The organism is Streptomyces sp. NPDC047072 (assembly GCF_040643855.1).
Lineage (GTDB): Bacteria > Actinomycetota > Actinomycetes > Streptomycetales > Streptomycetaceae > Streptomyces.
Genome location: NZ_JBEYVC010000040.1, coordinates 1 through 55351 on the forward strand (window position 1 = coordinate 1; position 55351 = coordinate 55351).

General features: G+C 71.4%; 53 protein-coding genes (1 of these 53 cut by a window edge). 17 read left to right on the forward strand and 36 right to left on the reverse strand.

The annotated features are described in order from the left end of the window. Window positions 1–77: 77 nt before the first annotated feature. Window positions 78–692 carry a TetR/AcrR family transcriptional regulator C-terminal ligand-binding domain-containing protein gene (locus ABZ896_RS19240; protein ID WP_360929951.1) on the reverse strand — a complete coding sequence of 205 codons (615 nt, stop codon included), beginning with the start codon at window positions 690–692 and terminating at the stop codon, window positions 78–80. A gap of 212 nt (window positions 693–904) precedes the next feature. On the opposite strand from ABZ896_RS19240, the gene ABZ896_RS19245 reads away from it, so the two are divergent. After that, entirely contained in the window at window positions 905–1702 is a 798-nt protein-coding gene (locus ABZ896_RS19245) for a phosphatase PAP2 family protein (protein ID WP_360929954.1), read from the forward strand. Beyond that, on the forward strand, window positions 1699–2637 hold the full coding sequence (locus ABZ896_RS19250; protein WP_360929957.1) for a hypothetical protein: 939 nt from the start codon (window positions 1699–1701) through the stop codon (window positions 2635–2637). Before ABZ896_RS19245 ends, ABZ896_RS19250 begins: the two co-directional genes overlap by 4 nt. Window positions 2638–2640: 3 nt before the next feature. Here ABZ896_RS19250 and ABZ896_RS19255 read toward each other — a convergent pair whose 3' ends face one another. Both ABZ896_RS19255 and ABZ896_RS19260 read right to left on the reverse strand, forming a co-directional pair. Next, on the reverse strand, window positions 2641–3474 hold the full coding sequence (locus tag ABZ896_RS19255; RefSeq protein ID WP_360929960.1) for a phospholipid scramblase-related protein: 834 nt from the start codon (window positions 3472–3474) through the stop codon (window positions 2641–2643). Window positions 3475–3537: 63 nt separating this feature from the next. Further along, window positions 3538–5592: a phosphocholine-specific phospholipase C gene (locus ABZ896_RS19260; RefSeq protein WP_360929963.1), complete on the reverse strand. Its 2055-nt coding sequence runs from the start codon at window positions 5590–5592 to the stop codon at window positions 3538–3540. A gap of 324 nt (window positions 5593–5916) precedes the next feature. Here ABZ896_RS19260 and ABZ896_RS19265 point away from each other — a divergent pair, with 324 nt between their 5' ends. Then, window positions 5917–6828 (forward strand): endo alpha-1,4 polygalactosaminidase, encoded by a 912-nt coding sequence (locus tag ABZ896_RS19265; protein WP_360930118.1) that lies wholly within the window; start codon window positions 5917–5919, stop codon window positions 6826–6828. Between the two features lie 19 nt (window positions 6829–6847). On the opposite strand, the gene ABZ896_RS19270 is transcribed toward ABZ896_RS19265, so the two are convergent. The 10 genes from ABZ896_RS19270 to vanR-Sc form a co-directional block, all read right to left on the reverse strand. Continuing rightward, entirely contained in the window at window positions 6848–7774 is a 927-nt protein-coding gene (locus tag ABZ896_RS19270; protein ID WP_360929966.1) for a sugar phosphate isomerase/epimerase, read from the reverse strand. Next, entirely contained in the window at window positions 7771–8382 is a 612-nt protein-coding gene (locus tag ABZ896_RS19275) for a nucleoside deaminase (protein WP_360929969.1), read from the reverse strand. Before ABZ896_RS19275 ends, ABZ896_RS19270 begins: the two co-directional genes overlap by 4 nt. Before the next feature lie 22 nt (window positions 8383–8404). Continuing rightward, complete coding sequence (locus ABZ896_RS19280) at window positions 8405–9931, reverse strand: GMC oxidoreductase (RefSeq protein ID WP_360929972.1); 1527 nt, start codon at window positions 9929–9931, stop codon at window positions 8405–8407. Window positions 9932–10005: 74 nt separating this feature from the next. Further along, entirely contained in the window at window positions 10006–11151 is a 1146-nt protein-coding gene (locus tag ABZ896_RS19285) for an ROK family protein (RefSeq protein ID WP_360929975.1), read from the reverse strand. Further along, a complete protein-coding gene (locus ABZ896_RS19290) occupies window positions 11145–12551 on the reverse strand; it encodes a carboxylesterase family protein (RefSeq protein WP_360929978.1) in 1407 nt (468 codons plus the stop codon). Before ABZ896_RS19290 ends, ABZ896_RS19285 begins: the two co-directional genes overlap by 7 nt. Continuing rightward, a complete protein-coding gene (locus tag ABZ896_RS19295) occupies window positions 12548–13363 on the reverse strand; it encodes a carbohydrate ABC transporter permease (protein WP_360929981.1) in 816 nt (271 codons plus the stop codon). The genes ABZ896_RS19290 and ABZ896_RS19295 overlap by 4 nt, the downstream gene beginning before the upstream one ends. Further along, entirely contained in the window at window positions 13360–14301 is a 942-nt protein-coding gene (locus ABZ896_RS19300) for a sugar ABC transporter permease (protein ID WP_360929984.1), read from the reverse strand. The genes ABZ896_RS19295 and ABZ896_RS19300 overlap by 4 nt, the downstream gene beginning before the upstream one ends. Continuing rightward, window positions 14298–15611, reverse strand: coding sequence for an extracellular solute-binding protein (locus tag ABZ896_RS19305; RefSeq protein ID WP_360929987.1), 1314 nt, complete (start codon window positions 15609–15611; stop codon window positions 14298–14300). The genes ABZ896_RS19300 and ABZ896_RS19305 overlap by 4 nt, the downstream gene beginning before the upstream one ends. A gap of 101 nt (window positions 15612–15712) precedes the next feature. Further along, complete coding sequence (locus tag ABZ896_RS19310) at window positions 15713–16768, reverse strand: HAMP domain-containing sensor histidine kinase (protein WP_360929990.1); 1056 nt, start codon at window positions 16766–16768, stop codon at window positions 15713–15715. 10 nt (window positions 16769–16778) lie between these two features. Next, window positions 16779–17453 carry a VanSc-type vancomycin resistance response regulator transcription factor VanR gene (gene vanR-Sc, locus ABZ896_RS19315; protein WP_360929993.1) on the reverse strand — a complete coding sequence of 225 codons (675 nt, stop codon included), beginning with the start codon at window positions 17451–17453 and terminating at the stop codon, window positions 16779–16781. Window positions 17454–17540: 87 nt separating this feature from the next. On the opposite strand from vanR-Sc, the gene ABZ896_RS19320 reads away from it, so the two are divergent. Together ABZ896_RS19320 and ABZ896_RS19325 are read left to right on the forward strand one after the other, a co-directional pair. Beyond that, window positions 17541–18095 carry a D-alanyl-D-alanine carboxypeptidase family protein gene (locus ABZ896_RS19320; RefSeq protein ID WP_360929996.1) on the forward strand — a complete coding sequence of 185 codons (555 nt, stop codon included), beginning with the start codon at window positions 17541–17543 and terminating at the stop codon, window positions 18093–18095. 201 nt (window positions 18096–18296) lie between these two features. Further along, a complete protein-coding gene (locus tag ABZ896_RS19325) occupies window positions 18297–19568 on the forward strand; it encodes an MFS transporter (RefSeq protein ID WP_360929999.1) in 1272 nt (423 codons plus the stop codon). 86 nt (window positions 19569–19654) lie between these two features. On the opposite strand, the gene ABZ896_RS19330 is transcribed toward ABZ896_RS19325, so the two are convergent. Genes ABZ896_RS19330 through ABZ896_RS19345 form a run of 4 tightly spaced genes read right to left on the reverse strand, consistent with a single transcriptional unit; the run spans window position 19655 to window position 25510 of the window. Then, window positions 19655–21202, reverse strand: coding sequence for a HAMP domain-containing sensor histidine kinase (locus tag ABZ896_RS19330; protein ID WP_360930002.1), 1548 nt, complete (start codon window positions 21200–21202; stop codon window positions 19655–19657). Continuing rightward, window positions 21199–21939: a response regulator transcription factor gene (locus ABZ896_RS19335; protein WP_360930005.1), complete on the reverse strand. Its 741-nt coding sequence runs from the start codon at window positions 21937–21939 to the stop codon at window positions 21199–21201. Before ABZ896_RS19335 ends, ABZ896_RS19330 begins: the two co-directional genes overlap by 4 nt. A gap of 30 nt (window positions 21940–21969) precedes the next feature. Further along, window positions 21970–24207 (reverse strand): glycosyltransferase family 39 protein, encoded by a 2238-nt coding sequence (locus ABZ896_RS19340; protein WP_360930008.1) that lies wholly within the window; start codon window positions 24205–24207, stop codon window positions 21970–21972. A 22-nt stretch (window positions 24208–24229) separates the two neighbouring features. Then, complete coding sequence (locus ABZ896_RS19345) at window positions 24230–25510, reverse strand: bifunctional glycosyltransferase family 2/GtrA family protein (RefSeq protein ID WP_360930011.1); 1281 nt, start codon at window positions 25508–25510, stop codon at window positions 24230–24232. Window positions 25511–25805: 295 nt separating this feature from the next. Between ABZ896_RS19345 and ABZ896_RS19350 the strand changes: the two genes are divergently transcribed. From ABZ896_RS19350 to ABZ896_RS19360, 3 genes are read left to right on the forward strand one after another with little or no spacing between them, the layout of a single operon-like run. Continuing rightward, window positions 25806–26879, forward strand: a complete 1074-nt coding sequence (locus tag ABZ896_RS19350) for an aromatic ring-hydroxylating dioxygenase subunit alpha (RefSeq protein ID WP_360930014.1) — start codon at window positions 25806–25808, stop codon at window positions 26877–26879. Then, window positions 26876–27067, forward strand: a complete 192-nt coding sequence (locus tag ABZ896_RS19355) for a hypothetical protein (protein ID WP_360930017.1) — start codon at window positions 26876–26878, stop codon at window positions 27065–27067. The genes ABZ896_RS19350 and ABZ896_RS19355 overlap by 4 nt, the downstream gene beginning before the upstream one ends. Further along, window positions 27064–28002, forward strand: coding sequence for a PDR/VanB family oxidoreductase (locus ABZ896_RS19360; RefSeq protein ID WP_360930020.1), 939 nt, complete (start codon window positions 27064–27066; stop codon window positions 28000–28002). Before ABZ896_RS19355 ends, ABZ896_RS19360 begins: the two co-directional genes overlap by 4 nt. On the opposite strand, the gene ABZ896_RS19365 is transcribed toward ABZ896_RS19360, so the two are convergent. Further along, the gene (locus ABZ896_RS19365) at window positions 27917–28771 is read right to left on the reverse strand and encodes an IclR family transcriptional regulator C-terminal domain-containing protein (RefSeq protein ID WP_360930121.1); all 855 of its coding nucleotides are present in this window, start codon (window positions 28769–28771) and stop codon (window positions 27917–27919) included. The two genes, ABZ896_RS19360 and ABZ896_RS19365, sit on opposite strands and share 86 nt — an antisense overlap. Before the next feature lie 148 nt (window positions 28772–28919). Between ABZ896_RS19365 and ABZ896_RS19370 the strand changes: the two genes are divergently transcribed. Genes ABZ896_RS19370 through ABZ896_RS19385 form a run of 4 tightly spaced genes read left to right on the forward strand, consistent with a single transcriptional unit; the run spans window position 28920 to window position 32300 of the window. Beyond that, complete coding sequence (locus ABZ896_RS19370; protein ID WP_360930023.1) at window positions 28920–29891, forward strand: ABC transporter substrate-binding protein; 972 nt, start codon at window positions 28920–28922, stop codon at window positions 29889–29891. Beyond that, window positions 29888–30661, forward strand: coding sequence for an ABC transporter permease (locus tag ABZ896_RS19375; RefSeq protein WP_360930026.1), 774 nt, complete (start codon window positions 29888–29890; stop codon window positions 30659–30661). The genes ABZ896_RS19370 and ABZ896_RS19375 overlap by 4 nt, the downstream gene beginning before the upstream one ends. A gap of 8 nt (window positions 30662–30669) precedes the next feature. Then, window positions 30670–31449: an ABC transporter permease subunit gene (locus ABZ896_RS19380; RefSeq protein WP_360930124.1), complete on the forward strand. Its 780-nt coding sequence runs from the start codon at window positions 30670–30672 to the stop codon at window positions 31447–31449. A gap of 26 nt (window positions 31450–31475) precedes the next feature. After that, on the forward strand, window positions 31476–32300 hold the full coding sequence (locus ABZ896_RS19385; protein ID WP_360930029.1) for an ABC transporter ATP-binding protein: 825 nt from the start codon (window positions 31476–31478) through the stop codon (window positions 32298–32300). Here ABZ896_RS19385 and ABZ896_RS19390 read toward each other — a convergent pair. The 16 genes from ABZ896_RS19390 to ABZ896_RS19465 form a co-directional block, all read right to left on the reverse strand. Beyond that, window positions 32269–34431, reverse strand: a complete 2163-nt coding sequence (locus ABZ896_RS19390; protein ID WP_360930031.1) for a discoidin domain-containing protein — start codon at window positions 34429–34431, stop codon at window positions 32269–32271. The two genes, ABZ896_RS19385 and ABZ896_RS19390, sit on opposite strands and share 32 nt — an antisense overlap. A gap of 52 nt (window positions 34432–34483) precedes the next feature. Continuing rightward, window positions 34484–36046 carry an alpha-amylase family glycosyl hydrolase gene (locus ABZ896_RS19395; RefSeq protein ID WP_360930033.1) on the reverse strand — a complete coding sequence of 521 codons (1563 nt, stop codon included), beginning with the start codon at window positions 36044–36046 and terminating at the stop codon, window positions 34484–34486. A gap of 27 nt (window positions 36047–36073) precedes the next feature. Further along, on the reverse strand, window positions 36074–36934 hold the full coding sequence (locus ABZ896_RS19400) for a carbohydrate ABC transporter permease (protein WP_360930036.1): 861 nt from the start codon (window positions 36932–36934) through the stop codon (window positions 36074–36076). Continuing rightward, on the reverse strand, window positions 36931–37890 hold the full coding sequence (locus ABZ896_RS19405) for a sugar ABC transporter permease (protein WP_360930039.1): 960 nt from the start codon (window positions 37888–37890) through the stop codon (window positions 36931–36933). Before ABZ896_RS19405 ends, ABZ896_RS19400 begins: the two co-directional genes overlap by 4 nt. A gap of 5 nt (window positions 37891–37895) precedes the next feature. Next, entirely contained in the window at window positions 37896–39245 is a 1350-nt protein-coding gene (locus ABZ896_RS19410) for an extracellular solute-binding protein (protein WP_360930042.1), read from the reverse strand. 132 nt (window positions 39246–39377) lie between these two features. After that, entirely contained in the window at window positions 39378–40373 is a 996-nt protein-coding gene (locus ABZ896_RS19415) for a LacI family DNA-binding transcriptional regulator (RefSeq protein WP_360930045.1), read from the reverse strand. A gap of 67 nt (window positions 40374–40440) precedes the next feature. Continuing rightward, window positions 40441–41136 (reverse strand): GntR family transcriptional regulator, encoded by a 696-nt coding sequence (locus ABZ896_RS19420; RefSeq protein ID WP_360930048.1) that lies wholly within the window; start codon window positions 41134–41136, stop codon window positions 40441–40443. Between the two features lie 106 nt (window positions 41137–41242). Continuing rightward, the gene (locus ABZ896_RS19425; protein ID WP_360930051.1) at window positions 41243–42244 is read right to left on the reverse strand and encodes a proline racemase family protein; all 1002 of its coding nucleotides are present in this window, start codon (window positions 42242–42244) and stop codon (window positions 41243–41245) included. Window positions 42245–42285: 41 nt separating this feature from the next. Further along, window positions 42286–43185: a dihydrodipicolinate synthase family protein gene (locus tag ABZ896_RS19430; protein ID WP_360930054.1), complete on the reverse strand. Its 900-nt coding sequence runs from the start codon at window positions 43183–43185 to the stop codon at window positions 42286–42288. Window positions 43186–43213: 28 nt separating this feature from the next. Beyond that, the gene (locus ABZ896_RS19435) at window positions 43214–44626 is read right to left on the reverse strand and encodes an NAD(P)/FAD-dependent oxidoreductase (protein WP_360930057.1); all 1413 of its coding nucleotides are present in this window, start codon (window positions 44624–44626) and stop codon (window positions 43214–43216) included. Then, on the reverse strand, window positions 44619–44921 hold the full coding sequence (locus ABZ896_RS19440) for a (2Fe-2S)-binding protein (RefSeq protein ID WP_360930060.1): 303 nt from the start codon (window positions 44919–44921) through the stop codon (window positions 44619–44621). Before ABZ896_RS19440 ends, ABZ896_RS19435 begins: the two co-directional genes overlap by 8 nt. Beyond that, a complete protein-coding gene (locus ABZ896_RS19445) occupies window positions 44918–46093 on the reverse strand; it encodes an FAD-binding oxidoreductase (protein ID WP_360930063.1) in 1176 nt (391 codons plus the stop codon). Before ABZ896_RS19445 ends, ABZ896_RS19440 begins: the two co-directional genes overlap by 4 nt. A 46-nt stretch (window positions 46094–46139) precedes the next feature. Beyond that, entirely contained in the window at window positions 46140–46955 is an 816-nt protein-coding gene (locus ABZ896_RS19450; RefSeq protein WP_360930066.1) for an ABC transporter permease, read from the reverse strand. A gap of 10 nt (window positions 46956–46965) precedes the next feature. Then, complete coding sequence (locus ABZ896_RS19455) at window positions 46966–47829, reverse strand: ABC transporter permease (protein WP_360930068.1); 864 nt, start codon at window positions 47827–47829, stop codon at window positions 46966–46968. Between the two features lie 4 nt (window positions 47830–47833). Further along, window positions 47834–49048 carry an ABC transporter substrate-binding protein gene (locus ABZ896_RS19460; protein ID WP_360930071.1) on the reverse strand — a complete coding sequence of 405 codons (1215 nt, stop codon included), beginning with the start codon at window positions 49046–49048 and terminating at the stop codon, window positions 47834–47836. Between the two features lie 25 nt (window positions 49049–49073). After that, window positions 49074–50111 carry an ABC transporter ATP-binding protein gene (locus ABZ896_RS19465; RefSeq protein WP_360930073.1) on the reverse strand — a complete coding sequence of 346 codons (1038 nt, stop codon included), beginning with the start codon at window positions 50109–50111 and terminating at the stop codon, window positions 49074–49076. A 124-nt stretch (window positions 50112–50235) separates the two neighbouring features. On the opposite strand from ABZ896_RS19465, the gene ABZ896_RS19470 reads away from it, so the two are divergent. Further along, a complete protein-coding gene (locus tag ABZ896_RS19470) occupies window positions 50236–50979 on the forward strand; it encodes a GntR family transcriptional regulator (protein WP_360930076.1) in 744 nt (247 codons plus the stop codon). A gap of 42 nt (window positions 50980–51021) precedes the next feature. After that, window positions 51022–51810, forward strand: a complete 789-nt coding sequence (locus ABZ896_RS19475; protein ID WP_360930078.1) for a cache domain-containing protein — start codon at window positions 51022–51024, stop codon at window positions 51808–51810. 16 nt (window positions 51811–51826) lie between these two features. Here ABZ896_RS19475 and ABZ896_RS19480 read toward each other — a convergent pair whose 3' ends face one another. Continuing rightward, window positions 51827–52498 carry a hypothetical protein gene (locus tag ABZ896_RS19480; RefSeq protein ID WP_360930081.1) on the reverse strand — a complete coding sequence of 224 codons (672 nt, stop codon included), beginning with the start codon at window positions 52496–52498 and terminating at the stop codon, window positions 51827–51829. A gap of 224 nt (window positions 52499–52722) precedes the next feature. Between ABZ896_RS19480 and ABZ896_RS19485 the strand changes: the two genes are divergently transcribed. Both ABZ896_RS19485 and ABZ896_RS19490 read left to right on the forward strand, forming a co-directional pair. Continuing rightward, window positions 52723–53379: a helix-turn-helix transcriptional regulator gene (locus tag ABZ896_RS19485; RefSeq protein WP_360930083.1), complete on the forward strand. Its 657-nt coding sequence runs from the start codon at window positions 52723–52725 to the stop codon at window positions 53377–53379. A gap of 32 nt (window positions 53380–53411) precedes the next feature. Then, the gene (locus tag ABZ896_RS19490) at window positions 53412–53942 is read left to right on the forward strand and encodes a toxin-antitoxin system, toxin component (RefSeq protein WP_360930086.1); all 531 of its coding nucleotides are present in this window, start codon (window positions 53412–53414) and stop codon (window positions 53940–53942) included. Window positions 53943–53983: 41 nt separating this feature from the next. On the opposite strand, the gene ABZ896_RS19495 is transcribed toward ABZ896_RS19490, so the two are convergent. Continuing rightward, window positions 53984–55027, reverse strand: coding sequence for an alpha/beta hydrolase (locus tag ABZ896_RS19495; protein ID WP_360930089.1), 1044 nt, complete (start codon window positions 55025–55027; stop codon window positions 53984–53986). A 208-nt stretch (window positions 55028–55235) separates the two neighbouring features. Between ABZ896_RS19495 and ABZ896_RS19500 the strand changes: the two genes are divergently transcribed. Next, on the forward strand, window positions 55236–55351 hold the beginning of the coding sequence (locus tag ABZ896_RS19500) for a hypothetical protein (protein ID WP_360930092.1). The gene runs 124 nt beyond the window's last position; only the first 116 of its 240 coding nucleotides appear in the window; its start codon is at window positions 55236–55238; the stop codon falls past the right edge of the window.

A 55351-nucleotide genomic window follows, 5' to 3' on the forward strand; every position in this document is an offset into this window, starting at 1 on the left:
GGTGCGCGCCGCCCCCGTCCCCACGGTGCGGCGCGGTCGGACCGTCGTCCCGTCATCCCGGGGACGCCGGTCCGGTCTCAGGTGAGGCCGAGCGCCGGCAGCACGGCGGCCTCCACGAAGCGGACCAGGTAGTCCGGGTCGGCGTACTCCGCGTCCACCACGGGACGGGCGCGGATCACACCGAACATCTGCGCGGGGATGAACTCCAGCGCCGGGTGCGCGGCGACGATCTCGCCGCGGTCGACCCCGCGCCGCAGGATCTGGCGCAGCGCGGCGATCTCCGGCTCCACCAGCGCCTCCCTGAGGGCCTGCGCGAGTTCGGCGTCCTGGGTGACGGCGTGGCCGAGCGCCGAGAGCAGCTTGGTGTCGTTGGTCGACCACCGGCCGGCGGCCCGCGCGACCTCGCGCAGGTCGTCCGCGAGTGATCCGGTGTCGATGCCGTCGAACTTGGACCGGCGGCGCGAGCGCAGCGCGGCCACCACGAACTGGGGCTTCGTCTTCCACTGCCGGTACAGGGTGGACTTGCTGCAGCGGGTGCTGGAGGCGACGCCCTCCATGGTCACGGCTTCGTATCCGCACTCGCGGATCTGGTCGAGCACGGCGTCGAAGAACTCCTGCTCACGCTCGGGCGTGATCTTGGAGCGGCGCGAGGCGGCGACCGTCTCCGGTCCCTCCGCTGCCTGCGACGTCATCGGCTCTTCTCCTTCTCTCCGGTCTCGGTTTATTCCCTGGACCCAGTGTGGCGTACCTCAATCGATACGCCAGTGTACCGGAACGCTTCCGTATCGGTACACTGGCGTATCGGAACGCCTTCGTTTCGTGAGGCGCACCGATGAGTTCCGGCCACGCCAGCGGTCTCGACTCGTACCACCGCACGCACCACCGTCAGCGAAAGGGCCGGGGGATGAATGCCCGCACCGAGCCTGCAGAAGGAAAGACCGGCGCGATAGCGCGGCCTCCGCTTCTCCGTGAGCTCCTGCTCGTCGCAGGGCTCTTCCTCGTCTACAAACTGGGCCGGCAACTGGCCACGGGCCACACCGGCGAAGCCCTCCACAACGCGCACCGCGTGTGGGACTTCGAACGAGCGGTCCACCTGCCCGGCGAGGGCTCGGTCCAGTCCCTGCTGCTGCACGGCGACACCCTGGCGCGGCTGGCGAACACCTACTACGCCACCGTCCACTTCCCGGCGACCGTGGCCTTCCTGGTCTGGCTGTACCTGCGCCGCCCCGCGCACTACGTGTGGGCCCGCCGGGTCCTCGCCACCCTCACCTCCGCGGCCCTGGTGCTGCCCTTCGTCTTCCCGCTGGCCCCGCCGCGGATGCTGGCCGCCACAGGCCTGGTCGACACCGCCCGGGTGTACGGCCCCTCGGTGTACGGCCCGCCCTCCTCGGACCACCTCTCCAACCAGTTCGCGGCGATGCCGTCGCTGCACTTCGGCTGGGCCCTGATGGTGGCGGTCGGCCTGATCGCGGCGACCCGCTCGCGCCGGCGCTGGCTGTGGCTGCTGCACCCGGCGATCACGCTGCTGGTGATCGTCGGCACCGCGAACCACTACTGGCTCGACGCGATCGTCGCGACCGCGATGCTCGGTGTCGCGCTCGCCGTGATCCACCGGCCCGTTCGCACGGTCACCACGGCCGGGCGCACCCAGGAGGCCCTGGCGCCCGCCGACGAGAACGTCCTGGTCGGAGCGGGCCGATGACCGCCACCCTGATCGCCGTCGCGCTCTCCCTGGTCTCCGCCGTCGCCTACGCGGCCGCGGCCGTCGCCCAGGAGCGTCTCGCCGCCCGCAGCGCCGAGACCGGCACGCTGCGGCTGCTGGGCGCGGGCGCCTGGTGGGCCTCGGTCGGGCTCAACGCCGGCGCGGCCCTGCTGCACGTGGTGGCCCTCAAGTACGGCCCGCTGACCGTCGTACAACCGCTCGGCGCGCTCACGCTGGTCGCCGCGGTGCCGATGGGGGCGCGGGTGGCCGGACGCAAGGTGAGCGCCACGGAATGGCGGGGCACCGCGCTGACGCTGGCGGGTCTGGCCGCGCTTCTGCTCACCGCGTCCGGGTCGGCCCCCGACCAGGTCCTGAGCCTCACCGAGGCGGTGACGGTGGCCGGTGCCACGGCCGCACTGATCGGGCTGCTGTCCCGGCCGGGCACCCGGCCCGGGCTGCGGCACGCCACCGCGTCCGGCTTCGCCTCGGGCGTGGCCTCGGCGCTCACCCAGACCGTCACGGTGGCCGCGACCGACCGCTCCGGATCGGTGATCGGCCTCCAGGTCGTGCTGGTGGCGGTCCTGGTGGCCGCGTTCGCCGTGGGCGGCCTGTTCCTGTCCCAGACGGCGTACAAGGGTGGCCTCGGCGCCCCGCTCGCGGTGGTGACCCTGTCCAACCCGGTGGCGGCCTCGGTGATCGGACTGACCCTGCTCGGACAGGGACTGCGCGGCGGGGCGGCGGGAGTGCTGCTGGCCCTCGCGGGCGCGGGCCTCGCCGCGTGGGGCGTGGTGCTGCTGACCCGGGCGACGCCGGTGCCGGTCGAGGAGGAGCACCCGGTGGCGGCGGTCCTGGCCCTGAAGCCGGAAACGGCCACCCCGGAACCGGCGTTGGTCCCGAGGCAGCCGGTGGATCCGGGGCACCTCACCCCGCTGTGAGGGCTATCCGAGGCCGCGGGAGTCCTGCTTCAGGGCCGTGTCGACGGTCAGGGCGGTCGCGACGACCAGGCTCAGCAGCGGCTCGGGAAGCCGGTAGTGGATCTGCAGGACGTAGTTGTCGGCCGTGGTGAACATCGTCTTGGCGAGGCCCTCCCACGTCTTCGTGATCCGGGCGACCTCGTTCTCCGTGTGGTCGACGATCGCGAAGTTCCAGGCCCGCCAGTTCTCCGCCTTGATCGCCCCGACCTGCTGCCCGTCGACGTTCATCGCGAAGTTGATCTTCCCGATCATGTTCTGCTGGACGATCTCGCCGACCTGCGAACCGTCCGGACGGGACACGATCACCCGGGACTTGAGGAACTTCGCGGGCCGGGTCAGCATCAGCACCGGCTGACCGTGGGCGTCCCGGATCTCCAGCCGGTGGGTCATGAACTGGTCGAAGCTGGAGACGAACCGCAGCGCTTTCTTCAGCGCGCTCTGCCCGACCTCGGTCACCGAGCCGAGCTGGTTGCCGTTCTGGTCCATGACCTTGTACTCGTTGGTCAGCTCGATCAGCTTGGCCTTCTGGTTCACCACCAGCACCGGCTCGGTGAAGAGCGAACCGCCACCGGCACCGCTCGGCGCGACCCCGGCCTGCTGCTGCACCTGCCGCTGGACCCGCGGGTCGGGCCCGGCGGCCTGCTGCGGCATCTGCGGAGGCTGCGCCGGAGCCGCTGTCTGCCCCTGGTCCGCGTGCGTGTTCTGGGTCCACTGAGCGCCGTCCCAGTAGCGGAGCGTCTGCGGCGCTCCGTGCGGATCGGGGTACCAGCCAGCAGGTGTGTTCGAATGCGTGGTCACCGGGGCACACTACCCCGGGACCATCGCGATCCGGCCACCCCGAAGGTGGCGCTCGTCCCGGCTTTACTCGGTGATTACGGACGGGTCGCTGACCCCGGGGCGCCCGTTCTCGACATGTCCGGCGAATCGCCGCAGGAACGCGGGGTCCGACTCCGAGGTGACGGTCAGGTCGTACCAGCGACGGCTCGCGCCGAGGTCGAAGGTGTGCCGGACGGTGGTGCCGGGCCGCACGGTGAAGACCTTCGGCCGGCCGCCGTACCCGTTGACCGCCTTCAGACGGACCGTGCCGGAGCCCTTGTTGGTGAGGGTCAGCTCCAGGTCGTCGCCGCTGTGGCGGGCGGTGACCTCGGGTCCGGCCACCTTGTTCGGGCCCTGGAAGACGCGCAGGAAGCCGTTGGGGCCGTGCACGGTGAGGTCGTACGACCCCTTCGAGTACGCCGAGTTCCAGGTGTCCGCGACCGTCCTGCCGGCCTCGGTGGTGTAGCTCCAGGGCCCGTCGGTGCGGTTGCCGGAGGTCACCAGGAAGGCGGCGCCCGCCTTGGCTCCGGAGGCGAAGGTGAGCGTGAGCTTGCCCGCCTTGGCGTCCACCGAGGCGTCCACGTGCGGGGCGTACTTGAGCGGGCGGGCCAGGCGCAGGCCGCGCTCCTGCTTGGGCAGGACGCCCTTGGCGGGCGGGGTGGGCACGTAGTCGGGGTGGCGCTCGCGGTCCGGGGGCTCGTAGCCGTCGGTGTCCGGCAGGGCGACCGGCTTGGTGTCGGTGCGGGAGAAGTCGAAGGCGGCGGTCAGGTCGCCGCAGACCGCGCGCCGCCAGGGCGAGATGTTCGGCTCGTGCACCCCGAAGCGCTTCTCGATGAACCGGATGATCGAGGTGTGGTCGAGCGTCTCGGAGCAGACGTAACCGCCCTTGCTCCAGGGCGAGACGACGAGCATGGGGACGCGCTGGCCGAGGCCGTACGGGCCCGCGACATGGCCGCTGTCGCCCTTGAAGAGGTCCAGCGAGGGGTCGACCGTCGACTTGCCCTGCTCGGCGGAGGCGGGCGGGAACGGCGGGACCAGGTGGTCGAAGAAGCCGTCGTTCTCGTCGTACGTGATGAACAGCGCCGTCTTCGCCCACACCTTCGGGTCCGAGGTGAGCGCGTCGAGGACCTGGGCGACGTACCAGGCGCCGTAGTTGGCGGGCCAGTTGGGGTGCTCGGTGAAGGCCTCGGGGGCGACGATCCAGGAGACCTTGGGCAGCTTCCCGGCCTTCACGTCCGCCTTCAGCTGGTCGAAGTAGCCCTCGCCCTTGGTGTAGTCGGTGCCTGTGCGGGCCTTGTCGTACAGCGGGTCGCCGGGCTTGGCGTTCCGGTACTGGTTGAAGTAGAGCAGCGAGTTGTCGCCGTAGTTGCCGCGGTAGGCGTCCTGGATCCAGCCCCAACTGCCGTTCGCGTCGAGGCCGTCGCCGACGTCCTGGTAGATCTTCCAGGAGACCCCGGCCTTCTCCAGGCGCTCGGGGTAGGTGGTCCAGCCGTAGCCGACCTCGTCGTTGCCGAGGACCGGGCCGCCGCCCTGGCCGTCGTTGCCGGTGTAGCCCGTCCACATGTAGTAGCGGTTCGGGTCGGTGGAGCCGATGAACGAGCAGTGGTAGGCGTCGCAGATGGTGAACGAGTCGGCGAGGGCGTAGTGGAAGGGGATGTCCTCGCGGGTCAGGTACGCCATGGTCGTGGTGCCCTTGTTCGGGACCCACTTGTCGTACTTGCCGCCGTCGAAGGCCGCATGGCCGTCGTTCCAGCCGTGCGGGAGGTCCTGCACGAACTGCATGCCCAGGTCGTCGACGTCGGGGCGGAAGGGCAGGATCTCCTTGCCGTTCGCGTCCTGCTGCTGCCAGACCTGCTTGCCGTTCTGGAGCGTCACCGGGTGCGGGTCGCCGAAGCCGCGGACCCCGCGGAGGGAGCCGAAGTAGTGGTCGAAGGACCGGTTCTCCTGCATCAGGACGACGATGTGCTCGACGTCCTCGATGGTTCCCGTGCGGTGGTTTGCCGGGAGGGCGGCCGCGCGCTGGATGCTGTTGGACAGAGCCGTGAAGGCCGTGGTGGCGCCCGCGACTTGGAGGAATCTGCGCCGGTTGACGTCGGGCATGGGGTGGGTGACCTCTCATCCTGCGCATCGGTGGCCGGAATGGGGCGGAAGGTGCGCGCTGCGAGTTTTCCAAGGGCGACGAACGTCAGGGAAGGGTCCGGTGGCGCCTGTGTGAAAGTCGGGAGTACGTGAGGTGGGCGGGTAAAGGGCGACCCAACTGAACCCTCGGCACCCGTCGGGCCGTTTCGGTGGGGGACCTGATGTGACGGAGTAAGAGCGATGAGACATACCGCGATGGTGTGCGGAGTGCTGGCGGCCCTGACGCTGGCCGGGTGTTCGGGATCGGGGGGCGGTTCCCGGGCGGACGGTGGTCCGTCCCCGTCGGTGAAGGCGTCCGGGCGCCCCACGGCGGCGGTCGGGAGCGGCACACCGTCGCCGTCCGTCTCCGCCTCCCCGAGCGCTTCGGGCAGTCCGAGTCCCTCCGGTGCTTCGAGCCCTTCTCGCGCGGCGAGTCCTTCGGCCGGATCGGGCGATACGGGCTCTTCGGCCACCTCCGGCAGGAAGCGGTCCGGCACCCCGGCAGGCGGCGCCCGCACGGCGCGTTGGCAGCCCCGCCCGGGGCTGAGCTGGCAGTGGCAGCTCGACGGGAAGCTGGACACCTCCGTCGACGTGGCCGTCTACGACATCGACGGCGTCGAGAACTCGAAGGCGACCGTGGACCGGCTGCACCGCGACGGCCGCAAGGTCGTCTGCTACATCAACGTCGGTGCCTGGGAGGACTTCCGCCCGGACAAGGGCGCCTTCCCCAGGTCGGTGCTCGGTGACTCCAACGGCTGGGAGGGCGAGCGCTGGCTGGACATCCGGCGCCGGAACGTGCTGCGGCCGATCATGGCCGAGCGGATGGACATGTGCCGTGCCAAGGGGTTCGACGCCGTGGAGCCCGACCTGGTGGACGGGTACGCCAACGACACAGGCTTCCCACTGAGCGCGGCCGACCAGCTCGCCTACAACCGTATGATCGCCGACCTCGCGCACGACCGGGGCCTGGCCGTGGGTCTCAAGAACGACCTCGACCAGATCCCGCAGCTGCTGCGGCACTTCGACTTCGCGGTCAACGAGGAGTGCGCGAAGTACGACGAGTGCGAGGCGCTGAGCCCGTTCGTCAAGGCGGGCAAGGCCGTGTTCCACGTCGAGTACGAGGTGCCGAACAGCGAGTTCTGCGCGCAGTCCCGCCGGCTGAAGCTGTCCTCCATGAGCAAGAAGCTGGAGCTGGGGGCGTGGCGCAAGCCCTGTTGACGCAGGCCCTGTTCAGGCCTCAGAGCAGGGCGGCCCTCGCCACGGTCGTGCACGCCTTGAGCGCGGCCACCGGATCGGCCGCCTCGTCCAGCTCGATGAGGATCGTGCCGGCGCCGGGCGTGCGGGACATCGCGTCGGCCCAGCCGCTCCAGTCGACGATCCCGGTGCCCAGCTCGGTCATGTAGGGCTGCTGGCGGGCGTAGATCGTGTCGTCGATGGTGAGGTGGACGTCGATCGGCCCGACGGCGTCCTTCCAGTGGGCCAGCGCGATCCGCGGGGCGTGTCTGCGGGCGACGGCCACGGGGTCGCCGCCGCCGAGGGCGATGTGGCAGGAGTCAGGGCACAGCCAGACGTAGCGCGGGTCGGTCAGCGCCATGAACAGGTCGATGTCCCGCTCGTACCAGAGCGTGCTGTGGGACTCGGTGTGGAAGGCGAGCTTCACCCCGTGGCGGGCGACGGCCTCGCCGACCGCGTGGGCGATGTCGGCCATCCGGCCCAGGTAGCCGGCGTCGACGAAGAAGGGCGGCCGGGTGCCGAAGGTGGTGCGCATCGGCAGCCCGGTGACGAGGAGTTCGGCGCCGGTCGCGGCGAGGAAGGCGGCGCGGCGCTCGGCGTCGGCGACGATCGCGGGGAGGTCGGCGTCGTGCCGCCAGTCGGGGGCGTCGCTGTCGGCGACGAAGGCGCTGACCACCGCCAGTCCCCGGCCCGCGAGTTCGCGGCGGAAGCCGTCGGCGCTCCCGAAGGCCCGCAGCGCCGAGTCGAGGTCGCCGGGCGCGAACGTCAGCTCGATGCCGGTGACGTCGGTCTCCGCCAGGGTGTACATCACCCGTTCCCAGAAGACGTCCGGGTGCCGGGCGGCCCAGTCGCGGACCGCCTCGGCGGACTCCAGGCCCCAGAAGCCGGGGTGGTAGAAGGTGATGACGTCCGTGGCGAACCGGGGGGTCATTCGGCGCCTCCGCGCGCGTTGTAGACGACGACGTCGTCGGACTCGTCAACCGCCTTGCGGTAGTTGTGGAAGACGGCGAGCGCCTCGTCCCGGAGCACGTCGTGGACGACCTCGATGCCGCGCTCCTCGAACTGCTCGGCCCAGTCGGCGCGCGACGGCCCCTCGTCGAAGGTGGTGATCTCCTCCAGCTCCGGCCCCTCCCCCGCGACCACCAGTCCGCGCACCCCGGACCACAGGGTGGCGCCGTAACACTGCACGCAGGGCCGCCAGTTGACGACGAGTTCCAGCGGCGGCAGCCCCTCGGCGCCGAGGTCCCAGCCGCCGGTGGCCACCTGGGCGAGTCCCAGGGCGACGACCTCGGCGTGGGCGCTGGAGATCCCGCTGGCGAGGACGACGTTCACGCCGACCGAGACGATCCGGCCGGTGTCCCGCTCGGCGACGAGCGCGGCGAACGGACCGCCGTTGCCCTCCCGCCAGTTGCGGTCGGCGAGCCGGTGCACCAGGCGCATCCGGTCCTCGGCACCGGGCAACACACCCGGCACGTCGGCGAGTTCGTCGTCGATCCACGCGGGCAGCGCCACGCGGTACTCCTTGGCGATGTCGATCATGTGTCTCTCTCCATGGGGTCGGTCACCGTGCGGCGAGCGCACTGTGGCGTACGGCGACGGCGCGGGCCGCGCGGATCGCGGTGACCGTGCCCGTCAGGGTGACGTTGGCGGCCATCGCGGTGGGGACGACGCCGTTGCCGGCCAGGTACAGGTTGTCGTGGCCCCAGACCCTGCCGTCCGGGTCGCACACGGTGGTGCCGTCGTCGGCTTCACCGGCGCGGACAGTACCCGTGAGGTGCAGGGACGAACCCGGCGGCAACAGGGCCGACTCGGTCTCCGGGTCGAAGGGCCCGAACTCCTCGGCCAGTGAACGGACTTCGGCGAGCCCGCGTTCGATCAGCGCCCGGTCGGTGGCGGAGTACCCGAACTCGACGCGGATCCGGGGCAGTCCGGCGAGGTCGGTCTCGGTCGGCGAGAACACCAGCCGGTTCTCGGGCCGGGACTCGACGGGGACGTACAGCGAGAGGCCGACGGAGTGGGCGAGGGGGCGGCCGCCCTCGTCGACGTAGGTGCGGTTCATGATCTGGCCGTGGAAGGGCTGGGCGGGTCCGTTGCGGGGCAGCCAGAGCGAGTCGGTGCTGAACTCGCCGGGGCGCGGGAGGGGCAGGTCGGCGAGGTCGAGGCCGTGGCGGTCGAGGTCGAGCAGGACGCGGGCGGTGATGAAGGCGTGCTCGTTGAGGTGGGTACCGAGAGCCCGCGGGCGGATGCCGGAGGCGTAGAGGAGCTGCGGGGTGCGCAGGGCGTCGGCGCACACGATCACGGTGTCCGCGAGGAGTTCGGACTCGTGGCCGTCGGCGACCCGGCGCAGGTGAGCCCCGGTGACCCGGCCGCCCTCGGTGATCAGTGAGGTCACGAGGGTGCCGGTGACCAGGGTGAAGGCGGGGTCGCCGCCGCCCGCGAGCGTGGGGAAGATCGTCCCGGGCGCGGTGCGGGGCAGGGGGCCCTCGGTGGTGGCGGTGACGGCCATCGGCATGGGCTGCGGGACGCGGTCGTACGGGCCGATGCCGCCGTAGCGTCTGCGGAGCACGTCGAGGACCAGGTGGCCCACCTCAGTGGGGCCGATCGCGGCCGGGGTGACGGCGAGCAGTCGGCGCGCGGTGGCGAGGTCGGCGGTCCAGCGGCCGCGGTCGCCGAAGTCGAACACCTCGTCGCCCGCGGGCCACGGGGTCGCGGCGGTCCAGTGCACGCCCATGCCGCCGGCGTTCCAGGCGAGCGCGGCCCGGGGCATGGCCTCGGCATCCTCGCCGAAGGCGAGCGCGTGGAACATGCCGGGCGTCAAATCCCTGATGTGGTCCGGGACTTCGCGTACCACCTCGGCGCCGGTGTACATGCCCTGGATGCCGGTGGCGACCTGTTCGTTGTAGCGGGACCACAGGTCGGGATCGTCGAGGTCGTGCAGGTGCAGGCCGGGCGCGTCGCCGATCGGGGCGCCGCCGTCGACCATGGTCAGGCGCAGCGCCGGGTCGGCCTCGCGCAGCAGCCGGGCCACAACGGAGCCCATGATGCCGCTGCCCACGACGAGGACGTCGGTGCGGGGGATGTGCGTCAAGTCAGACTCCAGGAACGGGAGATGTGGGGGGCGTGTGGGTCGTAGGTCAAGTGCCCCGAGTGAGCGGCCGGAGGTCAGGTGCCCGGGGCGAGCGGGCCGAAGAGCTGGGTGTCCATGCGGTCGAGGGCGAGCTTCACGGCGCCGACGAGCGGGGCGTCGTGGCCTAGGGCCGTGGCCAGGACGTCGACCTCGGGCGCCCGAGCGGCCCGTAGCGCGGCGCGCACGCGGGGCAGCAGGACGTCGGACGCGTCCTCCACTCCGCCGCCGAGCACGAAGAGCGACGGGGCGACCGTCCAGGACAGGGTGGTGAGGATCGACGCGATGTACTCGACGAGTTCGTCGACCTCGGCGAGGGCGCCGGCGTCACCGGAGCGGGCCGCGTCGAACCGCGCGAGCGCGGCGGCGCGTTGGGCGGGCAGCGGGGAGGTGAGCCAGGCGATGGGCCGGTCGTCGACCGAGTCGACCGCCAGCGAGGGCGCCTCCACGATCTCGCCCGCCGCACCGTCGAGTCCGCGGTGCACGGCCCCGCGGATGAGGATGCCGAGGCCGGTGCGGTTCCCGAGCATCGCCCACACCACGTTGTCGTGGTCGGTCGCCACTCCTCGCCAACGCTCCGCGAGCGCACCGAGGTTGGCGTCGTTGTCGGCGAACCAGGGCACCGGGACCCGGCGGGCGAGTTCGTCCGGGAGGTGGACGTCCGTCCAGCGGGTGGTGTGCACCAGACGCCGTACGACTCCCTCGTCGTCGACGGCGCCACCGCTCGCCACGGCACCGGCCCGCACCCGGTCGAGAGTGCCGCCCGCGTCGTCCAGGGCCCGGCCGACCAGGTCCGCCACCTCATCCAGAGTGGCCCGCGGGTCCTGGTAGACCTTCAGCGGCCGGTGCGCCCGGCCGAGGATGCGGCCGCGCACGTCGGCGACGACCGCGGACACGTCGGCGGTGGTGATCCGGGCGGCGGCCAACAGGGCGTGTTCGGCACGGAGTTCGTAGCGGCGGGCAGGACGGCCCGCCGATCCGCTGAGCGGCACGCGGTCCAGCTCCGTCACCCAGCCCGCCTCGACCAGCGAGTCCAGGACGAGTTCGACGGTACGGCGGGACAGGCCCGTCTGCCCGGCGAGTTCGGTGAGCTTGCGCGGACCGGCGGAGACCGCCAACGCCCGCAGGATCACGGAGGTGTTGACGCGTCGTACGGCGCTCTGGTTCATCCCCGCCATCACCATGGCGCCGCCTCGGTCCGGGTCACGGGGTCGTAGACGCCGTGGGTGTCGGCGGCGAGGGGTGCGCCGGGGCGGCCGTACTCGCGGGCCGGGTCGCCGGGGGTGCCGGTGGCCCGGTCCCAGGGCGGGGTCTCGCCGTGGACGAATCCGACGAGGTCGGCGTGCATCCTCGTGGCGAGATCGGTCGGCGGGTTCGGGCCCAGGGCCTCGGGGACGCCGGAGGCGTCGAGGAGGTCGAAGAAGAAGGGGAGGTCGACGCAGTGGACGGCGCCGCCGAGGACGGGCGAGGGCCATTCGAAGGAGTACAGCCAGGTACCGGCGGACGCGTGGCGCCGGGCGGCCGCGGAGCGGGGGCAGACGGCGCGGAAGAGGGTGTCGGTGGGGCGGGTGCCGGCGGCGCGGGCCGCCCGCGCGGTGTGCGTGCCGGCCGAGCGGTCCTCCGGTGCCGGGCGGGTGCCGTCGCCCTGCTCCTCCGCCGGCGTACGGTCGCCGTCGAACTCGTCGCCGGTCGCGCCGAGCAGGAGCGGGACGTCATGGCCGTACTCCTTGAGGCCCTCGGCGACGGGTACCGGGAGGATGTCGTCGCCCACGAAGGGTCCGAGGGGCAGGGGGCCGGGGCCGCGCAGGTCGAGGACGGCGCGCTGGAGTTGCTCCAGGGTGCGGTCCGCGAAGCCCGCGCGGGTGGGCGGTACTGCGAGGGCGCGCCCGAGCCGAGCGAGGAACTCCCGTGTCGGGCGGGCGACTTCCGGGTGCGTGCCTTCGAAGAAGCCGCCCGAGATGCTCACCGCCCGCCGGAATCGGCCCCGCGCCGCCGGTGACGACAGCAGCGCCAGTACCGCCGCTCCCCCGGCCGACTGCCCGGCCACCGTGACCCGGGCCGGGTCGCCGCCGAACGCCGCGATGTTCTCCTGGACCCAGTCGAGCGCGAGCAGTACGTCCCGCAGGCCCAGGTTGCGCGGGACGCCGTCCAGGACGGCGAACCCGTCGACGCCCAGGCGGTAGCCGACCGTCACGGTGACCACGCCGGCGCGGGCGAAGGAACGGCCGTCGTACCAGGGGCTGGCCGGGCTTCCCGCGAGGAAGCCGCCGCCGTGGATCCAGACCAGGACGGGGCAGCCGTCCGCCTCGGGCACCGTCACGGAGACGTTCAGCACGTCGTCGCCCGGTATCGACGGCTCCGGGATGGTCGTCGTGGCGAACAGCGGGACGCGCTGCGAGGTCGGACCGGGCCGGGTCGCGTCGTACGGCTGGCGGAAGGGCGCCCGGGGGACGGGCGGGGCGAACCGCCGTACGCCGATGGGCGCTTCCGCGTAGGGGATGCCCAAGTACCGCCGTACGCCGTCGACTCGGTGTCCGACGACCGTGCCGACAGGGGTGCGCAGCGAGGTCTCCGTCATGGTCATCGCATGCCCGTCCCGGCGACGCCCTGCACGAAGTACCGCTGCAGGAACAGGAAGAGGACCAGCACCGGCAGCATCACGACGATCGCCCCGGCCAGCATCAGGCCGTAGTCGGTGACGTGGGCCGCGGCCTGGCTGGTGGCGGCGAGGCCGACCGGCAGGGTGTACGTGGACATGCTCTGGGCGACGATCAGCGGCCAGATGAAGTTGTTCCAGGAGGTGAGGAACGACATGATCGTGATCGTCGCGACGGCGGGCCCGGCCAGCGGCAGGAAGATCCGGAAGAAGATCCGGAACTCCCCCGCGCCGTCGATACGGGCCGCCTCCAGCAGCTCGTCGGGGACCGACAGGGCGTACTGGCGCATGATGAAGACGCACAGCGGCAGCGCGGCGGCGGGCAGCGCGATCCCGGTGAGGGTGTCCGCGAGCCCCAGATCGACGGTGATCACGAACTGCGGCACGAACACCGCGGTGAACGGCACCATCAGCGCCGCCATGACCGCCCCGAACGCGAGCCGCCTGCCCGCGAACTCCAGCTTGGCGAGGGCGTATCCGGCGGCCGAGGCGGCCACGATGTTGCCGACGACCACGATCGCCGCGACGACGACGCTGTTGACCAGGAACCGGCCGAAGCCCTGCGTCTCGAAGAGCCGGGTGAAGTTGTCGAGGGTCGGGTGCGCGGGGATCCAGGCGCCGGGGTCGGAGCGGATCTCGTCGAGGCTGCGCAGCGAACCGCTCGCCACCCAGGCGAAGGGGAGCAGGGTGAGCAGCGCGCAGAGGACCAACGCGCCGTAGAGAGCGGGGCGTCGGGTCATGTCCGGGACCTCAGCAGCCTGAACTGGACGAGACTGACCACGGCCACCAGCACCAGCATCACGAAGGACGCGGCCGACGACATCCCGAACTCCCCCGCGCCGAACTGCCGGTAGGTGTACAGCGCGACGGACTCGGTGGAGCCCAACGGGCCGCCGCCGGTGAGGAGATAGGGCTCGTCGAAGACCTGGAGGTAGAAGACGGTCAGCAGGACGGAGACCATGAGCGTGGTCGGCAGCAGCAACGGCAGGGTGATGTACCGGAGTTGGCGCCGGCGCCCGGCGCCGTCGAGGGCGGCGGCCTCGTACACGTCCCGCGGGACGGCCTGGAGCCCGGCGAGGAACAGCACCATCGCGGTGCCGAAGTTGCGCCAGACGCCGAGCAGGATGACCACCGGCATGGCGAGGTTCGGGTCGTCGAGCCAGTTGGGCCCGGCGAGGCCGACCGCGCCGAGCACCTTGTTGACGGTGCCGTCGGTGTTGAAGGCGTACTGCCAGATCAGCGCGACGGCGACGACGTTGGTGACGACCGGCGCGAAGAAGACCATACGGAAGACCCCGCGCAGCCGCCGGATCCCGGAGTTCAGCGCGAGCGCCAGCGCGAACCCGGCGCCCATGGTCAGCGGTACGCCGACGGCCACGAACACCCCGGTGTTCAGCAGGTCCCGGCGGAAGCTGTCGTCCTCGAACAGCCGGACGTAGTTGTCGAGGCCGGTGAAGTTGACCGCGAACGGGGTGCGCAGGTCGGCGCCGCGCAGGTCGGTGAGGCTGAATCCGAGCGCGGCGACGGTGGGGACCGCCGTGTAGAGGAGGAAGAGCAGGGCGAAGGGGGCGAGGAACAGCCACGCGACGGCCGTACGGCGGCCGCGGCGCACCCTGTGGCGGGTCGCCGGTGCCGGTGCGGCGGCCTCGGGAGCCCCTCGTACGAGAGTCGCCGTCATGTCGTGCCCGTGCCGACGCTCTCGGCGTACGCCTGGATGTTCGCGGCGGCCTTCTCGGCGGTCTCCTTGCCCTTGGCCACGGCCTCCATCTCCTTGCCGAGCCGGGTCGCGACCTGCTGCCAGGTGCCGACCTGGGGGAAGGCGCGGGTGTTCTTCAGCTGGGTGAAGAAGGCGTCCAGGAGCGGCTGGCCCTTGATGGCGGAGTCGTCCCAGGCGGAGATGACGGCCGGGAGGGAGCCGTACGCCTTGTACTGCGCGACCTGGGTCCCGGCGGTGGCGAGGTACCGGACGAGCTTCCAGGAGGCGTCCGCGTTGCCGCTGCCGGCGAGGACGCCCCAGCTGCCGCCCGCGGAGAAGGAGACGCTGCCGCCCGCTCCGGCGGGCAGGGGCGCGGTGCCGACGTGCGAGGCCGTCCAGCCCTTCTGCTTGGCGACGGCGTCGAGCTGGCCGATCACCCACGGGCCGGTGATCATGGCGGCGGTCTTGCCGGAGACGAAGTACGGCTGGGCGTCGAGGAAGGTGGGGCCGCTCGGGTCGGCGGTGCCCTCGGTGAAGAAGGACGCGTTGTACTTCAGGGCGTCGACCAGCTGCGGGGAGTCGAGGGTCCACTTGGCCCCGTCGCTCCCGCTGTTCCCGGAGCTCAGGAGGGAGCCGCCGGCCTGCCAGGCGTACATGGCGACATCCTGGCCGTTGAAGATGTCCCACCCGATGTCGGCGCCGAGGCCGTGCGCGGCGCCCGCGCCCTGGAGCGCCTTCAGGAACGGCGTCATCTCCTCCCACTTCTTCGGTGCCTGGGCACCCGCCTTCTTGGCCAGATCCGAGCGGTAGACGAGGGCGTAGGTGTACGCGTACCAGGGCACCGTGTACGCCACGTCGCCGACGACTCCGGCGTCCCAGAGGCTGCTGAAGAAGCTGCCCGGATCGACGAGACCGTCGGGCACGGCCCGCAGGGTCGAGGAGTCCAGGAACTGCGCCTGCGACTCGGGGAAGAACTGGGCGATGTCCGGTCCCCTGCCCGAGGCGATCGCCGCCTGGAGCTTGGTGTAGTACTCGCCGTTGGGGATCAGCGTGGTCTTCACGACCAGGCCGGGGTTGGCCTTCTTGAAGGGCTCGACGACCTTGCCGAGCACGTCGGCATCGCCCTGGGCGGCCCAGACGTTCACGGTGCCGGTGGCCGGGGAGGCGTCGACCTTCTGCGCGCTGCCGGAGGCGGCGGCCGTGTCGCCGCTCCGCCCGCAACCGGCCAGGGCGCCGCCGATCGCCAGACCGGCGGTCAGTCTGAGGGCGGCGCGTCGGGAGAGATGGGACACGGGGAACTCCTGTCTCACGAGGTCCCTGCCGACGTTATGAACCACGTGTTTCGGCCACGTGGCGATCCTCGCCCTCGATAATTTCGGAACTTGTAGCGAAATCACCCGAGGCCGTGTCGGGGCAGTTCTACGGCGATGCGGAGCCCGCCGGCCGGGCGCGGGGCCAGGGTGAGCGTGCCGTCGTGCGCGTGGGTGATGGTCCGGACGATGGCGAGACCGAGGCCGACCCCCGCGTGGTCGGTGTGGACCCGGTCGGTACCGCGCCGGAACGGCTCGGTGAGCGTCGAGACCAGCCCGGGGGTGAGCCGCTCGCCGGTGTTCTCGACGGTGAGGACGACCGTCCTGGCACGGACGCCGGTGGTCACCCGCACGGTGCCCTGTTCCGGCAGGTTGTGGGTGATCGCGTTGTGCACGAGGTTCATGGCCAGCTGGAGCAGGAGCGCCGGCGAGCCGGGCGCCGGGGCGATGTCGCCGCCGGTCTCGACGGTGACGCCGTGTTTCTCCGCGAGCGGCAGGAGGGTCTCGGTGGCCTCCTCCGCCAGGAGGGAGAGGTCGACGCGCTCCGGGGTGAAGGCCCGCCGCTCGGCGCGGCTGAGCAGGAGCAGGGCCTCGGTGAGGTCGATCGCCCGGGTGTTGACGACGTGCAGGCGCTCCAGGAGTTCGGCGCCGTCGTGGTCCGGGTCGGTGCGGGCCACGTCGAGGAGCGCCTTGGAGATCGCCAGCGGGGTGCGCAGTTCGTGCGAGGCGTTGGCCGCGAAGCGCCGCTGTTCGGCGACCTGCGCCTCCAGCCGGGCGAGCATCGCGTCGAAGGCGTCGGCGAGTTCGCGGAACTCGTCGGCCGGGCCCGGCAGTCGGATGCGGTGGGAGAGCGATCCGGTGGCGGCCAGCCGGGTGGCGTCGGTGATGCGGGCCAGCGGGGCGAGCATCCGGCCGGCGAGGATCCACCCGCCGACGAGGCCGAACACCAGCAGGAACCCCAGCACGGCGGCCGCGGTCGGGGCGAAGGCGCGGACGACCGAGAGGCGGTAGTCGGGTTCCATGACGAGCCCGACGTGCGGCACCCGGGTCAGGAAGACCCACCCGGCGACGAGGATCAGGGCACCGGCCACCATGAGGAACCCGGCGTAGCTGAGGGTGAGTTTGAGGCGGACGCTCAAGCCTGGCTCCCTAGCCACGGCCGGCCCCCGCGTCGATGCGGTAGCCGACGCCCGGCACCGTGGCAATGATCCAGGGTTCGCCGAGCCGTTTGCGCAGTGCGGAGACGGTGATGCGGACGGCGTTGGTGAACGGATCGGCGTTCTCGTCCCACGCGCGTTCCAGGAGGTCCTCGGCGCTGACGACACCCCCCTCGGCGGCGACGAGGACGTCGAGAACCGCGAACTGCTTCCTGGTCAGCGCGACGTAACGGCCGTCCCGGTAGACCTCCCTGCGGAACGGGTCCAGCCGCAGGCCCGCGATCTCCCGTACCGGCGGCCGGTGATGGGCGCGTCTGCGGTCGAGTGCCCTGAGCCGGAGCGCGAGTTCCTGGAGTTCGAAGGGTTTCGTCAGGTAGTCGTCGGCGCCGAGTTCGAACCCGGAGGCCTTGTCGTCGAGACGGTCGGCCGCGGTGAGCATGAGGATCGGCATCCCGCTGCCGGAGGCCACGATGCGGGTGGCGACCTCGTCGCCGGACGGACCCGGGACGTCGCGGTCGAGGACGGCGATGTCATAGGAGTTGACGCTCAGCAACTCCAGCGCGGTGTCGCCGTCCCCCGCGATGTCCGCCGCGATCGCCTCCAGACGCAGCCCGTCGCGGACGGCCTCGGCCAGATACGGCTCGTCCTCGAGGATCAGCACACGCATGCCTCTCAGGCTACGGGCGGGCGCATATCGTCGCCGTATCGAAAACCGCATACGGGTCGGCAACACCGGGCTTCCTTGACTGACGGCATGACGCGAACCCGGTTTGTAGTCGCCAGTCTGATCGCCGTCGGCCTGACGGTCGTCGTCGCACTGATCACCGCGGCCCTCGGGGGCCGCCCCGGCGGGGTCGGCGAGGCCGACGGGGTCGTCCCCGACGGGGTGACGGTCTTCGACGACTCGTACCCCGCCGTCTCCCGCCTCGATCCGGCCCTGCTCAAGGCGCTCCGCCGGGCGGCGCGGGCCGCCGCGGACGACGGCGTCACGTTCCACGTCAACAGCGGCTGGCGCTCCCCGGCCTATCAGGAACAGCTGCTTCGCGAGGCGACGGCCAAGTACGGCTCGGCGCGGGAGGCCGCTCGATGGGTGGCCGGTCCGACGACGTCCCTGCACGTGAAGGGGGCCGCCGTCGACCTCGGAGGCTCCGACGCGACGCAGTGGCTGTCGGAGCACGGTGCCGCGTACGGGCTGTGCCAGATCTACCGGAACGAGCCCTGGCACTACGAGTTACGCGCGCACGCGGCCGACGGAGGGTGCCCGGACATGTACGCCGACGCCACCCAGGACCCGAGGCTGCGGCGGTGACGGCCGCCGAAATCGCCTTTCGCCCGCTGCCGCACGGGAGTTAGGGTCCGTGCGGAGAGCGACTCACGAGGAGCGAGGACATGCCCGGTCGTCCGAGCACGCGTTGACGCCTGTGGCCGTGAACGGCCCGTCATCGCGTGCTGCCCATGATGCGCGGCACAGCGAGCCTTCCTTCTGTCTTCGGTCCTCCGAGGGGTTCCCGTGCCGTCTTCTTCCGCCACGCCTTCCTCCACCGCTCTGTGGCGCAACGCAGACTTCCGCCGGCTCTGGTTGGGCCAGACGGCCTCCCAACTCGGCGAGCACACAAGCCTGGTGGTCCTCCCGCTCTTCGCCGTCCTCGCACTCGACGCCGGGGCGGGCGAGTTGGGCGCACTGCGTGCGTTGGGCCAGGCACCGGTCCTGCTGCTGTCGCTGTTCGTCGGCGCCTGGGTGGACGGATGGCGCACCCGTACGGTGATGGTGCTGACGGACGCGGGCCGGGCGCTGGCCCTGGGCGCCGCCGCCGTGGCCGCTCTCCTCGGCGTGCTCAGCCTGCCCGCGCTGCTCGTGGTCGCCTTCGCCGTCGGCGCCCTGTCCGTGGTCTTCGACGTGGCCTACCAGGCGTCCCTGGTACGGCTGTTGGCGCGGGACCAGTTGGTGCGGGGCAACAGCGCGCTGGAGGGCAGCAGGTCCGCCGCGCAGATCGGCGGCCCCGCGCTGGGCGGTGCGCTGGTGACCACGCTGTCGGCGCCGCTCGCGGTCGCCTTCGGCGCGGTGTGCTTCGCGCTGTCGTTCCTGTCGCTACGACGGGTGCGGCACCGCGAATCGGTCCCGGAGCGCCCCGCGCCGCTGTGGCGGCGGATCCACGAGGGCCTGCGTTTCGTCGCCGCCGACACCTCGCTGCGGACCGTGTGCCTCGCGTCGGCCGCCTTCCAGTTCTTCTTCGCGGCGGTGATGACCGGCTACCTGCTCTTCCTCCCGAGGGATCTGCACCTGTCGGGCACCGCCGTGGGACTGGCCCTCGCGGCGACGGGTCCGGGCGCGCTCGTGGGCGCGGTACTCGCCGCGCACCTGCCGGGCCGCTTCGGCCACGGCCTGGTCCTGGTGGGCGCGGCGGCCCTCGGCAACGGCGCGTTCCTGTTCGTCCCCGCCCTGCACGGCTCCCCCGTGCTGACGGTTCCGGCGCTCGTGACGGTCAACTTCGTCTTCGGCACGTTCAGTCAGCTGGTGAACGTCACGGTCATCGCCGTCCGGCAGACCGTCACCCCGCACGCCCTGCAGGGCCGCGCGGCCGCGACGATCACCTTCGCCGGCATGGGCACGACCCCGTTCGGCTCCCTGCTCGGCGGCTTCCTCGCACAGACGTGGGGGACGCGCCCCGCCCTCGCGCTGACGGCCGCGGGCATGCTCCTCTCCCCCGCGCTGATGGCCCTCTCCCCCTTGTCCCGCCTGGGCCGCACCCTCCCGACCGTGAAGGGGGCCGCGGCCGGCTGAGCACGACCTCTCGGGAACACCCTCGGGCCCCGTTCCGGGAGAACCTGCGCCCTGGACTCGTCGCCGTGGACCGCGACGAGTGGTTCTCAGGTCGGTGGGCCGGCGTCGGTCAGAGGGAGCACCAGCCGGAAGGTGCAGCCGTCGCCCGGCGCGGTGTCCAGTTCGACACGGCCGCCGTGGCCCTGGGCGATCGCCGACGCGATGGCGAGGCCGAGGCCGCTGCCGCCCCGGTCGCGGGAGCGGGAGGGGTCGACCCGGTAGAAGCGCTCGAAGACCCGCTCGGCCTCCTCCGGGGAAAGCCCCGGTCCCCGGTCGGCGACCTCGATCACGCCCATCGGCGTGGACTCGGCCAGGGGCGGGGAGGCGCTGGTGCGGCCGGGCCGGTCCGTGCCACCGAAGGCCGTACCCGCTCGGGCCGTGCCGACGCGTACGTCGACCGAGGTACCCGGCGGGGTGTGGACGAGGGCGTTGGACAGCAGGTTGTTGACGACCTGGAGCAGCCGGTCGGGGTCGCCCACCGTCTCCACGACCTCCAGTTCCGCGTCCTCGGTACTCGCGCCGAGCGGGCTGAGGGTGCTGAGCGGGCTGAGCGTCACGCGGTGCTCCCCGTCCGCGCGGACGGCCGCCGCGCTCACCGCGTCGGCCGCGAGGGACAGCAGCTCGACGGGGTCGCTGCGGTAGGCGGGCTGGTGGTCGAGCTTGGCGAGCAGCAGGAGGTCGTCGACGAGGAGGTTCATGCGCTCGGCGTTGCGGGCGATCTGCTCGTCGGCCTCCCGCCGCTGCTCGGCGGGCCGGTCCGGATGACGCAGGGCCAACTGCGCGAAACCCTGCACGGTGGTGAGGGGCGTCCGCAGCTCATGCCCGGCGTCGGCGACGAAGCGGCGCAGCCGGGCCTCCGAGAACTCCCGCTGCCGCAGCGCCTGTTGGAGCCGGTCGAGCATGTCGTTGAGTACGGTGCCCAGGCGGCCGGTCTCGGTGCGCGGATCGGTGTCGGACAGCCGTAGGCCGAGATCCCCGGCGGTGATGGCCTGAGCCGTCCGCTCCATGCGGGTCAGCGGCAGCAGGCCGAGGCGGACCACCGAGCGGCCCACGGCGACCAGACCGAGGACGGCCGCGCCCAGGGCGACGGCGTTGAGGGCGAGTTGCTTCGACACGGCTCCCTCCACCGTGTCGAGGGGCAGGGCGACCACGTACGAGGTGCCTCGCGCCGGGGCCTCCCGCCACAGGACCCGCCACCGGCCGTCCCCGGACTCGGCGGGGACGGTGGTCTCCCGTCCCCGTGTCAGGCCCAGCCCGGCGGTGGACGGTGCCAGTCCCGGGCCCGGCTTGGCGCCGCCGCCGAGGGTGCCCTGTTGCTCGCCCGAGGCGTCGTAGAAGGTGACCCGGAAGTCCGAGGGCAGGGTGACGGAGTCCGGTGCGGGCGCGACGGCCGGCCCGGCGGGCCGCGTGAAGGCCCGGTCCGGGAGGGTGAAGTCCGTGAGCTGCTCGTCGACCCGGTTCAGCAGCCAGGAGTGCATGCCCGCGACTCCGACGGCCTGTGCGGTCAGGACCACGGCCGCGGCCAGCAATGTCACACCCCACACGAGCCGGCCGCGCAGCGAGCGGGGACGCGGTCTCCAGCGGCGACGGCTCACTGGTCGGCTCCCGCGGTGTGGCCCTGGGGAAGCCGCAGGCAGTAGCCGACGCCGCGCACGGTGTGCAGCAGGGGCGGATCGAAGCGGTCGATCTTGCGGCGCAGGTACTTGATGTACGTCTCGACGATACGGCCGTCGCCCGCGAAGTCGTAGCCCCACACCTGGTCGAGGATCCTGCTCTTGCTCAGCACCCGGTTGGGGTTCTCCAGGAGGTAGGTGAGCAGGTTGAACTCGGTCGGGGAGAGCGGGACGTACTCGCCGGCGCGGTGCACTTCATGGGCGTTCTCGTCCAGTTCCAGGTCGGCGAAGCGCAGGATCCCGTCGTCGGTGCCGGACAGGTGGTCCGGACTGGTCCGGCGCAGGATCGCGCCGATGCGCAGCAGCACCTCCTCGATGCTGAACGGCTTGGTCACGTAGTCGTCGCCGCCCGCGCTCAGGCCGGCGATGCGGTCGGCGAGTTCACCGCGCGCCGTCAGGAACAGCACCGGCGTCCGGATCCCGCCCGCGCGCAGTCTGCGGGTGACCTCCAGGCCGTCCAGGTCGGGCAGCATGACGTCGAGGAGCACGAGGTCCGGGCGCCGGTCCTCCACGTCGCGCAGGGCGTCCCGGCCGGTGGCGGAGCCGTGGACCTCGTAGCCGGACAGTCGCAGCGCCGACTCCAGCAGCATGCGGATGCTGGGGTCGTCCTCGACCACGAGGAGGCGGGGCGGGGCGGGCTCGGCGGCCGGGTCGGGCATGGTGCTGTGGGGTCCGTTCTGCCGGGGCCGCTACTTGGTCGACGTCTGGGCGGAGCAGTCGTACAAGGTCGTGCTCATGGCGCCCATCATGCCGCCCGCGGTGGCGCCGCCGCCGTCCGCGCTGCCGCCGTACTCCTCGGCGGGGACCTCCGTGCAGTGCCCGGTGATCCAGTCGGACCGCTCGCTGGCCGCGCTGTTCCCGCCGCCGATTCGGGCGGGCAGGCCGCCGCCGGACGAGCCCAGCACGTAGCGCAGTTCGCCGCTGCCGGTCCACTTCTCCAACTGCCGGACGGAGGGGGCGTTGTCGGTACCGCTGAAGCCGCCCATGCCGATCACGGTGGCGTCGCTGTCCAGGATGTAGGTGGCCGCGCCGGTGGCTCCGCCTTCGACCGCGAGGGTGATGCGGGCGCCCCGGGAGTGTTCGGTGGCGTAGGCGAGGATCTTGCGCTGGTCGGAGGTGAGGGAGGTGTCGCGCCCCGCTCCGCCGAATGCGCCCGCGCGACCGCCGGTGCCGGTGCCGCTGCCGGCTTCGGGGAGCGACGGCATGGTGCCGCCGGCGCCCGACCCAGGGACGCCCGCTCCGGAACCCCCGCCGGCTCCTGGCGCCTCGAAGCCCTCCGGAATCTCACCGTTCCCGCCGCCTCCCGGCGTCTCCATACCTTCCGGCAGATCACCGTTCCCGCCGCCACCCGGCATCGCGAACCCCTCCGGCAGAGCACCGCCCGGCACCCTGCCGCCCCCGCCGAAGGCGAGCGACGCCGGTCCCGCCGTCGGGTTCGCCCCGCCCATCGCCGATCCGGATCCAGAATCGGCCGTCACGCTCACGGCCCACGCGCCCGGTGCGAGCAGGACCGCCAGCACCGCTCCCCCGGCGGCGGCCGCCGACAGCCGCGGCCTCAGCGTCGCGGCGGCCAGCAGGACCGCCGCGACCAGCCCCGCCACCAGGACCGCCCAGGCCAGCCACCCGTGCCAGGACGGCACCCGGCGGATGACGACCACCGCCCACGCCACGGCCGACAGCACGGTCCCGGCGCCCACCGGCAGCGCCCAGCGGGCCCCGGCCCGGTGCGCCCGCGCCAGCGCGATGACCAGGCCCGCGGTCAACGCGGCGACGGCCGGGGCGAGTTGGGTCGTGTAGTACGGGTGGAACGTGCCCTCCTGAGTGGAGAACACCAGCCCGCACACCACCAGCCAGGTCCCCCACAGCACCCACCCGGAACCCGCGAGCGCCTCCCCCGCCGAGCCGCTGCCGCGCCGCCGCAGCACCACCCCGGCCACGGCGACGGCCAACGCCACCGCGCTCACCGGCAGCAGCCAGCTGATCTGCCCGGCCACCTGGTCGTTGAACAGCCGCAGCAGCCCGGCCTCACCGCCGAACGCCCCGCCGATGTTGCCCATGCCGCCGCTGCCCGCGCTCTCGCCGAAGATCCGGCCGAGCCCGTTGTACCCGGTCACCAGATCCCAGGCGCCGCCGTCGGTACTGCCCCCGATGTACGGCCGCTCCCCCGGCCACCAGGCGACCATCGCCACCCACCACAGCGAGGAGACGGCACACACGGCACCGGCGATCAGCAGCCGTCCGACCCGTGCGAGCCAGGTGCCGGTCGCGCCGACCAGCCAGGCCGCGGCCAGCGCCGGCAGCACCATCCAGGCCGCCATCATCTTCGTGAGAAAGCCGCAGCCGATCAGGAATCCGCTCGCGCACAGCCACCACGTGCCGTGCCTTTCGGAGCCGGCCTGGAGGGCACGGGTGAGGGCGTACGCCGCCGAGACCAGGAACAGCACCAGCAGCGTGTCGGGGTTGTTGTCCCGGTTGATCGCCACGGTGATCGGGGTCAGGGTCATCACCAGGGCGGCGAGCAGCGCCGCGCCCTCACCGGCCCAGCGGCGGACGGTGCGGTGCAGGACGAAGACCCCGGCGACCCCTTCCACCAGCTGGGGCAGGATCAGTGCCCAGCCGTGCATCCCGAAGACCTTGCTGCTGATCACCTGCGGCCACAGCGCACCCGGCGGTTTGTCGACGGTGACGACTCCGGCGGGGTCGAAGGAGCCGAACAGGAAGTTCGTCCAGCTGTGGCCCATCGACTTCACGGCGGCCGAGTAGTAGCTGTTGCCCCAGCCGAGGGAGCCGAGCGCCCAGCCGTACAGCACGGCCGCCAGGAGCAGGATCGCCGCCGACGCGGCGGGGGCCGCCCAGCGAGGCAGGGCGCGGCCAGTGACAGGGAGGCGGCTGACGGTGCCCGTCCGCGCCTCGGTGATGTCGGTCATCGTGGGATTCGCTCTCAGCAGGTCATACGGAGGTACGGCGGCGGAACACGGCCAGCCGCAGCACCAGGAAGCGGATGCCGGTCACCAGGACCGAGGAGACGGCCAGGACGAGGCTCTCGGCGGCGGCCGACGCGTCCGGTACGGCGTCGCGGAAGACCAGGACGGCCGCCGAGGTGATCAGGTACCCGACGACGAACAGCGCGCCCGCGCCCAGGTGGGCACGTCCGGCACCGACGCCGTCCGCGGCGTAACGGAAGGTGAGCCGGCGATTGGCCTCGGTGTTCAGGAGCGTGAGCACCAGCAGGGAGCCGAAGTTGGCCGCGGCGGGCGGCCACCAGCCACGCAACAGCCAGTACAGCAGGGCCTGTCCGACGGTCGAGGCGATGCCGATGACGACGAAACAGCTGATCTGCCAGGCGAGTTGGGAGCGGTCCGCATCCGGTGCGAGAACCGCGTCGGGGTGCTCGGCGGCCGGCCGCGGACGGGCCGGAACCGGAACACGGGCCGCGCCGGACGCCTTCAGCCGGGCCATCCGCCACAGCCCCTTGAGGTCGTCGGTCGCGGTGCCGACGACGTCCACCCGGGTGTCGACGTCCTCCACCCAGTCGACGGGGACCTCGTGGATCCGCAGCCCGTTGTGCTCGGCGAGCAGCAGCAGTTCGGTGTCGAAGAACCAGGCGTCGTCCTCGGTCTTCGACAGGAGCGGACGCAGTACGTCGGTACGGGCCGCCTTGAACCCGCACTGGGCGTCGCTGAAGCGGGCGCCGTGGGTGAGCCGGATCAGGGCGTTGTAGCAACGCGAGATCAGCTCCCGGCGCAGTCCGCGCACGGTACGGGCGCCGGAGGCGAGACGGCTGCCGATGGCGAGGTCGGAGTGGCCGCTGGCGAGCGGGGCGATCAGCGGCAGCAGCCCGTCGAGCCCGGTGGACAGGTCGACGTCCATGTACACGACGATCTCGGCGTCGCTGGACGCCCACACGGTACGCAGCGCCAGGCCGCGCCCCTTGCGGTCGAGGTGGACGACCCCGACACCGGGCAACTCCTCGGCCAGTTCCCGGGCCACCGCGAGGGTCCCGTCGGCACTGGCGTTGTCCGCCACCGTGATCCGCCAGGGGTACGGCAACTCGTCCCGCAGCCGCGCGTGCAGGGTGCGGACGCAGCCGGGCAGCGCGCGTTCCTCGTTGTAGACCGGGATGACGATCTCGACGGTCGGCGTACGCGTCCCGGCCGGGTCCGTGCCGTCGGCCGGCGCCGGAGGCTGGAAACTCCGAGCCGTACGCAAGCCACTGAATGTGTGCGTCATGGGTTCCTCAGGGCTGGGGGTCGTGGGGGCGGCTCCCGTGCCCACCCGCGTTCGGGCGGCGCACCGGTCGACTCTGACCCGCGCGACAGGGGAAACCCGGGGAGAAGACCGAGAACTGACGGGGAGTCAGCTGTCGGTTCGCCGAGAGGACGTCGTTCGACCACCTGAAGGGCTTCCGTCTGAAGGGCTTCCGTCTGACGGAAGCCGCGTTGCGCGGTACCCGCGGTCGTCAGGACGCTGAGTCCAACCACGGCACGCGGGGCGACGGCGCCCCGCCGACAGGGACGGGAACACCATGCCGCACATGACCGCCTTCGCCAGGAACCAGTGGTACGTCGCCGCCTACAGTCACGAGGTCGGGCGGGAGGAGCTGCTCGGGCGGACGATCCTCGGGGAGCCCCTCGTCTTCTACCGGACCGAGGAGGACGGGACGCCGGTCGCGCTGGCGGACCGGTGTGTGCACCGGCGGTTCCCGCTGCACGAGAAGCCCAGCCGGCTCGACGGCGACAAGCTCGTGTGCGGGTACCACGGGTTCACGTACGACACGACGGGTACCTGTGTGTACGTGCCCGGGCAGAAACGCGTACCGCGCACCGCGCGCGTCGCCTCGTACCCGGTCGTCGAGCTGGACTCCCTGATCTGGGTGTGGATAGGCGACCCGGCGCTCGCCGACGCCGACACGATCCCGCGCGCCCGGCACCTCGACTCCCCCGGCTGGGTCACCGTCCGCGGCATGGAGCCGATCGACGCCGACTACGGCCTCCTCGTCGACAACCTCCTCGACCTCTCCCACGAGACGTATCTGCACGGCGGCTACATCGGCACCCCCGAGGTCGCCGAGACCCCGATCACCACGGAGGTCGACGAGGGCGCCGGCATCGTGCGGGTGAGCCGGCACATGGACGACGCCGAGTGCCCGCCGTTCTACGCCAGGTCGACCGGCATCGAGGGCCGGATCACACGCTGGCAGGACATCGAGTACCACGCCCCCTGCCTGTACCTGCTGCACAGCCGCATCGCCCCGGTCGGTGTGCTGCCGGAGGCGGACGGCAGCGACCCGAACGGCTTCCACACCGAGATCACGTACGCCATCACGCCGTCCGCCGACGGCCATGTGTACGACTTCTGGATGGTCTCGCGGGACTGGGCGACCGAGGACGCCGAGGTCACCGAGTTCCTGCGGGGCAACAACCACACGGTGGTCATGCAGGACGTGGACGCCCTCAACCTGCTCCAGAGGACGCTCGGCACCGAGCGGACCGGCTACCAGGAGCTGAGCATCAACATCGACACCGGTGGCCTCGCCGCCCGCCGTATCCTCGCCCGGCTGGTCGAGGAGGGCGACAAGCCCGTGGAGAAGGTCCTGTGAGCAACAGCCCCACCGGGGAGGTCTACCGCATCGACTGGCTGCCGGGCACCGACACCCTGCACGGCACCTGTCACTGCGGCCGCGAGCACACCGCGCAGGACCCGATCGAGATGTGGGAGTGGATGCTCGCCCACCCCCAGGGACACGAGCCCTCTTCGGGACCCGAGCCACAAGGAAACAGCTCATGAGTGACGCGTACGAAGCCGAACTCGTCGTCGACCGCAGGGACTTCGCGGCCGACGGCGTGCTCGCCCTCACCCTGCGCCACCCGCTGGGCGAGCAACTGCCTTCCTGGGAACCGGGCGCGCACATCGACGTGGTCCTCGGGCCCGGTCTGGAGCGGCAGTACTCGCTGTGCGGCGACCCCGCCGACCGCACGTCCTGGCGGATCGCCGTCCTGCGCGAGCCCGAGGGGCGCGGCGGATCCGCCCATGTGCACGAGCAGTTGGGGCGGGGCGACAAGGTCCGGGTCCGCGGCCCGCGCAACCACTTCGCCCTGCTGCCCGCGCCCCGCTACCGCTTCGTCGCGGGCGGCATCGGCATCACGCCGATCCTGCCGATGCTGGCGGCTGCGGAGGCGCAGAAGGCCGAGTGGACCCTTCTCTACGGCGGCCGGAACCGCAACTCCATGGCGTTCACCGAGGAGTTGAGCCGGTACGGCGATCGTGTCACCGTCGCTCCCCAGGACGAGACCGGTCTGCTGGACCTGCCGTCGGTGCTGGACGGCGTCCCGGACGGCACGCTCGTCTACTGCTGCGGCCCCGGTGCGCTGCTGGACGCCGTCGAATCGCGCTGCCCGGCCGGACTGCTGCACGTGGAGCGGTTCGCGCCGAAGGAGCAAGTGACCGGCGAGAACACGGAGTTCGAGGTCGAGCTGGCGCAGTCCGGCCGGACCGTCGCCGTCCCCGCCGACGTCTCCGTGCTCGACGCCGTGCGCGCCGCCGGTGTGGAGGTGCTGTTCTCCTGCACCGAGGGCACCTGCGGGACCTGCGAGACGGACGTCCTCGACGGGACCCCGGACCACCGGGACTCGGTGCTCACGGACGAGGAGCGGGAGGCCGGGGAGACGATGATGATCTGTGTGTCCCGGTGCCGGGGGAAGCGGCTCGTCCTGGACCTGTAGCCATCGCCAGGTCGGCCTCGATCGCCGCCACCGTCTCCAGCAGCGGCGGCAGCAGGTCCCGCCGTACCGCCGCCAGGGTGGTGCGGCCGGCCTGCACCGGGATGTTGACCGCCGCCACCACCTCGCCGTCCCGGTTCCGTACCGGGGCGGCGATCGAGCGCAGCCCCTCCTCCAACTCCTGGTCGACCAGGGCGTGTCCCTGCCGCCTAACTCGGTCCAGCTCTGCCCGCAACAGGTCGACGGAGACGATCGTGCGGGCCGTGACCGGCTTCAACTCGACTTGCGAGAGCCGGAGTTCGAGGTCCGCCGCGGGCACGTGCGCCAGAATCACCCGGCCCACCGAGGTGACGTACGCCGGGAAGCGCGTCCCGACCGTGATCGCCGCCGTCATGATGCGGCGCGCGGGCACCCTCGCCACGTACACGATGTCGTCGCCGTCGAGCACGCACAGGGACGACGACTCCCGTGTCCGCTCGACGAGTTGCTCCAGATGCGGCTCGGCGATCTGGGCGAGCGAGAAGCTCGACAGGTAGGAGTAGCCGAGTTCGAGGACGCGCGGGGTGAGCCGGTAGGAGCGGCCGTCCGCGCGGACGTAGCCGAGGTCGGCGAGGGTGAGCAGCAGCCGGCGGGCGGCGGCGCGGGTCAGGCCGCAGGCGCGGGCGACCTCGCTGAGGGTGCGCGCCGGGTGCTCGGCGTCGAAGGAGCGGATGACGGCGAGGCCACGCTCGAAGGACCTCACGAAGTGCGGTGCGCGGGCTGCCTGGTCCATCATCGTCTCCAGACTGTCAACAATTATGTCAGCCAAACCCATTGACCGAGTCGTGCGGCGGCCTCTACGTTCCCTCAGCACCAACTGAGCACTACTGTGCGGTGTGCGCACAACCTGTCGGAACAACGAAGTCTGCACAGGAGGAGCCATGCGTCGCCTGCTCGCCGCGCTTGCGGCCGGAGCATTCCTGGTCACCGTGTCGGCCTGCGGCTCGTCCGACGACTCGGGGGCCGCGGACGGAGGGTCGTCGTCCGGTGGCACCACCACCCTCAAGCTGGGACTCATCCCCATCGTCGACGTGGCCCCCGTCTATCTGGGCCAGAAGAAGGGCTTCTACAGCGAGCGGGGCCTGAAGCTGGAGATGTCGACCGCGCAGGGCGGCGCGGCGATCGTGCCCGGAGTGGCCAGCGGACAGTTCCAGTTCGGGTTCTCCAATGTCACCTCCCTGCTCATCGCCCAGTCCAACGGCGTCCCGATCAAGGCGGTTTCGAACGGCATCGCATCGACGGGCGTCGAGGGCAAGGACTTCGCCGCGATCATGGTGAAGAAGGGCAGCGCGATCAAGGACTCCAAGGAGCTGCAGGGCAAGAAGGTCGCGATCAACACCCTGAAGAACATCAACGAGTCCGCGGTGCGCGAGTCGGTCCGCAAGGCCGGCGGCGACCCGGACAAGGTGAAGTTCGTGGAGCTGCCCTTCGACCAGATGCCCGCCGCGCTGGAGAAGGGCGAGATCGACGCGGCCTGCGTGGTCGAGCCGGCGCTGGCCACCATCAAGAGCCAGGGCGGCGTGGAGATCGCCTCACCGCTGGTGGACATCGCCAAGGACACCACGGTGGCGATGTACTTCACCTCGACGCAGTACCAGCAGCAACACCCGGACATCGTGAAGAAGTTCCAGGAGGCCACCGCCGAGTCCCTCGCGTACGCCGACCAGCACCCCGACGAGGTACGGCAGATCGTGACGACGTACACGAAGATCCCGGCCTCGGTGCTGGCCCAGGTGACCCTCCCGAAGTGGCCGGCCGAGCCGAACAAGGCGTCGATCGAGGCGCTGGCGAAGCTCGGTGAGGAGGACGGGTTCTTCAAGAAGACCCCCGACGTGGACGCGCTCCTTCCGTGAGGTTCCAGAACGCGGCGCTGGGCGCCGCCGGGCTCGCGGCCTTCCTCGCCCTGGGCGAGGCGGTGCCGCGGCTCGGCCTGGTCAAGGAGGAGTACTTCCCGCCGACCAGCAAGATCGCGGGCGCCCTCGGGGACGAGCTCTCCGACGGCGCCTTCTGGACGGCGCTCGGCGACACGCTCACCGGCTGGGCGGTCGGCCTGGCCATCGCGGCCTCGGCGGGCATCGTCATCGGGGTGTTCCTCTCCGTGGTGCCGTATCTGCGCGAGGCGACGGCGTCCACGATCGAGTTCCTGCGCCCGATCCCCTCGGTCGCCCTCATCCCGCTGGCAGTGCTGTTGTACGGCACCGAACTGCGCTCGGTGCTGTTGCTCGTCGTCTACGCCTCCTTCTGGCAGGTCCTCATCCAGACGCTGTACGGCGTCCAGGACGTCGACCCGGTCGCCGAGGAGACAGCGCGGTCGTACGGTCTCGGCACCTGGGCGCGGATCCGGCACGTGCTGTGGCCGACCGCGCTGCCGTATGTGATGACCGGCATCCGGCTGGCGGCGGCCGTCGCGCTGATCCTCGCCATCACGGCCGAACTCGTCATCGGCGCACCGGGGTTGGGTGCCCGGATCGCGGTCGCGCAGACCTCGCAGGCGGTGCCGGAGATGTACGCGCTGATCGTGGTGACCGGGCTGCTGGGGCTGCTCATCAACGTCGGCGCGCGTACCGTGGAGCGGCGGGCGCTGGCCTGGCACCAGTCGGTGCGCGGGGAGGTGGCGGTGTGAGGCGCGGAGTGCGGGGCCTGCTGCTCAGGCTGTTCTTCGTGGTCGCGCTGCCCGCGCTGCTGCTCGCGGGCTGGTGGCTCGCCTCGGACGACAGCACGGACGTCTTCTGGCCGCCGCTGCGGACGATCCTGAAAACCTTCCCGGACGTGTGGACCGCCGAGCGGCTGCGGGACGACGTCGTGCCCAGCATCCTGCGGCTGACCGGCGGTTACGCCATCGCGGCCCTGGTCGGGGTGGTGGTCGGCACGGTCATCGGCTCCTACCGGCGGGTGCGCGCGGTGTGCGAGCCGGTCCTGGAGTTCCTGCGCGCGGTGCCGCCGCCGGTGCTGGTGCCGGTCATCATGCTGTTCGCGGGGATCGGGAACACCAGCAAGGTGCTGGTGATCACGGCCGGCTGTGTGTGGCCGATCCTGCTCAACACCGTCGAGGGCGTCCGCGCAGTCGACCCGGTGATGGCGGAGACCGCCCGGTCCTATGGCATCAGGGGTCCCGCCCGGCTGCGCCATGTCGTACTGCGCTCGGCGAGCCCGCAGATCTTCGCGGGGCTGCGCCAGGCCCTGTCCATCGGGATCATCCTGATGGTCATCAGCGAGATGTTCGCGGCCAGCAGCGGCATCGGCTTCACCATCGTGCAGTTCCAGCGGAGCTTCGCCATCCCCGACATGTGGACCGGCATCCTCGTGCTCGGCCTGCTCGGCTTCCTGCTCTCCGTCGTCTTCCAGCTGGTCGAGCGGCGGGTCCTCGCCTGGTACCACGGCCTGCGCGCCTCGGCCCGGCGGTCCCCGTGAGTCCCGGATTCGTGAAAGGGCGGTCCATGCACGCACTTGTCGTATCCGGCCTCAAGAAGGTCTACGAGGGGTCCGGCCGCCGGGTGGAGGCGGTGCGGGACCTCACCTTCACCGTGGAGGCGGGCGAACTCGTCTGTCTCGTCGGCCCGTCGGGCTGCGGCAAGACGACCCTGCTGAAGTGCATGGGCGGCCTGCTCACCCCGACCGGCGGCGAAGTCCTGCTGGCAGGAAAGAAGGTGAACGGCCCGCCGCCCGGCATGGCCTTCGTGTTCCAGGAGTACGGCCGCAGCCTGTTCCCCTGGATGCGGGTGCGCGAGAACGTCGAACTCCCGCTCAAGCAGAAGGACCTGCCCAAGGCCAGGCGGCGCCAACTGGTCGCCGACGCGCTGGAGTCGGTGGACCTCGCGGACGCCGCCGGAGCGTACCCCTGGCAGCTGTCCGGCGGGATGCAGCAACGCGTCGCGATCGCCCGCGCGCTGGCCTACGAGCCCGAAGTCCTGCTGATGGACGAGCCGTTCGCGGCCGTGGACGCCCAGACCCGGGCCGACCTGGAGGATCTCGTACGGCGGCTGTGGCGGGAGCGCGGGATCACGATCCTGTTCGTCACCCACGACATCGACGAGGCGGTCTACCTCGGCGAACGGGTCATCGTGCTGTCGGCCTCCCCCACCGTCGTACAGGAACAGCTCAAGGTCGATCTGCCCGACGAGCGGGACCAGTTGCACACACGGGTGGCCCCGCGCTTCGCCGAACTGCGCACCCATGTGTACGAGCAGATCCAGGCGGCGAAGCGCGGGACACTCCCGGTGCAGGACGCCGTCACGACGTCAGATACGCCTCCACCTCACTGAACTGCCCTGCGGGCCAGCCGGTGTTGGCGCTGACGGAGAGGCGCAGGTACCGCAGGCTCGTGCCGCTCGACAGGGTGACGGTGGCCGTGTTGCCGGTCGCCGGGTCGAAGCGGTAGCCGGTCGCGCCGACGACGGTCGTGTAGGACGATCCGTCGGTGCTGCCGAGCACCGTGACGGTCTGGGTGCGGGCACCCCAGGCCGAGGAGGGCGGCAGCTTCAGCACCAGCCGCCGTACGGCCTCGGTGGCGCCCAGGTCGACCGTCCACGACTGCGGGAAGGCGTTGTTGGTGGACTCCCAGTAGCTGTTCGCGTCGCCGTCGACCGCCTTGCCGGGGGTGTAGACGTCCTGCGAGCCGGTCGCGGTGGCCGGGCGGCCCTTGGCGAGGTTGCGGTTCGGGTCGGGTTCCGGGTTGCCCTGGCCGGGCTGCGGCCAGGTCGAGCAGTCCGACCAGGTGCTGCTCCAGCCGGAGTTGCCGCCGCCGTCGGTGAGGGCGAAGGCGCCCGAGGAGGCCGGGTAGGGGCAGTTGTAGACGCCGGCCGAACCGACACCGGTCGCGGTCACATTGCGGAAGGTGGCCGCGCCCTGGGCCTCCGCCTGCACCACGACCGTGCCGCTGTTGCGCACGGTCGCGCCGTCCACGGTGACATTGCGCACCGGGTAGCCCTGGCCGCCGCCCGAGACGAACTCGAAGGCGCTGTACGGGCTGTCGGTGATCGTCGTGTTGGTGATGTTCACGGTGGCGTTGATGGCGCTGTCGTAGGAGTCGACGCGCAGCGCGCCCATCGGGTGGTTCCAGTTGGGGTTCATCGCGCCGGTGCGCACGAGGGTGTTGCCGTCGACCGTGACGGTGCCGGCCAGGGGGTAGAAGGGGTCGAGGAACTTCTGGTTGGAGATCGCGATGCCGCTGCCGAGGGCGTTGGTGTCGGAGACCAGGTTGTTCCTCACGGCGATGTCCGTGCCGCCGTAGATCGCGATCCCGTTGGCCAGGTTCGGCTGGGTGATGGTGTTGTTCTCGAAGCTGCTGTTGGTGTCGGGCGAGTACAGCGACCACATGGCGAGCGCATCGTCGCCCTGGTTGCGCAGGAAGTTGTTCCGGACACGGACCCCGCGGGCGTTTCCGTTGAGGTTGAGGCCGTCGGCCGTCATGTCGAGGAAGCGGCTGTTCTCGACGACCAGGTTGTCGTTGGTGCCGGTCAGCCAGAGGCCGACTTTGAGGTGCTGGAGCCACATCCCGGACACGCTGGAGTTCGCGCCGAGTGAGCCGTTGACGAAGTTGTCCGGGTTGGAGTCGACCCGCTCGGTCACCTCGCCGAGCACCGCGAAGTCCTTGATGTGGACGCCGCCGGACGAACTCGACTGGTCGATGAAGCGGGAGGTGTGCACGACCGAGTGCCAGCTGCCGGCGCCCTGGAGGGTGACGTTCTGGACGCCGCTCAGCGAGGAGGTCAGCCGGTAGTCGCCCGGCGGGATCCACACCACACCGCCCTGCGCGGCGGAGATCGCGTCCCGGAAGGCCTGGGTGGAGTCGCCACTGCCGGTGGGGTCGGCGCCCTTGGAGATCACGGACACCGACCCGGCGGGCTGCGAGGCGGCCGCCGCCACCTGCTCGAAGTCGGCCACGTCCACGGTGACTTGGGTGCCGGTCGACTGGAAGGCGACCTTGTCCCCGGACCGGAGGTTCTGGCCCAGCAGCAGGCGGGCGTTGTCGAAGAAGTGGTGCTGCTTCGCGCCGGGGATCCAACTCGTGTCGATGTACGAGTACTTGGAGGTCACGGCGAGCGTCTTGGCGATCTTCGTGCCGTTGACGTACACGTCGAGGGTGCCCGACTGGCCGTCCGGGACGCTGTAGGCGACGTTCACGGCGTTGGCCGCGGTGGGCACGGTGAACTCGACGCGCTGTCCGGAGGTGAGCCGCACGGCCTGCCGCCCGGAAGCCTCCGAGGCGAGCGTGCCCTGGGTGTAGTCGGGGCCGATCCTGGTGCCGGTCGTGGTCGCGGACTCGGCCTCGACCGAGGCGAAGGGGAGAGTGGCGCCCACGGCCGCGTGGGCTGCGGGAGCGGTGGCGGTGAGGAGGCCGGCGGAGAGTGCTGTGACCATCAGTGCTGGCATGCCCCTGACAGATCTGTGCATGGGCTGATCCCTTCTCGGTGGGGGCGGGGGTTCAGGCTTCGCGGGTGGGCGGTCAGGCTCGGAGCCAGACCGCGGTGTCCTTCGGGAGACGGCCCTGCGGGTCCAAGGAGCCGCTCTGCAGCAGGAGTTGGGAGTGCTCCGGGATCTCGGCAGGCGTGTCGGCGAGGTTCACCACGCACCGCACGCCCTCGGCCCGGGTGAAGGCGAGCACGCCCTCGGGAGCGGGCAGCCAGGTGAGCGGACCGTCGCCGAGGACCGGGCGGATCCGGATCGCCTCGCGGTAGAGGCTGAGCATCGACGCGGGGTCAAGGTTCTGGCGGTCGGCCGCGTACGTGGACCAGTCGTCGGGCTGTGGCAGCCAGGGCTCGCCTCCGAACCCGGCGTACGGCGCCTCCGCGACCCACGGCAGCGGCACCCGGCAGCCGTCCCGCCCCGGGTCCGAGCCGCCCGACCGGAAGTGCATCGGGTCCTCGATCCGGTTCCGGGGGATGTCCGCCTCGGGCAGGCCGAGTTCCTCGCCCTGGTAGACATAGACGGCCCCGGGCAGGGCCAGCGAGAGCAGGGCCGCCGCGCGGGCGCGCCGGGTGCCGAGGGCGAGGTCGGTCGGGGTGCCGAAGGCCTTCGTCGCGAAGTCGAAGCCGGTGTCGGTGCGGCCGTAGCGGGTGACCGTACGGGTGACGTCGTGGTTGCACAGCACCCAGGTGGCGGGGGCGCCCACCGGGGCGTGCTCGGCGAGGGTGGAGTCGATCGACGTCCGCAGGCGCTCCGCGTCCCAAGGGCAGGACAGGAAGCCGAAGTTGAAGGCGGTGTGCAGTTCGTCGGGGCGCAGGTAGCGGGCGAAGCGCTCGGTGTCGGGGAGCCAGACCTCGCCGACGAAGACGCCGTCGTGCTCGTCGGCGATCGCGCGCCAGGAGCGGTAGACGTCGTGGAGTTCGTCCCGGTCGACGTACGGGTGCGGGTCGCGGCCCTCGACGAAGTCCGGCAGCCGGGGGTCCTTGACCAGCAGGGCGGCCGAGTCGATGCGGACGCCCGCCACTCCGCGCTCGAACCAGAAGCGCAGGATGTCCTCGTGCTCCTGACGGACCGCGGGGTGGGCCCAGTTGAGGTCGGGTTGCTCCGGCGCGAAGAGGTGCAGGTACCAGTCGCCGTCTTCGACGCGGGTCCAGGCCGGGCCGCCGAACTGCGATCGCCAGCCGTTGGGCGGGAGGTCGCCGTGCGCTCCGCGTCCCGGGCGGAAGTGGAACAACTCCCGTTCCGGGCCGCCCGAGAGCGCCGCCCGGAACCACGGGTGCTGGTCGGAGACGTGGTTGGGGACGATGTCGACGATCGTGCGGATGCCCAGCTCCCGTGCCTCCGCGACGAGTTTCTCGGCCTCCGCGAGGGTGCCGAAGGCCGGGTCGATCGTCCGGTAGTCGGCGACGTCGTAGCCGCCGTCCTTCATCGGGGACAGGTACCAGGGGTTGAACCACAGGGCGTCCACGCCGAGTTCGGCCAGATACGGCAGTCGGGCGCGGCAGCCCGCGAGGTCGCCGGTGCCGTCCCCGTCGCCGTCGGCGAAGCTGCGGACGTAGACCTGGTAGATGACGGCGGAGCGCCACCAGTCCTGCTGTGCCACGGAGCCTGCCTTTCTGCGGAGTGGGGGTCAGCCCTTCGTGCCGCCCGCGCTGATCCCGGCGATGATGTGCCGCTGGAAGACGAGGAACAGGGCGACCATCGGGATGCTGGCGATCACCATCGCGGCGATGAGCACGGTGAGTTGGATGTTCTGCGACAGCTGGACGAGTGCCACGCCGATGGGCTGTTTCTCCGTGTCGGAGAAGACCATCAGCGGCCAGAGGAAGTCCTGCCAGACGGCGACGAGGGCGAAGATCGAGACGACGCCCAGGACCGGCCGTGACATCGGCAGCACGATCGACCACAGGATCCGCAGCTTCCCGGCCCCGTCGATCTCGGCGGCCTCCAGGAGGTCCCGCGGGATCTGGTCGAAGAACCGCTTGAGCAGATAGAGGTTGAAGGCGTTGGCGACGGCCGGCAGCCAGATGGCGAGGGGGTCGTTGAGGAGGCCGAGGTCCGCGACCGTCAGGTACTTCGGTACGACGAGTGCCTGCGCCGGGACCATGAGCGTGGCGAGGATGCCGCCGAGGATCAACTTCCCGAAAGCGGGCCGGAGTTTGGAGAGGGCGTAGGCGGCGGCCGTGCAGAACACCAGCTGGAAGAACCAGGCGCCGGCGGCCTGGACGACCGTGTTCCACAGGTGGGTCGGGAGATCCATCAGCTCCCAGGCGTCGGTGTAGCCGTTGAGGTGCCATGCCTTCGGGACCAGGGTGGGCGGGGTCTTCGCCACCTCGTCCGGGGACTTCAGCGCGCCCGTCACCATCCAGTAGACGGGGAAGAGGAAGGCCAGCGCGAAGAGGACCACGACGCCGGTGAAGACCGTCCAGTACGCGGCCCTGCCGCGCGGTCGGGCGAGGGCCGCCGGGGAGACCAGGGTGCGGGTGCTCACGCGTACCGCTCCTCTCCGGACCGGGTCAGGCGCAGATACACGGCGGAGAAGGCGCCGAGCAGGACCAGGAGCATCACGCTGAGCGCGCAGGCGCCGCCGAAGTCGTTGTAGAGGAAGGCGTACTTGTAGATGAGGTAGAGGACGGTGACCGTGGCGTTCTCGGGTCCGCCGCCCGTGATGACGAACGGCTCCGTGAAGACCTGCATCGTCGCGATGACCTGAAGGAGCATCAGCATCAGGATGACGAACCGGGTCTGAGGGATCGTCACATGGCGGATGCGCTGGAGGAGGTTCGCGCCGTCCAGTTCGGCCGCCTCGTACAGCTCGCCGGGGATGGACTGGAGCGCGGCCAGGTACATGAGGACGGTGCCGCCCATGTTCGCCCAAGTCGCCACGATCACGAGGGAGACGAGCGCGGTGTCGGCGCCGTTGGACCAGTTCGAGGTGGGCAGGTGCAGGAAGCGCAGCACCTCGTTGGCGAGGCCCGCTCCGGGGTCGTAGAACCACTTCCACAGCAGGGCGCTGACCACCGGCGGGATCATCACCGGCAGGTAGACGACGACCCGGAAGAACGCCTTGGCGTGTCGCAACTCGTTGAGCACCAGGGCCATCACGAAGGGGATCGCAAACCCGATCAGCAGCGCCAGCAGGGTGAAGGTGAGGGTGTTGCGCCAGGCGGCGGTGAATTCCGGGTCGTGCCAGACGCGGGTGAAGTTGGCGGTGCCGACCCACTCGGGCGGCGAGCCCGGGGTGTACTTCTGGAAGGCGATCAGGATCGCGCGGATCGCCGGGTACCAGGAGAACAGGGCGAAGCAGACGAGGCCGCCGAACAGGAAGGCGTGGGCGCGCAGTTGGTCGGTGAGGCGGCGCCGACCCCGGTCCCCTGCCGGGGACGGTGTCTGGACCGGTGCGGTGGCGACCGTGCCGACCGGTCGCCGCTCGGCCGTCTTCGTCATGGTGGTCAGCCCCGGGCCAGGATGCCGTCGATCTTGCCGGAGGCGTCCTTGAGGAGCTGGTCGATGTCGGCGTCCTTCTTGGTGAGGACGGCGGAGACGGCTCCGTCGAGGACGGAGTAGATCTGCTGGGCGTGCGGCGGCTCGATCTTCATCGCCAGGCTCTGGTTGCCGTTGAGGAACGCCTGGTAGTTCGCCACGGGCACATTGGCGTTGGCCTTCTTCACCCGCTGGTCCTCGGTGTCGGCGGCCCCGGTGAACAGGCGCGGCTCGGGCAGTCCGACCGGGGCGTCTGCTTTCTTGGCGCGGGCGTAGTCGCCGAGGAAGCCCTTGCCGGGCGTGAGGAACATGTGGTCCAGCCACTTCAGCCCGGCGCGGATCTGGGCGGGGCTCGCCTTCTTGCTGACCATGTAGCCGTCGCCGCCGATGAGCGTGCCCTGGCCGCCGGGCATGGGCGCGAGGGCAAGGTCGTTGTAGTTCCCGCCCTTCTCCTTGACCAGGATCGGGATGTTGTCCGGCGCGGAGAGGTACATGCCGAGCTTGCCCGAACCCATCAGCTGCTGCACGTCGTTGATGACGAGGAGCTGCTTGCTGCCCATCGAGTCGTCGCTCCAGCGCATGTCGTGCAGGTTCTGGAGGACGGCGTGGCCCGCGGGGGTGTCGACGGTGACCTTCTTGCCGTCGGCGCTCACCAAGTCACCGCCCTGCGAGTACAGCTCGGCGGTGAAGTGCCAACCCCCTTGGTTCTGGGCGCTGTAGTCGGCGTACCCGACGGTGCCGTCGCCGAGCGCGGCGATCTTCTTCGCGTCGGCGCGCAACTCGTCCCAGGTGGCCGGGGGTTGATTCGGGTCGAGCCCTGCCTTCTCGAAGAGCCTCTTGTTGTAGATCAGGCCCATCGAGTAGCCGGTGCGTGGGATGCCGTAGATCCTGCCGTCGACGGTGTAGATGTCGCGCAGCTGCTGCTGGAGGGTGCCGTAGCTCTTCAACTCCTTGACGTACGGCGTGAGATCGGCCGCCTGGTTGATGTCGACGACGTGCCGCGCGTCGGTGAAGTACGTGTAGAAGACGTCCTCCATCTGGCCGCCGGCGAGCTTGGCGTCGAACGTCTTGGGGTCCTGGCAGGGGAAGGCGTCGTGCGCGACGACGTCGATGTCCGGGTTCTGCTTCTCGAAGGACGCGATGTCCTGCTCGAAGAACTTACGGTCGGTCTTGGCGCTCTTGGGCGGCATGCAGTTGACCGTGATGCGGGTCTTGCCGCCGGCCGAACTGTCGTCACCCGAGCCGCAGGCGGACGCGGTGAACGCGAGAGAACAGACGCCGATCGCGACGAACGTACGGCGGAACCCGGTGCTTCTCATCGGTGGACCCCTCGTGGCAGGAGCGGTGGGCGCCGCACACTCAAGCACCGCCGACAACCGGCCGCAAGATGTCACGCAGAATCTGTAATTATTCGACAGGCTGATGGCAGACCCCGGACGGGCTCCCGGATCTCAGTCGCGGGGCGCTTGCGCGGTCGAGCCCCGGACCACCAGCTCGGGCTCGAAGAGCAGCTCGTCCGCGGGGACGGTACTGCCGCCGACCTGCGCGTTCAGCAGTTCCACGGCCGCCCTGCCCATGGCCTCGATGGGCTGGCGGACGGTGGTCAGCGGGGGTTCCGTGCAGTTCATCAGGGCGGAGTCGTCGTAGCCGACGACCGAGATCCGGCCCGGTACGTCGAGGCCCTTACGGCGGGCCGCCCGGATGACGCCGAGGGCGAGCGGGTCGCTGGCGCAGATGAAGCCGGTGACCCCGCGGTCGATGAGCCGGGCCGCCGCCGCGTGCCCGCCCTCGATCGAGAACATGGCCCGCGCGATGCGCTCGTCGGGCAGCTCGCCCAACTCCCTTGCGGCGGCCAGTTTTCGGGCCGACGGCATGTGGTCGTCCGGGCCGAGGACCAGCCCGATCCGCTCGTGTCCCAGCGAGGCGAGGTGCCGCCAGGCCTGCTCGACGGCGACGGCGTCGTCGCAGGAGACGCCCGGGAAACCGAGGTCGTCGATGGACGCGTTGACCAGCACCACGGGGATGTTGCGCTCAGCGAGCCGCCGGTAGTGGTCGTGCGGGGCGTCCGCCTGGGCGTAGAGCCCGCCGGCGAAGACGACGCCGGAGACCTGCTGTTGCAGCAGCAGGTCGACGTAGTCGGCCTCCGAGACACCGCCCTTGGTCTGGGTGCACAGCACCGGGGTCAGGCCGAGTTGGGCGAGCGCGCCGCCGATGACCTCGGCGAAGGCCGGGAAGATGGGGTTCTGCAGCTCCGGCAGCACGAGGCCGACGAGCCGGGCGCGCTCGCCGCGCAGCTGCGTGGGCCGCTCGTAGCCGAGCACGTCCAGGGCGGACAGCACCGCCTGCCGGGTGGACTCGGAGACTCCCGGCTTGCCGTTGAGCACCCGGCTGACCGTGGCCTCGCTGACCCCGACCTTCTTCGCCACCTCGGCAAGTCGTCGCGTCATGAACGCAAGAATAGCGCAAGTAATGCAAGCTGCTTGCGTAAACCGTGCACCGTCCCGAGCGAGGAGCTCAGCGCTCTCCGTGGGCCGCCCACAGTCCGCGCACGTGCCCGAGGTGCCGGGTCATCACCTCGTGTACGGCCTTCTCGTCGCGGGCGATGAGCGCGTCGAGGAGTTCCAGGTGCTCCTCGGCGGAGGCGAGCAGTCGGCCCGCCTTCACCAGCTCGGTGAGGCCGTAGAGCCGCGAACGCTTACGCAGGTCGCCGACGACCTCGACGAGATGGGCGTTGCCCGCGAGGGCGAGCAGGCCGAGGTGGAAGCGGGTGTCGGCCTCGACGTACGCGACGAGGTCGCCGGCCACGGCCGCCTGCACGATCTCGCGGGCGGCCGGGCGCAGCGCCTCCAGGGAGACCTGCCCGGCGGTCGCGGCCAGGTCCACCACGGTGGGGATCTCGATGAGGGCCCGGATGTGCTTGTACTCGTCGAGCTGCTTGTCGGAGACCGCGGTGACCCGGAAGCCCTTGTTGGGCACGGTGTCGACCAGGCCCTCCTTGACGAGGTCCAGCATGGCCTCGCGCACCGGGGTCGCCGAGACGCCGAAGCGGGTGGCGAGCGTCGGCGCGGAGTACACCTCGCCCGGCAGGAGTTCACCCGCGACGAGCGCGGCCCGCAGGGCGTCGGCGACCCGCTCCCGGTAGCTGCGCTTCTTGCCGCCCAGCACGGGCAGGGCCGGGGCGGCGGGGGCGCTGGTGCGCTGGGCGGGCATGAGGGTCTCTCCTAGCTGCGGTGGTGCACGGTCGACTACGCGGCCGTGCAGCACGATCGGCGGGGACGGTGCAATGTCACGTGATACCGGCTCATTATGTCCACGCTCACAGCACGAACCCGGCCGGGAACGGATCGGTCGGGTCCAGAAGATACTGTGCCGTGCCGGTGATCCACGCCCGCCCGGTGAAGCTGGGCAGGACGGCCGGGATCCCGGCGACCTCGGTGGTGCCGAGGAGCCGGCCGGTGAAGCTGGTGCCGATGAAGGACTCGTTCACGAACTCGGTGTGCAGCGGGAGTTCGCCCCGCGCGTGCAGCTGGGCCATGCGCGCGCTGGTGCCGGTGCCGCACGGCGAGCGGTCGAACCAGCCGGGGTGGATGGCCATCGCGTGCCGTGAGTGGCGGGCGGTGGCGCCGGGGGCGATCAGGTGGACGTGGTGGCAGCCGCGGATGGAGGGGTTCTCGGGATGGACGGGTTCCTCCTCGGCGTTGATCGCCTCCATGAGGGACAGCCCCGCTTTCAGGATGTCCTCCTTGCGGGTGCGGTCGAAGGGCAGGCCGAACTGGTCCAGCGGCAGGATGGCGTAGAAGTTGCCGCCGTAGGCGAGGTCGTAGGTCACGCTCCGCCCGTCGGCGAGGGTGACCTTGCGGTCCAGGCCGACGGAGAAGGACGGCACGTTCTGGAGGGTGACCGCCTTCGCGGCGCCGTCCTCGACGGCCACCTCGGCGACGACCAGCCCGGCCGGGGTGTCCAGCCGGATCGTGGTGACCGGCTCGACGACCTCGACCATGCCGGTCTCCACCAGGACGGTCGCCACCCCGATCGTGCCGTGCCCGCACATCGGGAGGTAGCCGGAGACCTCGATGTAGAGGACGCCCCAGTCGCAGTCGGGGCGGGTCGGCGGCTGGAGGATCGCGCCGCTCATCGCCGAGTGGCCGCGCGGCTCGTTCATCAGCAACTGCTTGATGTCGTCGCGGTGTTCACGGAAGTACAGCCGCCGCTCGTTCATCGTCGCGCCGGGGACGGTCCCGATCCCGCCGGTGATCACGCGGGTGGGCATGCCCTCGGTGTGCGAGTCGACGGCGTGCAGGACGAGTTTGCTGCGCATGGCTCCGACCTTCCTGTGTCTGCGCCAGTGAGGCCCTGTACCTACGCAAGTCCGGCGGCGACGGCGCTCTCCGTGGCGGTCCGTACGGCGGCCTCCTGCTCGGGCAGCAGCGGGACCCGCGGCGGACGCACCCGGCCGCCGTGCCGGCCCACGATGTCCATGGACAACTTGATGGCCTGCACGAACTCGACCTTGGAGTCCCAGCGCAGCAACGGGTGCAGCTGCTCGTAGAGCTTCTTGGCCCGGTCGAGGTCGCCGCCGACGGCCGCGCGGTACAACTCGACGCTGGCGGCGGGCAGGACGTTGGGGTAACCGGCCACCCAGCCCTTGGCGCCCGCGATGGCGAGTTCCAGCAGGACGTCGTCGGCGCCGATCAACAGGTCGAGTTCCGGGGCGAGTTCGGCCAGCTGGTAGGCGCGGCGGACATCGCCGGAGAACTCCTTGACGCCCTGGATGCACCCCTCGGCGTGCAGCTTGGCGAGGAGTTCGGGGACCAGGTCGACCTTGGTGTCGATGGGGTTGTTGTACGCCACGATCGGGACGCCCGCCTCGGCGACCGCCGCGTAGTGCGCGAGCACCGAACGCTCGTCGGCGCGGTACGCGTTGGGCGGCAGCAGCATCACGGAGGCGCAGCCCGCGTCGCGTGCCTGCTCGGCCCAGCGGCAGGCCTCGGCCGAGCCGTAGGCGGCGACGCCGGGCATGACCCGCTCCCCGCCGATGGCGGCCACGGCCGTTTCGACGACCTTGGCGCGCTCCTCGGGGGTGAGGACCTGGTACTCCCCGAGCGAGCCGTTCGGGACGACGCCGTCGCAGCCGTTCTCGACCAGCCAGGCGCAGTGCTCGGCGTACCGGCCGTAGTTGACGGACAGGTCGTCGTTCAGAGGGAGCGCCGTGGCTACGAGCACGCCGTGCCAGGGGCGCCGGCGGTCGGTGTCGGTCATGGTGAGCCTCTCAATAGAGTGTGACATTTTACTGTTCGTCCTCTCCGGCACGCGCCAGCACCCCCAGCGGTACCGGCCGCGCGAACGGCCGTCTGGACGGCGTGAGTTCGCACCCGGCGAGCCCGGCGACCGCGGGCCCGCACACCCGGCCCTGGCACCAGCCCATCCCGGCCCGGGTCAGCAGCTTCACGGTCCGCGGATCGCCCGCGCCCAGCTCGGCCACGGCCTGACGGACCGCACCCGCGTCGACCTCCTCGCAGCGGCACACCACGGTGTCGTCGGTGACCTGGTCGGTCCAGCCCGCGGGCGGCGCGTACACGGTGTCGAGCGCGGCGAAGAAGGCCCGCAGCCGGGTACGGGCTTTCGCGGCCGCCGTCCACTCCCCCGGGTCGGGTTCGGCACCGTGCAGCCGCGCGGCGGCCGAGCGTCCCGCGATGTGCCCCTCGGCGAGCGCGAGCGCCGCGCCGCCGATGCCGGTGGTCTCCCCCGCGGCCCAGACCCCGGGCACGTCGGTGCGCTGTTCGGCGTCCACGTGGACGGCCGGTCCGTCGAGGCCGCAGCCCAGCGTCTCGGCGAGGTCGGTGTGCGGGAGCATGCCGTGGCCGACGGCGAGGGTGTCGCAGGGGATGCGCCGTGCGGTGCCGGGCCGGACGCGTCCTTCGGTGTCGAGCGCGGCGACGGTCACCGCCTCCAGCCGGTCGGTGCCGTGCGCCTCGACGACGGTGTGGTGGGCGAGGGTGCGGACCCGGTGCTGGAGCAGCCGGGCCGCGTACCGGGCGCCTTCGGCGACCTTGCCCGGTTCGGCCGCGAGCGCGCGGGACCGTCGTACGAACGCCGTGGTGGCGGCGGACTCGACGAGGGCCGCGACCTCGACGCCGGCCGCGGCGAGTCCGGTCGCGACCGGCAGGAGGAGCGGGCCGGTCCCGGCGACGACGGCGGTGCGGCCGGAGACCGCGAGGGTGCCCTTGAGCATGGCCTGGGCGCCGCCCGCGGTGACGACCCCGGGGAGGTCCCAGCCGGGGAAGGGCAGGACCTTCTCGTAGCCGCCGGTGGCGAGGAGGACGGCGTCGGCGCGCACCTCGACCGGCTCCTCCTGCTCGGGACCGAGGAGGGCGTACACGGTGAAGCCGGTCTCGTGACGCTCGACGTACCAGACATGATGGTCCGTCAAATGTCCTACGGTGCCTGCCTGTACGTGGGCGCGCAGACCGTCCCTGAGTCGTTCCCAGGTCCGCCAGTCGTGGTGCAGGGCCTCGGGGCGGCGGGCGCGGAGGCCGGTGGCGGGTTGGCGGTAGTACTGGCCGCCCACCTCCTCGGCCGCGTCGATCAGCGTGACCCGTAGGCCGTGAGCCGCGGCGGCGACCGTGGCGGCGAGCCCGGCGGGGCCCGCGCCGATCACGGCCAGGTGCGGTCGCTCGGGGACGTGCGGTCGCTCAGCCATCGTGGCCCGTCCCCTCCTGCGTGCGGATCGTGTCGCCCGGGTGCAATGGCACCAGGCAGGCGCGTTGGTTGGGGCGGTCGTTGACCGTGACGAGGCAGTCGAAGCAGACGCCGATGCCGCAGAAGATCCCGCGCGGGCGGCCCTCGCCGCGGGTGGTGCGCCAGGAGGTGATCCCGGCGGTCCAGAGCGCGGCGGCGACGGTCTGGCCGGGCAGCGCCTCGATCGCGCGGCCGTCCAGGGTGACCGTGAAGGCGGGGCCCGGGTGGGCGTCGGCCAGGTCGAGCGGGGAACTCACGCGGTCTCCTCGGGGGCGGGGAAACGGTCGGGGCGGAACGGCGTCAGGTCCAGGTCGGGCCGCTTGTCGGTGAGGATCTGGGCGATCAGGTGTCCGGTGCCGGTGGACAGGCCGATGCCCGCGCCCTCGTGGCCGCAGGCGTGGTGGAGGCCGGGCACGCGGGGGTCCGGGCCGACGGCGGGCAGGTGGTCGGGCAGGTAGGGGCGGAAGCCGAGGTAGGCGCGCGTGGCGCGGACGTCCGCCAGGAAGGGGAAGAGCCGGGTGGCGCCCGCCGCGAGGGCCCGTACGGCGGGCAGCGAGAACGTCCGGTCGAAGCCGACGCGTTCACGGGTCGCACCGATCAGGATGGGGCCCGCGGCCGTGCCCTCCACGACGGGCGAGGTCTGCAGCGCGGCGGAGTCGCTGGCCACGTCGGCCACGTAGTCGGCGGCGTAGACCTTGTGGCGGACCCGGCGCGAGAGGGGCTCGGTGACGAGGACGAAGCCGCGGCGCGGGAGGACGGGGAGGTGGACACCGGCGAGGGCGGCGAACTCACCGCCCCAGGTGCCGGCGGCGTTGATGACGGCGGGAGCGTGGATCTCCTCGGCGGCGCCCCCGGATCGCCCGCTCGTACGGACCCCGCGCACCGAGCCGTCGGCGGACAGCAGGACCTCGGTCACCGCACGGTTCGTCAAGACGCGGGCGCCCGACGCGCGGGCGAGGTGGGCGGCCGCCAGCGCCGGCATCACCTGGGCGTCCTGCGGGTAGTACACGCCGCCCGGGATGCCGGGGGCGAGGTGGGGTTCGAGGGCGTACAGGTCGCCCCCGGTGACCGTCTCGGCCACGACTCCCGCGGCCCGCTGTCCGTCCGCGAACCGCTCCAGCGCGGTCAGCCCGCCCGGGGAGGACGCGACGACCACACCGCCCTTCGGCTCGTACTCGACGGCCTCGCCGAACTCCTCGGCGAGCTGGGCCCACAGCCGTCCCGAGAGCAGGGCCAGGTCGAGCTCCGGGCCGGGTTCCTTGTCGGAGACCAGGAGGTTGCCCTCCCCGGCCCCGGTGGTCCCGCCGGCCACCGGGCCGCGGTCGACGACGATCACGTCGAGGCCCGCGCGGGACCCGTACAGGGCACAGGCGGCGCCCACCATCCCGGCCCCGACTACCACGACATCGCAGGTCAGTCGCTCGGTCACGCCAGTACTATGTCACATACCTCAACGCCTGGACAGGGATACCACCTCAGACCCGGCTCCCCGTCGCCGTGTCGGCCGACAGCCGCTGGGCGACGTAGATCGGAATCACGGACAGCAGGACCAGCACCGCGGCCACCACGTTGACCACCGGTGCCTGCTGCGGCCGCGTCATGTTGTCGAAGATCCAGATCGGCAGGGTCTCGACCCCGGGACCGGCGGTGAACGTGGTCACGATGATCTCGTCGAAGGACAGCGCGAAGGACAGCAGCCCGCCCGCGAGCAGCGCCGATCGGACCAGCGGGAACGTGATGTCGAGGAAGGCACGGAAGGTGTGGGCGCCCAGGTCCGTCGCGGCTTCCTCGTACGAGCCGGAGGTGCGCCGGAGCCGGGCGACGACGTTGTTGAAGACGACGACGATGCAGAAGGTGGCGTGTCCGACGACCACGGTGAACAGGCCGAGCCCGACGCCGAGCGGCTCCAGCACCGTACCGAAGGCCGAATTGAGCGCGATGCCCGTGACGATGCCGGGCAGTGCGATCGGCAGGACGACCACGAAGGAGATCGCGCCCCGGCCGAAGAAGCGGTACCGGGCCACGGCGAAGGCGATCAGCGTGCCCAGCAGCAGTGCTATTGCAGTGGCACCGAGTCCGGCCTTCACCGAGGTCCACAGCGCCTCGCGCGCCCCGGTGTTCTCCCAGGCGACCGACCACCAGCGTGTGGTGAGTCCCGGCGGTGGCCAGCTCGCGCTGCGGTCGGGGTTGAGGGAGTTGACGAGGACCAGCACGAGCGGGACATAGATGACGGCGAAGCCGAAGCACGCCGCGACGCGCAGGGCGATGCGGGCGGAGCGCGAAAGTTGCACGGGGGCTCCTCTAGAGACTGCTCAACGCACCCGTGCGGCGCATCGCCAGCAGGTACAGCACGATGACGACCACCGGCACGGTGCCGAGTGCCGCGGCCATGGGCAGGTTGAGTTCGATGTTGGAGTAGACGAGGTTGCCGATCAGCTGGGTCTTGCCGCCGACGATCTGCACGGTGATGTAGTCGCCGAGGCTGAGCGAGAACGTGAAGATCGAGCCGGCGGCGACGGACGGCAGCACCATCGGCAGCACCACCGAACGGAAGGTCCGCCCGGCCCGCGCCCCCAAGTCGGCAGAGGCGTCTAGGAGTCCCGTGGGCAGCTGCTCCAACGCCGTGTGGATCGGCAGGATCATGTACGGCAGCCAGAGGTATGTCAGGGTCAGTACGGTCGCGGTCAGTCCGAACCCCGGCCCGCCGAGGCCGAACGGCTTCAGCATCCTGTCGGCGAGACCGCCCTCGGAGAGGATCAGCCGCCAGGCGTACACCTTGACCAGGTAACTCGCCCACAACGGGGTGAGGATGGCGACGACCAGCAGGGGGCGCCACCGCGGGCTCGCGACCCGGGCCGTGTAGAAGGCCACCGGGAAGGCGATCACCGCGCACAGGACGGTGACCGCGAGGGCCACGCCCACACTGCGCACGATCACCTGCCGGAAGACCGGTGTGGTGAACAGTTCCCGGAAGTTGTCGGTCGACCAGACCTTCACCACCTCGGAGGTGAAGGAGTTCGTCGTCCAGAACGCGGAGACGAACAGCACGACGAGAGAGCCGAGGTAGAGGACGGCCAGCCACAGCAGCGGGGCCGCGAGCAGCAGGGTCAGCCGGAGGCGGGGGCGGCGGTGCAACGCCCCCGCCGTCCGGGTCAGCAGGGCCATGCGCTCAGCCCTTGATCTCGGTCCACGCCTGCACCCACTTCGCGTACGGCACGCATGTGACGTCGGTGCGGCCGTCCAGGCACTGCTCGATGGGGGTGTTCCAGAAGGCGATGTTCTTCCAGTAGTTCTCGTCGGTGGCGTGGTAGGTCGTGCAGAAGTTCTTGTCGCTGGTCAGCGCGCACGCCTTGGAGTTGGCGGGTGCCTCGCCGAAGTACTCGGCGACCTGGGCGTTCACCTTCGGCGAGACGATCCAGTCGAGCCATTTGTAGGCGCAGTTGGGATGCTTGGCCTTGGCGGAGACCATCCAGGTGTCGGACCAGCCGGTCGAACCCTCCTTGGGGACAAGGGACTTGACCTTGGCGCCCTCGTCGGCGGCCAGGTTGGCGATGACCTGCCAGGTCGTGCCGACCACGGAGTCGCCGCTCTTGAAGGCGGAGATCTCCTTGAGGTAGTCGGACCAGTACTCGCCGATGTCGGCGTTCTGCTTCTTCAACAGGGCGACGGCGGCGTCGAACTGCTTCTGGTCGAGGGCGTAGGGGTCCTTGATACCGAGGTCGGGTTGGGTCGCCTTCAGGTAGAGGGCGGCGTCGGCGATGTAGATGGGCGAGTCGTACGCGGTGACATTGCCCTTGTACTTGGATGCGTCGTCGAAGACGGCGGACCAGGAGGTGGGCGCGGGCGTGACCTTCTCGGTGTTGTACATGAGGAGGTTGGCGCCGCGGCCATGTGGGATGCCGTACATCTGCCCGTCGACGGAGTTCCAGGAGCCGTCCTTCAACCCGCTGAAGATGTCCGCGTAGTTGGGGACGAGATCGGTATTCACGGGGGCCGCGTCGCCGGAGGCGATCAGACGCAGGGAGGCGTCGCCGGAGGCGGAGACCGCGTCGTACTGACCGGTCTTCATCAGCTTGACCATCTCGTCGGAGCTGGCGGCGGTCTTGGAGTTGACCTTGCAGCCGGTCTGCTTCTCGAAGTCGCTCACCCAGTCGACCTTGGGGTCGTTGGAGCCGTCCTCGACGTAGCCGGCCCAGGCGATCAGGTTGACCTGGCCCTCCGTCGCGCCGAGCTTTGTGGGTGCCTTGAGGTCGGGTGGGTTGAGGCCGGAGGAGGAGTCGCCGGTGCCGGAGTCGGAGGAGCCGCAGGCGGTGGCGGCGAGCAGGAGGGTGACGGCGGAAGCCGTCCTGAGGGCGGCCACGGCCGCTGTGAGGTGGAGGCGCACGACGTACTCCGTCCGCGAGAAGGGGTCAGTCAGGGGTGGGCACCGCGACGCAGTGCCGCCGGTGCCATTGCAGTCGCACCCGGGCACCCCGGTACGCGGCCACGTCCTCGGACGAGGTCTCCAGGTTCTGCTGGAGCGCCGTGAGGCGGCCGCCGCCGTCGAGGTCGACGAGGAAGCGTGTGGCGTCGCCCAGGTAGACGACCTCGGCGACGGTCCCGGTGGCGCCGGAGTTCTCGGGTTCCGTGGACTCGGCGGACTCCTTGAGGATCCGGATCTTCTCGGGCCGCACGCTGTAGGTGCCCGGCGCGCCGACGATCCGGCGGGCGGCCTCCCCGTCGAGGAGGTTGGAGGTGCCGACGAAGGAGGCCACGAAGGGGGTCGCGGGGCGTTCGTAGATCTCGGCCGGGGTGCCGATCTGTTCGACGCGGCCCCGGTGGAAGACGGCGATGCGGTCGCTCATCGTCAGGGCCTCCTCCTGGTCGTGGGTGACGAGGACGAAGGTGATGCCGACCTCGCGCTGGAGCGCCTTGAGTTCGACCTGCATCTCCTCGCGCAGCTTGAGGTCGAGGGCGCCGAGGGGTTCGTCGAGCAGCAGGACGCGGGGACGGCCGACGAGGGCGCGGGCGAGGGCGACGCGCTGGCGCTGCCCGCCGGAGAGGTGGGCGGGACGCCGTGCGCCGTAGCCCTCCAGGCGGACCTCGGTGAGCGCCTCGCGGGCCCTGGCCAGCCGTTCCGCCTTGGGCACCTTGCGGACCCTGAGCGCGTAGGCGACGTTCTGCTCGACGGTCATGTGCGGGAAGAGGGCGTAGTCCTGGAAGACGGTGTGGACGTCGCGTTCGAAGGGCGCGAGGCCGGTGACGTCCTGTCCGGCGAGTTCGACACGGCCCTCGGTCGGGGTCTCGAAGCCGGCGACCAGGCGCAGGACGGTGGTCTTGCCCGAGCCGGAGGGGCCGAGCATCGAGAAGAACTCCCCGTCCCTGATCTCCAGGTCGACCCCGGCCACCGCGGTCGTCTCCCCGAACGACTTCCGCAGGTTCAGCAGCCGGATCGCAATCCCCTCCATGGGCGGGAACCTTTCTGGCGCACACGGGCGTTGACCGGTTGGTGAGCGAAAACATATGAAGTCATAGTTCCAATCTCAAGACCCCCTCGCGGTAAAGCTTGGGTCAACGGGCAAGGTGGTGGCCGTGAACCAGCAGCAGCATCTCGACGGCGGCGCCCGCAGAGCCGTCTTCGCCCCGGTCGACAACCGGGCGCGGGTGGACACCGTCGTGCGCCGGATCGGCGACGCCATCGAACTGGGCCTGCTCGCGGACGGGGAACAGCTCCCCGGCGAGAGCGAGCTGGCCGGCCAACTCGGTGTGTCCACCGTGACCTTGCGGGAGGCGCTCATGGCCCTGCGCCAGCAGGGTCTGGTCACCACCCGCCGGGGCCGCGGCGGCGGCTCCTTCGTCTCCCAGCCCGAACTCCCCGGCGAGGAACGGCTCAGGACCCGTCTCGGCGGCTGGAGCACCGAGGGCCTGCGGGACCTGGGCGACCACTGGGCGGCCCTGTCCGGTACGGCGGCCCGGCTCGCGGCGGAGCGTACGGAGCCCGAGGATCTCGTACAACTACGGCGTACGGCCGAGGAGTTGACGCGCGCGGCGGACGCAGCCGCGCGCAGCCGGCTGTACGGCCGGTTCCATGTGGAGCTGGCCGCCGCCGCGCAGTCGGCCCGGCTCACCCGGGAGCAGGTCGCGCTCCAGACGGAGGTCGGGGCGCTGCTGTGCCTTGTGCTCGGGGACGACGCATATCGTGAAGAGGTGGCGGACCGTCACCGCTCCGTAATCTCGGCGGTGCAGGATGGGGTCCAGGATTCGGCCAGGGAGCTGGCCGAGCGATGCGTCCGGGAGTCGACGGCACGGCTGATCGCCCTGCGTCTGGCGCTCTAGGGCGTGTTGCTCGCGCGGTCCCCCGTCCGCTGGAGGGCAGCCATGGGCCTCGCGACGGCACCGCTCGACAGGGCACGTCAGGAGTCGGTGGCGGCGTGCGTCCGCTCGGCTCTGGAGAGCGTCTTCGACGCCGTGGCGGCGACCCGCGCCGACACCGCGGCCCTGCTGGAAAGGGTGGCCGCTGAGGGCCGTGCCCCCGCCACGGCGGACCTCGCCGCCCTGCGCCCCGGTCTCCATCTGCGGCTCGCCCGGCAGGAGTTGGTCTCCGGGGTCGGCTTCGTCGCCGCGCCGGGGCTGCTGAGCGACGTACCGGCATGGCTGGAATGGTGGCAGAGCGGCGCGGAGGGTGACGTACGGCCGCTGCTGCTCGACCTCGACCCCGCACACTCGGCGTACGCCGACTACACGCACTGGGACTGGTTCGCACTCCCCCGCGACACCGGCGAGCGGGCGGTCGCCGGGCCGTACGTCGACTACCTCTGCTCGGACGAGTACAGCCTGACGCTGTCCGCGCCGGTCCAAGTGGGAGGCCGGTTCACGGGAGTTGCCGCCGCCGATGTGTATCTACGGCACTTCGAGGCGGCCGTGATGCCGATGCTGCACCAACTCGCCCGTCCCGCCCGGCTGGTGAACGCCCGCGGCCGGGTCGCCGCCTCATCCGACCCGTCCTGTCTGGTCGGCTCCCTGAGCAAGGGACCGCAGTTCGCACGGGCGTTGGCGACGGGACGGGCACAACACCGGGACGGGATGCGGCTGGTGCCCTGCGACGGCGTGCCGTTGGTGCTCGTGGTCACAGCGGGAGAAGCTGACGAGGCGCCGTCGGCGACCTGAACGCCGACGGTGCCCGTCAGGCCTCGGGGGCGGGTACCACGCTGAGGTGGCTCGCCGTACGGCGGGCGCGTGCGACGCGGCCGCCGGTGAGTGACGCCCGGCGGGCCGGGCGCAGCACCAGGGTCATTGTGGTGTATCCCAGATCCCGCAGTGTGCGCGGGGTCTCGTCGACGACCCGGCACTCGGTCGCGCCCCAGCGCGGATCGGGGTGGATCACGGGTCGGACGGCGCCGTCGTGCTCCACGGCGCGCTCGCCGACCGCGCGGATCCAGTGCGGCAGACCCTGCCGGTAGGCGGCTTCCATGATCGGGTCCTGGGCGATGTCCCGGCGGATGGACTGCAGGCCGTGGTCGTGGCCGTGCCGCTCCACGGCGGCCGCGAAGTGCGCGAGGGCGGGCAGGAACCAGCGGGACTCGTGCTCACCGAGGACGGCGGACGCGTCGGGGTGGAAGAGCACGAACCGGAGGAAGTTGTCGTCCGGCATGGCGGTCGGATGCGGGCCCACGGCACGGAAAAGTGACGCGAAAGCGGTGTTGGAGAGGACGACGTCCCAACAGGGGTCGAGGACGACGGACGGGAAGGGGAGGGCCTCCAGGAGGGTGGCGTAGTCCTGCAAATAGGCCTGGGCCTCGGGCCCCTCGGGGACGGGCCGCGGCTGCGACCGCTGCCCACCTGCCTGATATGCCATCGGGAGGTCACCCCTCTTGCCTATGCGGCCTTCACGCGGCGCCTTGATCCTGCTTCCCCGGAGCGAGGCGTGTCAACTATCGTGGCATTCCGTAGCGGTTGACGGCTGAAATTGGCCACAGTTGTGGCGAGACCTGGATGTGAGTTCGAACAAGGGGCTACTCTCCGGGAAGTTCACGGCAACCGCTGGTGAGAAGTCGGGTGAGAGACGTAGGAGATCTGTCGGTGTCGGATGGCCACGAGAGCCCGGACGACGTGACAACGGCTGTGCTGGGCGCCGTCGTCGCCCGCGTCACCGCGCTCGCCGACCGGCTCGGCGTGCCGCACGCGCAGATCTTCGACACCGCCCGTCTCTCCGTCGCCTCCGGTGTCCCCGAGCCCGTGGTCAAGGCCCTGCTGAGCGGGCGCCCCGCGGGCGAACCGGACGTGCAGGCGCGGTTCCTGCAGCGCCTGGACCTGCTGCGCCGCACCCGGCTCAAGCCCAACGGGCGCAAGTACACCCAGCAGGAGATCGCGGACGGCGCGGGCATGTCCCGGCAGCAGGCCGGCGCGCTGATCAACGGCGACCGGCGGCCCACCATGGAACACTGCGACGCCATCCAGCGGTTCTTCCGGGTGCACGCCGGGTTTCTGACGGCCGAGGACCCGGAGGCGCTCGCGGGCGCTCTGCAGCGCACCGAGCAGGAACTGCTGCACAAGCTCGCCGACCGGGAGCGGGAGGCCGCGGCCGCCGCCGCGGACCCGCTGGAGCGGCTGCTGCAGGACCACGGCGTCCGCGGGATCGCCTGGCGGGCCGCGCAGCTGCCCACCGACCAGCACCGCGACAAGGTCGCGGAGTGGCTGGACATGCTCCTGGAGAGCGTCAAGCGGCCCGAGTCCTGAGCCGGGGGAGAACTGTGGGCATCGCGAAGCAAATGCGCCGTCTGAGCGGCGAGTTGATGGCGGAGCTGGAGCTCCCCGTGCCGGCCAGGCCCGAGGACCTGTACGGCGCCCTGTGCGGCGCGATGAGCAGACGCCGGGGCCGCCCCGTCCTCTTCCGTACGGCGCCCTTCCCGCCCGGAACCGCCAGCGGGCTGTGGCTCGACATGGCGGACCAGGACCTGGTCGTGATCGAGGAACGCACCGCTCCCGACCACCAGTTGGTCATCCTCGGCCACGAGCTGTGGCACATGAACGCCGGCCACTGCTCGCACCACGTCGAGGGCGCCGCAGTCGCGGCCCGGTTGCTCAGCGACGGCGCCGACCTCCAGGCGACGGTCCGCAAGGTCGCCGCCCGCACCCGCTTCGACCTCACCGACGAGCGCGAGGCGGAGACCTTCGGGCTGCTGCTCGCCAGCAAGTGCCGTACATGGATGGAGGGTTCGGCGCTCCGGGGTCCCGTGCAGCGGGATCACCTGGCGGGGCGGATCGAGGCCTCCCTGGGGTATCTGGGCCCGAAGGGCTGAGCCGCGGGGGCAACTCGGGCCCAGGTGGCACGGTATTCGCCTCAGGTGGCGCTGCGTTCGCTCGCCTCTCTCAAGTCCCGCTCCACAGCTCGCGTCCGGGCGGTCTCCGGCCGTCCGAGCGCCGTGCCCGGGCGCCCCTCGCGCAGCAGCTCCCGCCAGTGCTCGCGGCTCCAGTCGGCCGGGGCCGTGGTGGCCGTGAACTCCTCGACCAGGGAGACGAACCGGGCGGGGTCGGAGTGGAAGGGGAAGTGGCCCGCGCCCTCGAAGATCTCCAGCCGGCTGCCGGGCATCGCCTCGTGCGCCCCGTACGCGTGCCGCACCGGCACCACGCTGTCCCGGTCGCCCCACAGCAGCATGGTCGGCATGCCCTCGGTCAGATAGCAGCGGTCGAGCATGGTGACGACCTGGCCGCGCCAGTCGACGACCGCGCGCAGGGTGCGGATGAAGGCGTTGCGGGAGGTCTCGTCGGGCAGGGCGTCGACGAGGTTGAGCAGATCCGGGGCGTCCTGGCCGAGGTCGGTGTCCAGGAGCTTCATCAGGTGGATGGCGAGGCCGACCTGGAGCCGCATGCCGGGCAGCCGCAGCGAGGACAGCATGAGGTGGGCGCCGGGCAGCGACACCAGCCGCAGCACGGGGTTGACCTCACGGCCGACGCCGCCCGCGCTGACCAGGATGAGCCGCTCGGTGCGCTCGGGGAACTGGTAGGCGAACTGCATGGCCACACCGCCGCCGAGGGAGTGCCCGACCAGGGTCGCCGACTCGATGCCGAGGGTGGTGAGCAGGTCCCGGACGCCGTTGGCGTAGGCGGCCACCGAGTAGTCCGCGCGCGGTTTGTCGGACTCGCCGTGGCCGAGCAGGTCGGGGGCGATCACGGTGTGCGTGCGGGCCAGGTCGGGGATCAGCTCGGCCCAGGTCGCCGAGGAGTCCCCGATGCCGTGGACGAGCACGAGCGCCGGTCCCTGGCCGGCCATGCGGAACGCGCGGCGGTAGCCGTGCACCGTGCGGTACTGCAGCGCCAGTTCGCCGTCGGCCACCGGGCGCAGCCGGCGGGTGTGCGGCGGGTGCCGGCGTGGATCGTCGACCACGTGCTCGCCTCCCGTTCCCAGGGCTCCCGAAAGCCCTTCGCACCAGCGTAGAACCCCTTTCCCACCAGGGGTTTCGGGGAGGTTTCGGCTCCGCTAAGCGGGCGAACCGCCCGGCGGGGAAGCCGGATTGTCAGTGGTGGGCGGCAAGCTGGAGTTGCACCCGTGTGCGGATGCGCGACCGATGACGCCGACCGGAAAGAGCCGCCCGATGACCACTGCCGTACTGACCGACCGTGAGCGCATCGCCGTCCAGGCCTATCTGCGGCTGTTGCACACGGTCCGAGCCGCCTTCGACACCGCGGCCGGCCCGCCGGACGCCGCCCG

What these genes read in the sequence shown, in the direction of transcription:
- ABZ896_RS19240 (WP_360929951.1), bottom strand. Translation starts at nt 692, where the DNA reads ATGACGTCGCAGGCAGCGGAGGGACCGGAGACGGTCGCCGCCTCGCGC.
- ABZ896_RS19245 (WP_360929954.1), top strand. Translation starts at nt 905, where the DNA reads ATGAATGCCCGCACCGAGCCTGCAGAAGGAAAGACCGGCGCGATAGCG.
- ABZ896_RS19250 (WP_360929957.1), top strand. Translation starts at nt 1,699, where the DNA reads ATGACCGCCACCCTGATCGCCGTCGCGCTCTCCCTGGTCTCCGCCGTC.
- ABZ896_RS19260 (WP_360929963.1), bottom strand. Translation starts at nt 5,592, where the DNA reads ATGCCCGACGTCAACCGGCGCAGATTCCTCCAAGTCGCGGGCGCCACC.
- ABZ896_RS19270 (WP_360929966.1), bottom strand. Translation starts at nt 7,774, where the DNA reads ATGACCCCCCGGTTCGCCACGGACGTCATCACCTTCTACCACCCCGGC.
- ABZ896_RS19275 (WP_360929969.1), bottom strand. Translation starts at nt 8,382, where the DNA reads ATGATCGACATCGCCAAGGAGTACCGCGTGGCGCTGCCCGCGTGGATC.
- ABZ896_RS19285 (WP_360929975.1), bottom strand. Translation starts at nt 11,151, where the DNA reads ATGGTGATGGCGGGGATGAACCAGAGCGCCGTACGACGCGTCAACACC.
- ABZ896_RS19290 (WP_360929978.1), bottom strand. Translation starts at nt 12,551, where the DNA reads ATGACCATGACGGAGACCTCGCTGCGCACCCCTGTCGGCACGGTCGTC.
- ABZ896_RS19295 (WP_360929981.1), bottom strand. Translation starts at nt 13,363, where the DNA reads ATGACCCGACGCCCCGCTCTCTACGGCGCGTTGGTCCTCTGCGCGCTG.
- ABZ896_RS19300 (WP_360929984.1), bottom strand. Translation starts at nt 14,301, where the DNA reads ATGACGGCGACTCTCGTACGAGGGGCTCCCGAGGCCGCCGCACCGGCA.
- vanR-Sc (WP_360929993.1), bottom strand. Translation starts at nt 17,453, where the DNA reads ATGCGTGTGCTGATCCTCGAGGACGAGCCGTATCTGGCCGAGGCCGTC.
- ABZ896_RS19320 (WP_360929996.1), top strand. Translation starts at nt 17,541, where the DNA reads ATGACGCGAACCCGGTTTGTAGTCGCCAGTCTGATCGCCGTCGGCCTG.
- ABZ896_RS19335 (WP_360930005.1), bottom strand. Translation starts at nt 21,939, where the DNA reads ATGCCCGACCCGGCCGCCGAGCCCGCCCCGCCCCGCCTCCTCGTGGTC.
- ABZ896_RS19340 (WP_360930008.1), bottom strand. Translation starts at nt 24,207, where the DNA reads ATGACCGACATCACCGAGGCGCGGACGGGCACCGTCAGCCGCCTCCCT.
- ABZ896_RS19345 (WP_360930011.1), bottom strand. Translation starts at nt 25,510, where the DNA reads ATGACGCACACATTCAGTGGCTTGCGTACGGCTCGGAGTTTCCAGCCT.
- ABZ896_RS19350 (WP_360930014.1), top strand. Translation starts at nt 25,806, where the DNA reads ATGCCGCACATGACCGCCTTCGCCAGGAACCAGTGGTACGTCGCCGCC.
- ABZ896_RS19360 (WP_360930020.1), top strand. Translation starts at nt 27,064, where the DNA reads ATGAGTGACGCGTACGAAGCCGAACTCGTCGTCGACCGCAGGGACTTC.
- ABZ896_RS19365 (WP_360930121.1), bottom strand. Translation starts at nt 28,771, where the DNA reads ATGGACCAGGCAGCCCGCGCACCGCACTTCGTGAGGTCCTTCGAGCGT.
- ABZ896_RS19370 (WP_360930023.1), top strand. Translation starts at nt 28,920, where the DNA reads ATGCGTCGCCTGCTCGCCGCGCTTGCGGCCGGAGCATTCCTGGTCACC.
- ABZ896_RS19385 (WP_360930029.1), top strand. Translation starts at nt 31,476, where the DNA reads ATGCACGCACTTGTCGTATCCGGCCTCAAGAAGGTCTACGAGGGGTCC.
- ABZ896_RS19390 (WP_360930031.1), bottom strand. Translation starts at nt 34,431, where the DNA reads ATGCACAGATCTGTCAGGGGCATGCCAGCACTGATGGTCACAGCACTC.
- ABZ896_RS19405 (WP_360930039.1), bottom strand. Translation starts at nt 37,890, where the DNA reads ATGACGAAGACGGCCGAGCGGCGACCGGTCGGCACGGTCGCCACCGCA.
- ABZ896_RS19410 (WP_360930042.1), bottom strand. Translation starts at nt 39,245, where the DNA reads ATGAGAAGCACCGGGTTCCGCCGTACGTTCGTCGCGATCGGCGTCTGT.
- ABZ896_RS19415 (WP_360930045.1), bottom strand. Translation starts at nt 40,373, where the DNA reads ATGACGCGACGACTTGCCGAGGTGGCGAAGAAGGTCGGGGTCAGCGAG.
- ABZ896_RS19420 (WP_360930048.1), bottom strand. Translation starts at nt 41,136, where the DNA reads ATGCCCGCCCAGCGCACCAGCGCCCCCGCCGCCCCGGCCCTGCCCGTG.
- ABZ896_RS19425 (WP_360930051.1), bottom strand. Translation starts at nt 42,244, where the DNA reads ATGCGCAGCAAACTCGTCCTGCACGCCGTCGACTCGCACACCGAGGGC.
- ABZ896_RS19430 (WP_360930054.1), bottom strand. Translation starts at nt 43,185, where the DNA reads ATGACCGACACCGACCGCCGGCGCCCCTGGCACGGCGTGCTCGTAGCC.
- ABZ896_RS19435 (WP_360930057.1), bottom strand. Translation starts at nt 44,626, where the DNA reads ATGGCTGAGCGACCGCACGTCCCCGAGCGACCGCACCTGGCCGTGATC.
- ABZ896_RS19455 (WP_360930068.1), bottom strand. Translation starts at nt 47,829, where the DNA reads ATGGCCCTGCTGACCCGGACGGCGGGGGCGTTGCACCGCCGCCCCCGC.
- ABZ896_RS19465 (WP_360930073.1), bottom strand. Translation starts at nt 50,111, where the DNA reads ATGGAGGGGATTGCGATCCGGCTGCTGAACCTGCGGAAGTCGTTCGGG.
- ABZ896_RS19475 (WP_360930078.1), top strand. Translation starts at nt 51,022, where the DNA reads ATGGGCCTCGCGACGGCACCGCTCGACAGGGCACGTCAGGAGTCGGTG.
- ABZ896_RS19480 (WP_360930081.1), bottom strand. Translation starts at nt 52,498, where the DNA reads ATGGCATATCAGGCAGGTGGGCAGCGGTCGCAGCCGCGGCCCGTCCCC.
- ABZ896_RS19490 (WP_360930086.1), top strand. Translation starts at nt 53,412, where the DNA reads ATGCGCCGTCTGAGCGGCGAGTTGATGGCGGAGCTGGAGCTCCCCGTG.